Raw genomic sequence first — 57,671 nt, forward strand, 5'->3', positions numbered from 1 at the left:
TTTACGATGATCAACATTCCCTCGACCTTCAAGATCTCAATCCGCGCGCTCCGCGTGAACAAGATGCGCTCGGCGCTCACCATGCTCGGCATCATCATCGGCGTCGGCGCCGTGATCGCCATGGTCGCCGTCGGCACCGGGGCGAGCCAGAAGATCGCGGAGCAGATCTCGAGCATGGGCAGCAACCTGCTGATCATCCTGCCCGGGGCCACGACCTCGGGAGGTGTACGGATGGGGGCGGGGACGCAGCCCACGCTGACCACGGGCGATACAGACGCCATCATGAAGGAATGCCCCGGCGTTTCCGATGCGGCGCCGATTCACAACGGCGTGGCGCAGATCGTCACCGGCCACATGAACTGGTCCACGGGCGTGATAGGCACGACTCCCTCGCTCCTCGTCGTCCGCGACTGGGAACTTGCCACGGGCAGGGCTTTCACGCAGCAGGACGTGAAGAGCGCGACCAAGGTCGCGCTTCTCGGCCAGACCGTGGTGGACAACCTGTTCGGCGACCAGAACCCGGTGGGCCAGACGATCAGGATCAAGAACCTGCCCTTCACCGTCGTCGGCGTCCTTGCCCGCAAGGGCCAGAACGCGCAGGGCCAGGACCAGGACGACACGATCCTGATCCCCGTGACCACGGCTCAGAAAAAACTCTTCGGGGCCCAGTTCCCGGGCATGGTCAGGATCATCATCGTCAAGGCGAAGAGCGCCGAGGACCTTCCGTCCGCCGAAAAACAGATCAACGAGCTCCTCCGGCAGCGGCACCACATCGGCCAGAAGCAGGACAACGACTTCACGGTCAGGAACCTCACGCAGATCATGCAGGCCCAGGAACAGTCCACGAAGGTCATGACCCTCCTGCTCGGCGCGATCGCGTCCGTCTCGCTCCTCGTGGGCGGCATCGGCATCATGAACATCATGCTCGTGTCCGTGACCGAGCGCACCCGGGAGATCGGCATCCGCATGGCCATAGGAGCCAAGACCTGGGACATCCGGCTCCAGTTCATCATCGAGGCTCTCACGCTGTCGCTCATCGGAGGCGTCATCGGGATCGTCACGGGAGTGTCCACGTCGATGGTCCTGTCCTCCCTCTCCGGCTGGCCTACCATCGTATCGCCGCTCTCCATCGTGATGGCATTCGGATTCTCCGGCTTCATCGGCATCTTCTTCGGCTTCTATCCCGCCTACAAAGCCTCGCTCCTCAACCCCATCGACGCGCTAAGGTACGAATAAATTCCTCTGGAAGTACACGAAATCCATCGAGTAAAAAATATATTGCCCAGTAAAGGGAAGCCAGAAGACCTTTTACCCCATCAATGTCCACACAGCAACCGCGTCCCAAATAACGCAGCCAACCTCGCAACGAACCTCAATTACAAGCCCTTCGGCGGCATGTCGTCGCTCACGTATGGAAATGGACTGAACGGGACCATTGGCTACGAGAACCAGTACCGGATAACGAACATCACGGTCAGCGCGGTCATGAACCTCAGCTATCAAACGTATGATGCGAACGGCAATATCAAGACCATCAACGACGTTCTCGACGCAACAAAGAACAAGACATTTACGTATGATGCCCTTGACCGGCTCCAGACCGCCGCGTCAGGCATCTGGGACAGCCTCGGCTGGACCTATGACGGGGTAGGGAACAGGCAGACCGAAAACTCGAGAGCTATGCCTATGGACCGAACAGAACCAAATAGGAACCAAAATAGGGAACCAATAGAACCAATAGGAACCAATAGGGTCAGGTCTTTCTTCTTGCATTTCGCACTCTCCTCTGCTATTCTTGCCTCATGGCCCGTCCGCTTCGCATCGAATACCCAGGTGCAGTCTATCACGTCACCGCACGGGGCAATGAGAAGAAGCCCGTCTTCAAGGACGACGCTGACCGCCTGAACTTCCTGAACACCCTCCAGCACGTTAACAAACGCTACAATTGGCTCTGCCAGACCTACTGCCTCATGACCAACCATTACCATCTTCTCATCGAGACCCCTGACGGCAACCTAGCCCTTGGTATGCGCCAATTGAACGGCGTTTACACCCAACTCTTCAACAAGCGCCACAATCGGACCGGACATTTGTTCCAGGGAAGATACAAAGCCATCCTCATCCAGAAAGACAGCCACCTCCTTGAAGTATGCCGGTATGTCGTTTTGAACCCCGTCCGTGCCGGGATGGCTGAGAAGCCTGACGACTATTCATGGTCCAGCTACCGGGCGACGGCCGGAAAGGAAAAGCCACATCCAAGCCTCACGACGGACTGGGTGCTAGGCCAGTTCAGCGGGAAGCGGGGCAAGGCCGAGCGGGAATACCGGCAGTTCGTGAAGTGGGGAATTGGAAAACAGACGATCTGGACCGAGGTGCGGGGCCAGGCTCTGTTGGGGAAGGACGACTTCGTTGACAAACTGGCCGATCATCTCAGGAAGCATAAAGACATCACTGAGATTCCCCGGAGCCAACGGTATGCGACGCGGCCTGCGCTTCCGGTTCTTTTGCCGGAAGGGATCTTGAGCGATCATCGCAAACTGAAGAGAAGACTGTCGGACGCAGTGGAAAAACATGGTTACCGACAGAGCGAGATTGCACGGCAGATGGGCGTGCATTATTCAACGATCAGCCGTTGGCTGCGCGAGTATGAAAATGCACGGAGAAAGACCTGACCCTATAGACTTGGCAAACAATCTGTCTGGGTCGACGTGCGGGGGCAGACAATACTCGGTGAAGAGGATTTTGCAGACCGCTTTGTAGATCATCTCAGAAAGCACAAAGAGGTGCCCGAGATCACCCGGAGTCAAAAATACCTAAAGAGGCCGTCTCTGGAAAAGTTGTTTTCGGAGGACCTTGTGCGGAACAAGCGCAAGCGGGATCGTCGTATAGCGGATGCAGTGGAGAAGTATGGGTACCTTCAGAGAGAGATCGCGGATCATCTGGGGTTGAACTATGCGACCGTTAGCAGGTTAGTGGCTGCTCAAGAACAAATATCAAATAACAAGACGACCCTATGGACTCTTAGACGTGACCCTATGGAATCCCCTCATCAGTGACCGTAGTGGCGTGTACTGCGGACGAGCGATTGCAGCAGCTCGTCCATCGACACGCCATCACGCAGAACCTTGCGGAGATTGTCAATGATAGCCGTTTCCTCCTGCGGGATCCGCCGGGCATCCGGCTCAACGTACTCCCTGCACTCGACGACAATATTGTCAAACCGCTTCTTCACTTCGGCACGAGGGAGCCGGCCTGTCTCCAAACCGGCGAGCCAGCGCGTCAGTTTGTTTGTTGCCGCCCACAGGAGCATTTCTTCTTCCGTGACATTGCAAAGATCAAAGGTAGTCGTCAAATCTACACTCCCGTCCAGGGCTTGCACGGTATGTGCGATAACCACGCGCTTCCTGGCAACATCTACCTGAAACATACCGATCACCTCCTCCCTCTCAAGTGCGGCCATCAGACACTACGATCAAAGCCCCCTTTTGATGAACGAAACGATCATAAAAAAGCCGAGCGTCCCAAAAGGTTCAACCTTCGGTAGCTCGGCCATCATGATCCGTAAAGACCCGCCGCTTTCCGTCCCTATCTCATGACAGGTTTGGCTTTATCGGGTTTTCGAATAATTCTATACATATCCTAATTAAACATATCTCTTAGCCGCTGCCATGTCAAGTTCTACCGTCTATTTCCTTAGAAACTGATCACTGAAAGTTTCATATGCCGGAAAAGTGGTCAGCGGTAAGAGAAAGGTTCTATCATTTATAATAGGTATCAAATCAGATGGCCACATTTTTCTGAAATATATTCATCTCACGGAGTGGTGCTGAGCCACTTCCAAAAATTGTGCATTTCTGACAGGCCTGTGACATACTACTTGAGGATTCTTCAAGGACTATTTTGGCCAACAGCCGTCTCCATCTGCTCATCGAAAAGGCCCTGCATTTTCCTGACCCTTCAATCCTGCCCATCATCCTGCTTTCCTCTCGACAATCCCTGAAAAATACTCTAATATTCTCGGGACATCTCTTATGGACGACCTCAAGACCATCCTCGACCGCATCAGGAAACCGCTCTTTTTCGCCTCCCGTGACAACTTTGCCCATGTGGGGAGCCTCTCGGCCCTTGAGCCTTTCATGCGCGTCCAGTTGGGGGAATTAAAGCTCCTCGGACAGGAGAAGCCAAAGATCCACGAGCTCGAAGCGGTGTTCGAGCAGTTCGACAGCCTCCCCATCTCCGAGAAGAAAGACCGGATCAGGATAGCCTCGGCATTGATCGATTCGTGGGACAGCGACAGCAACCTTCACCCCGAAGGGGAGAAGGCGTACAAAGCTTCTCCTCGATCAACGGCGGAGGAGCAGCCGGAAGTCCACAAGGGCCTTATCGCACTCGATACGCCGGTCCAGTACATCAAGGGGATCGGCCCGAAGCGGGCAGAGCTGCTCAAGAAGCTCGGCATTGAGACCGTCGATGACGCGCTGTCCTACCTTCCCTGGCGCTACGAGGACCGCGGGAATCTCAAGAAGATCGGCAGACTCTCCATCGGGTCCTATGAGACCGTGATGGGCGAGGTTGTCTCCGCCAAGGTTGCAGAGACGAGGCGGCGCTGGGTGAAGGTGTTCGAGCTGGTGATCACCGACCGGAGCGGGATGCTCGTGGGCTCCTGGTACAACCAGCCCTTCATGCAGAAGGCGTTCAGGGTCGGCCAGAAGGTGATCCTGTCTGGCGTCGTGAAATCGAACCCGTACAAGGGCGGCCTGCCCCAGATCGACAACCCCGACTATGAGATCATGGAGGAAGGGGATCAGGACGACCTCATCCATACCGGCACGATCGTTCCCATCTACCGCACCACGTCGGGCCTGTCTGTCCGCTATCTGCGCAGCATGATGAAAACGATCCTCGATGCCTGTGCCGGATCGATGCAGGAGCCGCTGCCCCACGACCTCGTCGCTAAATACTCGCTGATGCCCGTATCCCAGGCCCTTCCGGAAGTCCATTTCCCGTCCCTCGAAAAGAACATCGACGTTCTGAACCGCGGGGCAAGTCCCGCACACCGGCGGATGAGCTTCGAGGAGCTCTTCTCGCTGGAGCTCGGCCTTGCCCTGAAAAAACGGGGCGTCGTTGTTGAGAAGAAGGGCATTTCGTTCAGGGATATCGGAACGCTCGAGGCCTCGCTCCGGAAGCGGCTGCCCTATGCTTTGACCATTGCCCAGGAACGGGTCCTTGCCGAGATCAAGAAGGACATGATCGCCAGCAGGCCCATGAACCGTCTGGTCCAGGGCGATGTGGGGTGCGGCAAGACGATCGTCGCGCTCATCGCGGCGCTCATGGCCGTGGAGAACGGATACCAGGCGTGCATCATGGCCCCCACGGAGATCCTCGCGGACCAGCACTTCAAGAGCATGTCAGCTCTCGCAATTCCGCTCGGAATCCCCGTGCGCACCCTCACGGGACGCATGAGGAAGAAGGAAAAGGAGTCCCTGCTGGCCGACATCGCATCGGGCTCGGCCGCGATCGCGGTCGGCACCCACGCCTTGATCGAGCAGGACGTGATGTTTCATCGCCTCGGCCTCGCGGTCATCGACGAGCAGCACCGCTTCGGCGTGATGCAGCGGTCCACGCTCACCTCCAAGGGATACGAGCCCGACGTGCTGGTCATGACCGCGACCCCCATCCCGCGCACGCTTGCGCTCACGGTCTACGGGGACCTGGATGTTTCCGTGATCGACGAGCTGCCGCCCGGACGGATTCCGGTGATCACCAAACTGTATTTCGAGCCGAAGCGGCAGGAGGCCTACCGCTTCATCGAGGCCGAGCTCGCCAAGGGCCGCCAGGCATACGTGGTCTACCCCCTCGTGGAAGAGACCGAGAAGAGCGACCTCAAGGCAGCGACCGAGATGGCGGCCCATCTGCAGCAGGACATCTTCCCAAAATGGAAGGTCGGTCTCCTGCACGGGAGGATGAAGGGGGACGAAAAGGAAGCGGTCATGGCGTCCTACAAGTCGGGCGAGATCCACATGCTTGTCTCGACCACGGTGATCGAGGTCGGCGTGGACGTGCCGAACGCGACGATCATGGTGATCGAGCATCCCGAGCGGTTCGGCCTGGCGCAGCTCCACCAGCTCCGGGGCAGGGTCGGGAGGGGGGCCCACCAGTCGTACTGCATCCTGATGGGGCCGCGCATGTTCGCCCCCGAGGCGCGGGAGCGGCTGACCGCGTTCAGCCGCACGAACGACGGGTTCAGGATCGCCGAGGAAGACCTCCGGCTTCGCGGTCCGGGCGAGTTCTTCGGCACGCGCCAGTCCGGCCTGCCGGACCTGCGGGCTGCGAACATCATACGGGACGCGGACCTTCTGGAGAAGGCCAGGACCGAGGCCTTCGCGCTGATCCAGCAGGATGCGGACCTTGCAGGCCATCCCCGGCTCCGGGAACTGCTGAAGAGAAGGTGGCAGGGAAAGCTGAGGCTGATCAGCGTCGGTTGATATTTCCATGGTATTCTGTTACAGTAGAAATGCAATGCGCCAGCTTTGGTACCACGGGAGCTTCCTCCCGGCTCTCATCACAGTATGATTCGGGGCCGGAGCTCACACGGTTAAAATAGTCTTTATCGGTGCGTGCGGCGAAGCCGCACCTGTGTTCATCCGTGGTTAGTGGTTGGTATGTCACGAGGTTCTTTCGATGACTATCTGGGAAAAAGTGATCATCAACATGGAGAAGGCGGCAAAGAAGATCACGGCGGGCGCTGCCGTGTTCTCGGAGCGCGTGCGGGCAGAGATCGCCATCGCGCGGCTCAAGATCCGGCTCGACGAGGTGCGGTCCCTCATCAGGGAGCAGGAGCGGCTCATCGGGCGGAGGGTGCTGCAGCTCAGGAAAAAGGATGAACTGCCCCGGACCACGGACCTGCTGCTGAGGGACGAGGAGATCGTGATGGCCCTTGCCGAGATCACGTCGCGGGAAAAGGACCTCGAGGACATTTACAGCGAGATCGAGAACGAGCAGGCGTCATTCAGGGACGCAGAGAAGTCCCGGGAAGAGGGCGCTCAATGACCCTCGCGCTGGTGTTCATCTTCGGCCTGCTGATCGGCAGCTTCCTGAATGTCTGCATCGTGCGCCTCCCGCGCGACCGCTCCATCGTAAAACCGCCGTCGCACTGTCCCGGGTGCAGGGAGCCCATCAGGTTCTACGACAACATCCCGGTCATCAGCTTCCTGCTCCTCCGCGGCAGATGCCGCGCCTGCGGCGAGCCCATTTCCTGGCGGTATCCGCTCGTCGAGTTCATGAATGCCGCGTTCTTCGTCCTGATCGCCCGGGAATTCGGCGTTTCCGGCGAAGCTTTTCTCCTGATGGCCTTCTGCTCGTCCCTGATCGTCATCACCTTCATCGATCTCGACCACCAGATCATTCCCGATTTCATCACGCTGCCCGGCATCCTGATCGGTATTTCCATCGCACCCCTGGTCATGTCGGCGCTGGGCGAACCGCTCCCGTTCTATCTCGGCCGCCTGATGCCCCATGCGGGACACTATCTCGCCGGATTCGTCAACTCCGTTACCGGGATGCTGTGCGGCGCCGTGCCGCTCCTTGCTATCGGCTGGCTGTGGGAGAAGCTCAGGCACATCGAGGCCATGGGCGGCGGCGACGTGAAACTGATGGGCATGGTGGGCTCTTTTCTGGGCTGGAAGGGCGCGCTGCTCACGATCATGCTCGGCGCGATCTCCGGGTCGATCATCGGCATCGCCCTGATCCTGCTCAAGCGACACCAGATGGAGAAGGTGATCCCCTTCGGCCCTTTTCTCGCCCTCGGCGCCGTGGTGACCGCGTTCTACGGGCCTGAACTCATAGACTGGTACGTTTCCCTGATCAGGACATGAACCTTCACTTCTACTCGATACTCCTCGGGTGTTTGATCCTTTTCGCGGGCGCAGGCATGGTCTGGAGCGCTGCGAGACGGTATCACCGCAGGTCCGTCGGCGGGAACGAGGAGCGGGGAAAGCCCGAGGAAACCGCCTTCATCATCAACGCTTTCCATGAGGTCACGAAGCAGCTGAAGGAGAAGGAAAGAGAGCTCGAGCGGCTCAAGTTGCTGGCGGAGCAGCGGGCCGAGAACGTCGAGAGCTACAACGAGAACATCCTCCAGTGCGTGACGAGCGGCGTCATGACCTTCGACCGGGACTGCCTCCTGACCACGGTCAACCGCTCTGCCGTGGACATGCTCCACATCAGTCTGAGCGATGCCAGGGGAAAGAGCTGCCGCGAACTATTCAATGACGATATCATCTGCAGGGCCGTCCGGGAGACCGTTGAGCACCGGGTCCCTTCCCAACGGCTCGAATCGGCGCTGGACCGGCCGGGGGGAAAGGTCTGGCTGGGATTTAACACGGCCGTCCTGACGGACCGTCACGGCGAGGCCCTGGGAGTCATCCTTTCGTTCTCCGACCTCACGGAGGTGAAGCGCCTCCAGGAACAGATGGAGCTCCGGGAGCGGCTGACCGCCCTGGGAGAGATGTCCGCGGGCATCGCCCATGAGCTGCGCAATCCCATGGCGGTCATCGCCGGCTACCTCAACCTGCTCTCGAAGAAGACCGACGAACGCAGCCAGACGATCATCCGCGACATCACGGCGGAGATCAACGGCATGAACCGCATCATCGGCGATCTCCTCACCTTTGCGCGGCCGGCCTCATTGAACCGGGTCAGCGTGAGCGCCAGGGAACTGATCGAGGGATGCGTTGCAAACGTTCTGCAGGCGACGAATGCGGAGTCCCGGGTCAGGACCTTGATTGCCGTAGAGGACCGGACGCTGTCGATCGATGAAGTGCTCATGCGGCAGGCATTCAGCAATCTCATCCAGAATGCGGTGGAGGCCATGCCTGACGGGGGAACGATATCCATCGATGCACGGGGAGAACGCAACTACTCGGTCGCCATAACCGACACGGGCTCCGGCATCGCCCCGGAAATGATCAGGAAAATATTTCTTCCTTTCTTCACGACGAAGGACAAGGGGGTCGGCCTCGGCCTCGCCCTGACGCACAAGATCGTCCTTTCCCACGGGGGGAGGATCGACGTGCAAAGCACGGAAGGGAAGGGAACGGCGTTCACGGTGATACTGCCAGGTTGACACGCTGCCGCGAATGCACGCGAATGAGCGTGACCTTCGGGGCTAACGAATAGATATGGACACAATCCTCGTCATCGAAGACAAAGAAAGCATGCTTGACATGCTGAAGCAGACCCTCGAAGCGGAGGGCTACCAGGTGATCACCGCGCGCGACGGCGCCGAAGGCATCAAGAAGCTTTCCGACGAACGGATCGGTCTCGTGCTGACCGACCTGAAGCTGCCCCGGAAGGACGGCTTCGAGGTGCTCAAGACCGTGAACGAGGACAACCCTCTCCTGCCGGTCATCGTTATGACCGCCTACGGCACGATCGAGGTCGCGGTCAAGGCCGTCAAGCAGGGCGCCTATGATTTCCTGACAAAGCCCTTCGACATGGACCATCTCCTGGTGCTCATCAAGCGCGCCCTCGACGCGAGCCGCATCGCGACCGAGAACATCCTGCTGAAGGAAGAGCTCGCCGAAAGGCTCGGCCTTCCGAAGATCATCGGGAAAAGCACCCAGCTCCAGGAGATCACGGCAAAGATACAGAAAGCTGCCCCCACCAACGCCACCGTCCTGGTACACGGCGAGAGCGGCACGGGCAAGGAGCTCTTCGCGAGGGCCATCCACTACCTGAGCCTGCGCAAGGACGGCCCCTTTGTAGCGATCAATTCCGCCGCCATCCCGCGGGAACTGCTGGAAAGCGAGCTCTTCGGCTACGAACGGGGCGCCTTCACCGGCGCCGATGCGCGCAAGCTCGGAAAGCTCGAACTCGCCGACAAGGGAACGGTGTTCCTCGACGAGATCGGGGACATGGACCTGGCGCTCCAGGCTAAATTGCTCCGCGTGCTCCAGGAACAGGTGATCGAGCGCGTGGGAGGCGGCAAGCCGATCAAGATCGACGTCAGGGTCATCGCGGCCACGAACAAGGATATCGAAAAAGCGGTCTCGGCCAAGCTGTTCCGCGATGACCTGTTCTACCGCCTGAACGTGTTCCCGATCACCATTCCGCCGCTGCGTGAACGGCGCGATGACATTCCGCCCCTGGCCCGGCACTTCCTGGTAAAATACACCGCCGAGGTGCGGAAGGGTCCGCTCGCGATCTCCGATGAGGCCATGGAGATCCTGATGAAGTCTCCCTGGCGGGGGAACGTGCGGGAGCTCGAAAACGTGATCGAACGCTCCGTGATCTATGCGGACGGCGGCGTCATCAGGGCCCAGGACCTCGGGATCAGCGAGACGAACATCATCAACGCCCTGTCCGAACACGTTCCCATGGACGGCCCGCTCCATGCCATAGCCGAGGCAGCCACGCGCATCGCCGAGTCGCGCAGGATCCGTCAGGTGCTGAAGCAGACCGGCGGGAACAAGTCCCGCGCCGCCGAGGTCCTGCAGGTGAGCTACAAGACGCTGCTGACGAAGATCAAGGACTATCAGCTGGAAGAGAAGAGCGCCGAGTAGCCTGCATTAACGGGCTCGGCATCCTGCATGCCCGGTCCGGACTTCCGTCATCCGGATTTGGTTTCCAGTGCCCATGAAAAAAATTCCCGCAGACATCAAGAAAGAGATCGAGAAGCTTACAGCACAAATCAACGAGCACAATTACCGGTACCACGTCCTCGATGCACCGGTCATCTCAGACGAAGAATACGACCGTCTCTTCAGGCGTCTTCAGGAGATCGAAACAAAGTACGGTTACAGCCTGCCTGATTCCCCAACCCAGCGTGTCGGCGCGCCACCGCTCGATAAATTCGAAAAAGTTAAGCACACCGAACCAATGTTATCACTGGAGAATGCATTCAGCTATGATAAAGTGCGTGATTTTGATCAGAGAGTAAAAAAGAGGCTCATTGAGAGAATAGGTACTTATGAAGGAGATTTAGAGTATACAGTTGAGCCGAAATATGATGGTCTTGCTATAGAACTGACTTATAAAAAAGGTCGCCTAACGCGCGCTTCCACTCGTGGTGATGGGTATGAGGGTGAAGAAGTTACCCGGAACATCAAGACCGTAAAGGCCATACCGCTCAGGATAGAAGGCGTGGACATTCCTGCTGAGATCGACATCCGCGGTGAAGTCTATATGGACATAGATGAATTCGAAAAAATGAATAAGGAACGTGAGAAGAGTGAAGAAACCCTTTTCGCCAATCCCCGCAATGCCGCAGCCGGTTCCGTTCGTCAGCTCGATCCGACGGTAACGGAGAAGAGGAAGCTCCATATGGCCTGCTACGGCCTCGGAGCGGCAAAAGGGATCGATTTTAAAAGTCAGACGGACTTCATCGCATGGCTCAAGCAGGCCCACTTCCCGACTCCGGCTCGCTTTTCTGTCGTGACCGGCATCGATAAGGTGATCGAGGCCATCAAAAAGATCGAGGGAGAGCGGCCGAAGCTGCCGTTCGAAACGGACGGGGCCGTCGTCAAGGTAAATGAGTTCAGGCTGCAGCGCGAGCTCGGTTTCAAGACCCGCGAGCCGCGATGGGCGATCGCGTTCAAATTCGCGGCCCACCAGGGCACGACGCAGATCGAGAACATCATCGCGAGCGTGGGAAGGACGGGAACGATCACGCCGGTGGCAATGCTGAAGCCGGTCCCGATTGGCGGTGTAACCGTCTCCCGGTCAACGCTCCACAACTGGGACGAGATCGAGCGAAAGGACATCCGGATCGGCGATACGGTCGTGGTCGAGCGGGCCGGGGATGTGATCCCCCATATTGTGACCGTGATCAAGGAGAAGCGCACGGGTCAGGAACGGGAATTTCCTCCTCCCTCGCACTGCCCGGTCTGCGGGTCCCGTGTCGTGCGCGATGAAGGGGAGGTGGCCTTCCGGTGCATCGGCCTCAACTGCGCCGCCCAGGTGCTGGAACGCATCTACCACTACGCGTCACGCGGGGCAATGGACATCGAGGGGCTTGGCGGAAAGAGCGTGGAGCTTCTGTATGAAAAAGGGCTGATCAGGCATTTCGTCGACCTCTACCGGCTCAGGAAAGAACAGCTGCTGGAGCTGCCCCGGTTCGCGGAAAAATCTGCGCAGAACCTGATCGACGCCATAGAAAAGAGCAAGAAGACCACACTCAGCAAGTTTTTGTACGCCCTCGGCATTCTCCATGTGGGTGAGTTCGCGGCAAAGCAGCTGGCGAAGAACTTCGAGAAAATCGACGATCTCTATCACGTCCCGGCCGAGCGGATCATGGAGATAAAACAGATGGGCGAGAAACTTGCCGCTTCCCTGTCCGGCTTTTTCAGCGAGAAGGAGAATCTTCAGACTCTTGAGACCCTGAAAAAACTGGGCGTCATAATAGCGAATCCCGGTTATGAAGGCGGTAAATCAAGGGACCAGGGCCCCTTGCATGACTGGACGTTCGTGATCACCGGGGCGCTCACCCGCCCTCGAAACGAGATCGAAGAGTTCATTGAACGAAACGGAGGCCGAACGGCAGGTTCCGTTTCGAAAAAGACCGACTACGTTGTGGCGGGTAAGGAAGCAGGCAGTAAACTGGACAAGGCGAGAGACCTGGGCGTCAAGGTCATAAGCGAGTCGGAATTGTACCGGCTGGCCGAAAAAAGCAGCTGACCGGACAATGCCGCATGCATCCATAGACCATCCGCGAACATCAGGGCTCCTATGAATATGAAACTTGGTTTTCATGTTTCCATATCGGGCGGCTTCTCTCTCGCCGTCGACCGGGCCCACGAACTCGGCTGCTCCTGCATGCAGATATTCAGCAGGAACCCCCGGGGCTGGACCGTCAAGCCGCTTGATAGGAATGATATAGCGGAATTCAAGAGACTTCGGGAGCAGTGGGACATTGCTCCCGTGTTCGTCCATACGAACTACCTGATCAACCTTGCTTCCCCAAAATCCGATCTGTACGAAAAATCGATCGAACAGTTCGTGATCGACCTTGAGCGGACAGATGCTCTTGGCGCCGAGTTTCTGGTGACCCACCTGGGGTCGGCAAAAGGCCAGAGTGCCGAGTGGATGATCGAACGGGTTTCCGACGCTGTAAACATGGCTATGAAGCTGCACGATCCGAAAGCAACGGTCCTGCTCGAAAACACCGCAGGGGAGGCCGGTGATGTGGGGTATACGCTCGAACAGGTCCAGGAGGTCATTTCGCGCCTGCATGATCCCTCGCGCATCGGCATGTGCTACGACACCTGTCATGGATTCGCTGCCGGCTACGATATCAGGACGAAGAAGGATGTGGACTGCCTGGCGAAGAAGATCGATGCAACGGTCGGCCTGCAGCGTCTGAAGGGGATGCACCTGAACGACTGCCTGCGCGACTTCAACTCCCGCATCGACCGCCACTGGCATATCGGGGACGGCAGGATCGGCCTGGACGGCTTTCAGGAACTGCTCAATCATCCCGCCTTCAGCAGCGTCCCCAAGGTCATGGAAACGCCGAAGGAAACCGAGGAGGACGACCCGAGGAATATGAAGGTCGTGAGATCCCTGTTGAAACGAGGAAAACAATGAAAACCGTTCTTGCTGCGCTCTTTGCAGGCATGATGCTGTTGTCTGCCTTCCCCCTCTTCGCCTCGGATCGTGACAGCATTCTCGGCGTCTGGAACAACGAGGAGAAGGACGCGAGGATCGAGCTGTTCAAATGCGGCGAAAAATACTGCGGCAGGATCGTGTCGCTCAAGGAACCGAACTACCCTGCGGGGTCAGAGGAGGGCAAACCGGGAACGCCGAAGCTCGACCATAACAATCCCGTTCCCGGGCTCAGGACCGTCCCGATCATCGGCCTCCAGATCGTGCGGGATTTCGTCTTTGCCGGAGACGGCCTGTGGAAGGACGGCAAGGTGTACGATCCGAAGAACGGGAAGACCTACAGCGGCAAGATGACGCTCGTATCTCCGGATCAATTGCACCTGAGGGGTTACATCGGCATTTCGCTCATCGGCAGAACGACGACGTGGACGAGGTAGGGTCCGGACACGGCAACGGAAAGATTCTCAGGCAGGGAGAAACCGGCACATGCAGGAGATCGTGAAAACCAGGCTGGCGCAGGCACAGGAGGCCCTCGAAGAAGCGCGGGCGCTTCTGGCCGAAGGTGCGGTGCTGAACTTTGTGATCAACAGCCTGTACTACGCGTTCCTGCATCCCGTTCTGGGTCTGCTCCGGGCGCGCAGTCTGGACGCGCCCATGCAGAGCTCGGCCATCGAGCGGTTCGAGCGCGAGTTCGCCCGGACCGCCGGTTTCGACAAGCGGTTCGTCGATGCTCTTAGCCGGGCCTTCGAACTCAAGCCGTCATGCGAGTGTAAAGGTCAAGTGGCCGTGACGCGCGGGGATATCGAGGAACTGCTGCCTGTTGCGCAGGACTTTCTTGCATGGGTCAGGGACGCGGCCGAGTAAGCACGCTGGAATAGAAGAATGGTATTGCCCCCTGCACGCTGAACAACAGCATAACAAAAGGTTTGATGATATCCCTTCTTCCGAATTCACTTCTGGATTTTTCCCTTTCCTTTTGGTATATTACACGGACAAATTCACTGTCTCCCCGTCTTCGGGAAAATTACTGCTAACCATGAAAACGTCAGCAATACCGGTCAAACAGGCGATACGCCGCTATAACGCCTTTGGACAGTACATGAAGGACCTGTACGGTCAGCCGGTCTATAAGGTGAACGTGGATGCCGGATTCACGTGCCCGAACCGCGATGGCAGCATAGCCACGGGAGGCTGCATCTACTGCAACAATGACAGCTTCAGACCTACGGCCTGCGCCAGTTCGCTCTCTCTTCGGGACCAGATCACGAACGGCATCCCGTACCTGCGCTCCCGGTACAGGGCGGAGAAGTTCATCGTCTATTTCCAGCCCTTCACCAACACCTATGCCGCCGTTGACGTGCTGGAGCGCCTCTATCGGGAAGCGCTCGACCACCCCGGGGTCGTCGGCCTCGCCATCGGAACGAGGCCCGACTGCGTTGACCCAGAAAAAGTGGAACTGCTTGAGCGGCTCGCGAAGGATTGGTTCATCCTCGTTGAATACGGCGTCCAGTCCGTCTACGACAAGACGCTCCGGTTCATCAACCGGGGCCATGATTACGAATGCTTCAGGAAGGCCGTGGCCCTGACCGCTGGCAGGGGCATCCATGTCGGGGCACACCTCATTCTCGGGTTCCCCACGGAGACCAGGGACGAGATGCTCGCCATGGCCGGCGAGCTGTCGCAGCAGCCCATCGCATTCCTGAAGATACACCAGCTCCAGGTCGTGAAGGAGACGGCGCTCGCGGATCATTACACCAAGAATCCCTTTCCGACGTTCCAATACGATGAATACCTCGACATCCTCGTCGATTTCCTGGAGCGGCTGTCCCCGGACATCGTCCTGCAGCGGCTGTTCGCGGCGGCGCCGGACGAGATCCTGATCGCTCCCGTTTGGAACAAGACGCGGAGCGAGCTGCTCCGCGACCTCGATAGGCGCATGGAGCAGCGGGGAAGCTGGCAGGGGAAGGCGCGCATCGAGCGGGATCTGTAAATTAAATGTCCATTTCGCCAAAGGTGGTACCATGATCGACCTCCATACCCATTCTCTTTTCAGCGACGGCGTTCTCGTCCCGTCGGAGCTCGTCCGCCGCGCAATCATGAAAGGCTACGAGGTGATCGCGATAACTGACCATGCCGACGCCTCGAACCTGGATTTCACCATTCCCCGGGTGGCCACGGCCTGCAGGGAGCTGTCGCGTCGCTGGAAGATCGTCGCGCTTCCCGGCATCGAACTCACGCACATCCCGCCCGAGACCTTTGCCGAGCTGACCGAGCGGGCAAGGGCCCTCGGGGCCGCTGTCGTGGTGGCGCACGGGGAGACCCTGGTCGAGCCCGTCCATCCCGGCACGAACCGGGCGGCGATCGAGGCAGGGGTGGACATCCTGGCCCACCCCGGACTCATCACGCCGGAGGAAGCCGAGCTGGCCTCAAAGAACGGCGTACACCTCGAGATCTCGTCCCGCAAGGGACACAGCCTGTCGAACGGTCACGTGGCCAGGATTGCCGGTCTGACCGGCGCAAAGCTTGTGATCGACACGGACACCCACGAACCGGGCGACCTCATCACGGACGAATTCGCCCGGGAGGTCCTGCTGGGCGCAGGGCTGGACGCAGACCGCATCGGCGACGTTCTCGGGAATTCCAGGGCGCTCGCTGAAAAAGCGAAAAAGATGCTCAAGCAGTGACAACGTCCACCGCCGAGTCCCTTTTTTTCATTTCCATTTCGCACTCATATCAGATGGAGGTTCATGAATGGCCACGATCAAGAAAAGATCACAAGCAGCGAAGAAGCAGCCTGAGCAGCAGATCGTAACGTGGGCGCACATTGCCTCGGATTTCTATGCCCGGAACAGAAAGTTCGTCATGATAGCCGTATCGATCCTGGCGATCGCCCTCTTGCTGGGAGGAGGATTTGTTCTCAAGCGCTCCCTGGACGAGCAGAAGGCGGGGCCTCTGTTTGATTCGGCCTATGAACGCTACAGCCCGGCTTCCGGGTCACGACCCGATTATGCCGCGGCACTTGGCCTCTTCAGGGATGTGCAGAAGAAATATTCTTCAACGCTGAGCGGCGCAATGGCCGGACTGTATGCCGGCAATTGTCTCATGAATATGGGGAGAGCCGACGAGGCCCTTCAGGAATACCAGTCGTTCATAACGGGGTACAAGAACGAAGAACTGCTGACTGGACTAGCCTACCAGCGCATGGGGTATCTCTATGCCGGTATGGGAAAGCAGGCGGACGCTATCAAGGCATTCAAGCAGGCCGAGGCATTGTCAGGCCCCGGTGCCGCTTCCATTGAACTCGCCAGGCTCTATGAGGCTTCCGGAAATGCAGCTGAATCGCAGAAGGAATATAAAATGATCGCCGACAGGCTTGCGGGCACCACCTGGGGTGTCGAAGCCATGGGCAAGGTCCAGAAGATCGAGTCTCAGCCCGCTTCCGTATCTCCGCAGGGAGATGCCTCGAAGCAGACAACATCAGGCAAGAGCAAGTAATCAGATCACGATTGCCGCATGATGATCCTCAATACCGATCTTGCTCAACAGGCAAACTGTATCGGAATGCATCATGGCGGGGTCCTGGTTCAATGATCGCCATTCCGGACGCCGGCGACGTTCCGGGAATTGACAAAATGAGTTTCGAGGACGTCTACAAAATGAGAAGCGGGCCGCTCTGGCACACGTCCATGAATGCCGGCCCGTTGACGCCGGGAGAACGAAAAAGGGCGGGGATATGCTCCCCGCCCTCGGCTTTCCTGAAGTTGCAATGCTTTGACCGCCTAGATCTGGTCCACATCCACGACGAGCTTGATCTTCTGGCCCGCCCGCACCGTGCTGCCAATGCCCTTGTTCCACTCCCGGATATCCGCGACGGTCACATTGTGCTTCTTGGCGATCCGGGAGAGCGTTTCACCGCTTCGTACCCGGTACAGGATCTGCTGCTGCCTCATTGACTGCCCCGGTGTCAAAAAGCCCAACTCCTGCGACTTCGCGTTGATATCCCGGGGGATCAGGATGTGCTTGCCCGGCGTTATGCGTTTCTTCTTGAGCCCGTTGATATCGCAGATGGCCTCCGGTGAGGTGTTGTACTCTTTCGCCAGGGCTGCCAGCGTTTCGCCGCGCTTTACTTCATGGCGCTCCCACTTGATCTTCTGTTCCGGCGGTATTGCCGCATAATTTGCCAGGAAGATCTCTTTCCTGCCCGAGGGGAGCCGGAGCGTGTACCGGTCCGCCTGCGGAGGCGTGATCCACCGCCGAAGCTCCGGGTTCAGCTCCTTGATCTCTTCGTAGGTGCAATTCGCGCATTTTGCGATAAGCCTCAGGTCAGTGCTGTCCTCGATCACCGTCTCGTCGTACTTGAACGGATCGAAGGATGAGACCGTGAACCCGTAGGCTTCCGGGTTCTTGGCTATGATCGTGGCAGCCATATATTTGGGCACGTAGTTCTTCGTTTCTTTCCTGATATATCGGGATGCCTTCAGGTCCCAGAAATCCTCGGACCTCGTCCTGAGAACGGCTCGCTGGACCTTGCCGGCTCCTGCATTGTAAGAGGCCAGGGCGAGTGGCCAGGAACCGAACAGGTTATGCAGGTCCTTGAGGTGCTCTGCAGCAGCCTGCGTGGACTTGATCGGATCTTTGCGTTCGTCTACCCACCAGTCGATCCTGAGGCCGTACAGCTTTCCCGTTGCCGGCATGAACTGCCACGGTCCGACCGCCTTCGCCCAGGAGACCGCATAGGGGTTGAACCCGCTCTCAATCATGGCAACATACACAAGGTCTTCGGGAAGGTTCTTTTCCCGGAAGATGTCCTTCATGATCGGTATGTACCGTGCGGAACGGTCGAGCCACCGCTGGAACACCTCGTGGCCCCGGGTTTTGAAGTACTCAAGATGGTTCTCTACGCTGTCGTTCAGGACCATCGGTATGTGATAGGGCTTGATGTCGATGTTATCTTCTATGACCTCGTCGAGCTGTGCCACGTCTTCCGAAGGGGGCTTCAACTGTGACGGAATGGCCTGAGCGGGCAGGGGCGACGCGGATGCCTGCTGTTCAGCCCGAACAGCCTGGAACGTCGCCAAAATTGAAAAGGTAACTGCAAGAATAATAAAAGGAATTTTCCGAACCATTCGTCCTCCAACCTGATACCTAAGTTACCTGATTTATATTTTTTTGTCAAGACAAAGAAAATCGCAAGCTGCGTCTCTACTTACCCATATATCGGATTTATGGACCCCGTCTTTAACGTCTTCACGCGCCTCGGACGACTATTTTGCCCTGACAGGAAACGCTCAGTTCTTGTAATTCCCGATTCAGTCCGGTATTATTGCCTATGCTTACGGCACCGGTGATCGAAATATTCTCATCAATTCAGGGAGAAGGTCCCTGGGTCGGCCAACGCCAGATCTTCGTCCGTTTTGGAGGCTGCAACATCGCCTGTCAGTACTGCGACACGCCCGGTAGGGATGAATCTGCGATCCACGGCCAGACCTCCTTCTGCCGCGTGCAGCGGGACAGCGCCTCCCTCGACCACGAAGAATTGCCGGCAGATATGACCTGCCAGAAGCTCACCCAGTTATGCTCCCGGCTGATCCCGCCTGGTTTTGCCCGGCCCGTGATCAGCCTGACCGGCGGCGAGCCTCTTCTTCAGCAGGCATTTCTGGGTGTGTGGCTTCCCGGGATGAGACCGCGGTGTCTCGTTTATCTCGAAACGAACGGCATCTGCCACGAAGCCATGGCCGGCCTCCGGGACCTGGTCGACACGGTGAGCATGGACTTCAAACTGCCCTCCGCTACCGGCCTCCGGCCGTTCTGGGAGGAGCACAAAAAGTTCCTTGCCGCCTGCCGGGGAAAATCCCTGTTCGGCAAGGCGGTGGTTACGCGGGACACCGATGAGCAGGATATTCTGACAGCGGCCCGCCTCCTCGCCGACCATGATCCATCCGGTACGCTGGTCATCCAGCCCGCGGACGGGGCATCGACGCCTCATGGCTGCCAGCTCCTCCATTTTCAGGTTGCGGCTCTGCGGGTCATCGGAGACGTACGGATCATCCCGCAGGTCCATAAGATGCTGAACATTCCATGAACGCGGTGCGGGTCGGAAGCGGAGCAAATCGGGCGTGGACTTTCAACTGCTGTCGACAGTCATAGATGAACTCTCCGGTCTCCTGCCGGGAGCCCGTGTTCAGCGCGTATACGACAGCGAGGGAAAAGAGATCGTCCTTGTTCTTCGCGGAAACGCCAGGACGTTCCTGCTGATCCTTTCGCCGAACCGTTCCCAGCCGCGCCTTCACCTTGTGACGAGGAAGCCGCCTGCCGCTCCCGTGCAGCATCCGTTCTCACAGTTCCTCAAAAGCCGGATCACAGCGGGCCGCGTCGTGAGCGCAGCCCTTCTGAACCGGGACCGCATTGCCGCCATCCGTTTCTCACGACAGGGCAGGGTCCATGTGCTTCTGTTCGAACTCATGGGGCCTTCATCGAATCTGATCGTGACCGATGAGACCGGCGCCGTCCTGGCAACCTATTACCAGACCTCCCTCTCGAACCAATCAGTCCGGTTGCTCGTTCCCGGAGCCCGGTACGTATTCCCGGAGAAGAAGGTATCGCAGCCGGGCAAAGGGGGATCTCCCGATCTGCCGGGGGATGCCGCACAGCCGGGAGAGGAAGGGCAGGCGAACCGCATGGCCGAGCTCCATTATGATCATGTCCTCGGGCTGAAGCGGCTCGCAGACGCCCGATCGCTGCTTGTATCAGCGATAAAAAAACAGCAGCGGAAAACGGCACGGAGGCTCGAGGCTCTCCTGCAGGACGACGCGGCTGCCCGTAACGCTGAGGGGCATAAAGAAGCGGGGGACCTGATCCTGGCGAACCTGCACGCGCTCAAAACGGGGATGTACGAGGCGGAACTGGCCGGTCTTGACGGACAGTTGGTCCGGATAACACTGAATCCGGAGCGATCCCCGATCGCAAACGCGGAGCAGTACTTTAAGCGGTACAAGAAGGCAAAAGCTGCGCAGAAGATCATTGATTCCCGGCTCCGGGCCACCAGGGACGAGGCGGCATTGCTGCGTGAGCTTTGTGATGAAGCCGAGCAGGCCAAGACGGAGCAGGACCTTGCCCCGGTACGGTCGCGGCTTGCGGAACAGGGGTTCGGCGGGACTCCCCGCGGAGGACAGCAGCGAAAACGTCCGGGGGCGCCGGCAGTGCCGTTTCGCCGGGTTGTCTTCGAAGGATGGGAGATCCTAATCGGGAAAAGCGCTGCCGGCAACGACCAGCTCACGACCAGACTGGCCATGCCGGACGATATCTGGCTCCATGCAGAAGGGCTTCCCGGGTCTCACGTGGTGATCAGGAATCCCCGGAAGGACCCGTTGCCGCCGGATGTCCTCACGCGGGCGGCGTCCCTTGCTGCGTTCTACAGCAAGGGCAGGTCGTCAGGGAAGGTATCGGTGACCTACACCCTTGCCAGGCATGTAAAGAAGCCCCGGGGAGCAAAAAAAGGCCTTGTCACTCTTTCGGCGCGACGATCGATCATGGCGGTCCCGGCAAAGGAGAACTGATTGCAAACCAGAGGGAACAGGCGGCTCAACCTGGGAACCAAGCTCATTGTGTTGACCAGCGCGCTCGTCCTGACAACAGCGTTCGTCATCGGCGTATATGCCATCCGGGATGAGCAGAAGAATGACTACGAGCTGTTGCTCGACCATGGCCGCTCCCTTGCCCTCATGATCGCCCAGAACAGCGCGCAGGGCATTTCCACCGAGGACAAAGCTGCACTGCGCCAGATCATCAACCTGGTCAGCACCGATCCCTCCATTGCTTACATCTTCATCCTGAACGCAGATGAGCGGGTATTGCTCTATAAAACAGCCGAGGACTTTCCCATCCATATCCCTGCAATGCCCCGGGTAGAGGGCGGACGGGAAGCGCGGCTGATCCGTTATCAGCCCTTTTACAACAGGGAGGACGGCAAGCACTACGTGAACATAGTGGCGCCCGTCGTCACTCAGGACAGCAATGGTCCCGCCGTCACACGGGCCGCGCCAGATGCCGGGCCGGGCGTGATCGGCTCTATTCACCTCGGCGTATCGCAGGAAGCGCTTCGAAGCAGGCTCCGGCATATCATTGTATCGATCGCGATCTTCACGTCCCTGATCATCATTGCCGGCGTCATCGTGACGATCCTGGTCACCCGCCGGATCATTGCACCGATCAATGACCTGAACCAGGCGACACGCGATATCGCGGAAGGAAAGCTGGACCGTCTGATCGACATTCGCAGCAATGACGAAGTCTCCGATCTGGCAGGCGCATTCAATCAAATGCTGGTCCAGTTGCAGGCGTCCCATGACAAGGTGGAGCGCCATACTGCCGAGCTGACCGTCGCGCTCGACCGTATGCAGCAGGAAATGGCGGTCCGGGAACGTACCGAGCAGGCCCTCAAGGAATCAGAACGAAAATACCGCGTCATTTTCGAGGAGTCCAAGGACGTCATCTTCATCTGCTCTCAGGACGGGAAATTCCTGGACATCAACCGCGCAGGCGCCGACCTGTTCGGGTACGCGTCGGCTGACGCCCTCCAGGCCCTGGATCCGGCCCGGGATTTGTTTGACCAGCCTGAGCAGCATACGATCCTCCAGAGCATGCTGCTCAGGCAGGGCCTCGTCAAGGACCACGAGGTCACTCTGCGCAGGAGCGATGGCGAAAGGCTGACGGTACTGGTCACTGCCTCGATCGTCCGCGAGGCGCCGGGCCCAGGCTGGACCTACCGGGGCGCCTTTCATGACGTGACGGAAAAGCGGCGGCTGGAGCAGCAGCTGGTGCAGTCCCAGAAAATGGAGGCCATCGGCCAGCTTGCCGGCGGCATCGCCCATGACTTCAATAACATCCTGACGGCAATCATGGGATATGCGAACCTGCTCGTGTTCGACCTGGCCGAAGACAGCCCGCTCGCCCACCACGCGGAGCATATCATCTCCTCGGCCGACCGCGCAGCGAATCTGACCCGCAGCCTGCTCGCATTCAGCCGGAAGCAAGTGATCAGCCCCAAGCCCGTCAACCTGAACGTCATCGTTGCCGGCATCGAGAAGCTGCTCGCGACGCTCATTGGTGAACACATCGAGCTGCGTACGAGTTTCGAAGCGAATGACGTCATAGTGCTGGCCGACAGCGGGAATATCGAACAGGTCCTGATCAATCTCTGCACCAATGCCCGCGATGCGATGCCGAACGGCGGCCGCGTTACCATCGGGATTTCGAAAACAGGGGTCTCCGAAACCCCGGCCGCGGCGGCAGGCGGAAAGCCGGGACCGTACGCGCTCATCGCCGTCTCGGACACGGGCATGGGAATCGATGAACGGATCAGGGAAAAGATCTTCGAACCGTTCTTTACGACCAAGGAAACGGGAAAGGGGACCGGTCTGGGCCTGTCCATCGTGTATGGCATCATCCAGCAGCATGCCGGATTTGTGACCCTGCAGAGCGAGTCCGGTAAGGGAACCCGGTTCAGCCTTTATCTTCCGCTGATCGAAGGCTCCGGCTCCCTTGCCGAGAAGCAGCCTCTCCCGCTGCCGCGGGGCGGATCGGAGACCATTCTGGTCGCCGAAGACGACCCTGATGTTCGCACGCTGATCAGGCTCGTACTCCGGGGAAACGGCTACCAGGTCATTGAAACCGTCGACGGTCAGGACGCACTTGCCGTAATCAGCCGTCATCAGTCAAAGATTCACCTGCTCCTCCTTGATGTGATCATGCCGAAAAAGAACGGGAAGGAAGTGTACGATACGGTCAAGAACGTCGACCCGGATATCAAGGCGGTGTTCATGAGCGGGTATACGGCCGACATCATCGACAAAAAAGGGATCCTCGCGGAGAACCTGCATTTTTTACCCAAGCCGATCGTGCCCCACGAGCTGCTCACAATCGTGCGTCAGGCGCTTGACCGGGAGCGGTGATGCATGGCTGCCGCGGTCTCGCCGGCAGGAAGGCCGGCAAAGTACCGCACAATTTCTTGACAAGGAAAAGTTGCCGGCCTATACTGGGCACTAGGCGTTCGATCGATCGGGGGACGCTCTCTCACTATGGACAATCTTGAACTGCTTCAAAAAACGGTGCTGTTCAAAGGCAGCAGCAGGGAAGAAATTGATCTCGCGGCGGGGCTGTTCCAGGAACGCCAGATACGGCCGAATACGACCATCTTCGCTGAAAAAATGCCGTCCGAGTCCCTCTATGTGATCAAAAGCGGCAACGTCAGGATCTCGATCATGGCAGGTGAGGGCGAGGAAAAATCGCTGCTGCTGCTCGGTCCGGGCGAGTTCTTTGGTGAGCTCGCCCTGCTGCAGGAGGAGAGCCGGATGGTCTCCGCGCGTTCCGAGACGGTCGTCGAGCTCCTGGTGCTCTCCCGCGCGGATTTCCAGGCGCTCATGGACCTTGATCCCCGGACCGCGGCCCGGCTCGTGCACACGATCGCGAAACTGCTCGCGATGCGCGTAAAGGCCTACGGCAAGCTGTTCAGGGACATGCTCATCTGATGATCCTTGCGGGGATCGACATCGGAACCAACACCCTCCGCCTTCTCATCGCAGAGGCCATCTCCGGCTCAATCCGCGAAATCCATTCCGACAGAAGGATCACCAGGCTGGGTGAAAAACTCGACGGGACCGGCTTGCTGTCACCCGAGGCCCGCCAACGTTCCCTCGCGGCGCTTGCCGGCTTCCGGAAGCGTATCGACGAGTTCGGCGTTACGGCGGTCCGGGCCGTCGGCACGAGCGCGCTCAGGCAGGCCGAAAACGCAGGTCCCTTCATCGCCGAAGTCCGGGAAAGGACCGGGATCGCGGTACAGGTGATAACCGGCGAAGAGGAAGCACGACTCACGGTACTCGGGGTCTTCGCCGCACTCAGGGGCGTGCCCGACGCCGGTCTCGACGAGGCCATGATAGTTGATATCGGCGGAGGGAGCACCGAGATCATAACCCGGGACCGCAACGGGAAGACGAACGAGGCCAGCCTGCCGCTGGGCGCGGTCTATCTCACGGAACGGTTCTTCAAGCATGATCCGGCGTTCCCGGAAGAGCTGGAGAGGCTCAGACAGTGGATCCAGAAGGGGCTGAATGCACTTCCCGCTCTTGACACAGTGGCTTCCGGGAGGCTTCTTGTGGGGACTGCAGGCACGGTCACGACGCTGGCTGCAATGGATCTGCGGCTCGACGCATATGATCCCGTCCGGATTCACCGTTGGGCGCTGACCCGGGAAGCGATCTCCGCTCTGGTCCTGCAGCTCGGCAGAAGCACGATCAGCGAGCGTCGGAGCATTCCCGGCCTGGAACGCGGCCGCGAGGACATCATCCTGGCCGGCGCTCTGGTGATGGAGGAGATCATGCGGCATTTCGGCTTCAAGAAGGCGCTGGTGAGCGACTGGGGGCTCCGGGAGGGAATACTTCTGGATCTCGCGGACGAGATGAGCGGCGGCAAGACCCGCTGCCGGGAGTAGCGCAATGCAGGATGCACGCGTATTGATCATGGATGATGAAGCAGGCGAACGGGCGCGGATCCTCGATCATCTGTCCGCCGGCGGGTACGATGTTCTGGGTGTGGGGTCGCCTGACGAAGCCCTGGATGCGATACGGCGCGAGCGGTTCGATGTTTTTCTCACGGACTGCAACATCCCGGGTGTGGATGCTCTTCAATCGTCCGATCAGGTCCGCAAGATCAATCCGGAGATGGCCGTGATCATCATGACATCGTACGGCACCATCGAGACCGCGGTCAAGGCCATCAAGGCGGGTGCCTACGACTATCTTCCCAAGCCCGTCGATCTGGACCAGCTCGTGGTTTTGATCGAGAGGATCTCGGAGCGGCAGAGCCTGATCCGGGAGAACACGGAGCTCAAGGAGCGGCTCATCGAGCGGTATAAATTCGATGAGATCGTGGGTACGAGCAGCGCCATGGAAGAGGCGCTGAACCTCGCGGGGAGGGTGGCCGGCAGCAATGCCACGGTCCTGCTCCGGGGGGAGAGCGGAACAGGCAAGGAACTCGTGGCGAAAGCGATCCACTACAACAGCCCCCGGGCGAACTTTCCGCTGGTGAAGGTGAACTGCGCGGCACTGCCCGAAACGCTGCTCGAAAGCGAGTTGTTCGGCCATGAGAAGGGGTCCTTCACCGGTGCGACAGCACGGCGGATCGGGAGATTCGAAGCGGCCGACCGGGGGACATTGTTCCTGGATGAGATCGGGGAGTTGACGCCTGCCATGCAGGTCAAGCTCCTCCGGGTGCTCCAGGAGCACGCCTTCGAGCGGGTCGGCGGAAATGACACCATCAAGGTCGATGTTCGCATCATCGCTGCAACGAACCGGGATGTCGAGAAGGCGATCCGCGAAGAACGGTTCCGGGAAGACCTGTATTACCGACTGAACGTCGTTTCCATCGTCATTCCGCCGCTCCGGGAGCGGAAGGAAGACATCCCCGGCCTCGTTGACCATTTCATCAAAAAATACGGCGAGGAGAACGGGAAGCAGATCTCGGGGATCTCCGCCGAGGCCCGCGATCAGCTGATGCGCTACACCTATCCCGGCAATGTCCGTGAGCTCGAAAACATCATCGAGCGCGCCGTGGTCCTTTCCAAGCGCGGTGTCATTACCGCTTCCGACCTGCCGATCCCTGTCCGCAACGCAGCCGGAGAAGAGAGGCCGCCGAAACAGGAGCTAAAGGGCTCGCTGAACGACACCCTTGATACCATCGAGCGGGGCCTCATCATCGAAGCGCTGAAAGATTCGGGAGGCGTCCAGACCAGGGCGGCAGGGAGGCTCGGCATCAGCGAGCGGGTGCTGAGGTACAAGCTGAAGAAGTACCGGATCGGGGAGCAGTAGCATACGCTGTCCCTCCGGGACGTCACCCGCGTTCTGCAGACCATGTTGCTCTCGGCTGCGGCAGCGCTTCCCAAAGTCGCTGTTCTCTTTCCACAGGTGAGCATGAACATCACGAAATACATCAAATACTGGCTGCCCGTTGTTCTCATGATGATGTTCATATATTGGATGTCAACGGAAACGTTCTCCTCGCAGAATACCTCCTCGTTCCTTGACCCTCTCCTGCGTCTTCTTGCGCCTTCGCTCTCACCGGAAGACATCGACCTGATCCACACAGCCATACGCAAGCTGGCGCACGTGACGGAATATATGTTTCTGGGCGTGGTGTTGTTTCGCGCATTCCGGTCGGGCTCCTGCGAACCGCGGCTCTGGCGCTGGACATCTTTTTCTCTTTTCATTGTCGTGGTGTATGCAGCCGGCGATGAGTATCACCAGTCCCTTCTACCGACCAGAACCGGTTCCCTTGTCGATGTCGGCATCGACACCGTGGGAGGTTTTTTCGGTCAATGCGTCAGTGTTCTCTGGTACCGTTGCGCGCTGTCCGGCAGATAGCGTGAGCACGGGATGCATGCCGTTCAGGCGTCGTCGAGACTGAAAGGTCCGCGTCCGGGACGCGCTGAACCGACAGCCTTCAGCATCCGGCGGCGATCATTACCCGTTGAGAGAGGAACCATGAAAACATATTTCTTTCTGCACGGCGCCATGCGGGGCGCCTGGCTCTGGGACAGAATCAGGCCGCTCATGGAAAAGAGCGGTGCGATCGTCATTGCCTATGATCTGCCCGGTCATGGAAAACGGTCCGGCGACCGCCGGGGGGTGACCATGAGCACCTATGTCGCCGACGTTCTCGCGTACATCAGGAAGAATGACCTTCGCGATCTGATCCTCGTCGGCCACAGCATGTCGGGCATCGTTATCAGCAAGGTTGCCGAGGAGTTGCCTGACCGGATCCGTCACCTTGTCTATCTTGCGGCAGTGGTCCCCCGGGATGGGGATGCATTGGTCGACCTGCTGACGACAGAGCGCCAGGAAACGATCCGGAAGCTGGAAGGGAAGGCGATGGAGGTTTTCGGGCCGATTGACGTTCTCCGGCCCAATTACTTCACGGACCAGACGGGTGAGGACCGGGAATTTTATCTCAAACAGCTTACCCCTCAGCCGCTTGCTGTGTTCTTTGAGAAGGTACCCCTCAAGCGTTTTCACGGTCTGACCATCCCCAGGACGTACATCATGGGATTGCGGGATAAGGCCCTGCCGCCGGAGCTTGCAGGAGGTTTTGCCGCACGGTTGGGCGTTGAGCCGGTCCCGATCGATGCAGGACACGATATGATGGTCGTAAGGCCAGAAGAGGTAGCGAAGGTCCTGCTGGAGATACCTTGATCCGGGAAAGGTCGGATAAGGTCGGATGATGAAATAAAAAAGGTCAGGCATAAGGCCTGACCTTCTCTTTTCCCTCGACGGGGTTCGCATTCGATCCGGGAAATCCCCGTCATCGAGCAGTTACTCCCTGTGACACCGCTTGCAGTTCCTCGGGGACTTGAGGTCAAACGCCTTTTTCCCGTCATGGCAGAGACCGCAGAAGTCACCCTTGGTGAGCATTTTCATGTCCATCTTGTAGGAGCCGCCCCCCGACATCGAGAAGGGCTTGTAGTGACAGTTGTTGCACTTCGCACCCTTCAGGTTCACATGGTACTCATGCTGGAACAACACATGTCCGGCGCCCTTCGGCTTGTACTCCACATCACCACCACCGACTTTTCCCTGGACGAACAGGGGCAGCAGAACAAGAGCAACAACAAGACAGGCGGAAAACGCCCTTCTCATCGGGGCCTCCTATTTATTGTTTGTGACACCGGTTGCAGTTCTTTTCCGACCTGGCGTCGAACCCTTTCATTCCGTTGTGGCAATTCTCGCAAAAGTCCCGCTTCGTCAGCTTTTCGCGCTTCATCTGATAACTTTCCCCGGATGTGGCGAAGGTCTGGAAATGGCAGGCCGAGCATTTCACGCCCCTCGTCTTTATGTGGTAGTCATGGCTGAAGGTGACGGACGCGGCGTTCTTGAGCGTAAAGGTAATATCCCCCTTGACGATGGCCGCCTGGGAGAATGCAAGGGCGGGAACGACTGCAACGAAAAACAACGTACTGAAGATTTTCTTCATCATCGCCTCATGAGGAGATTCGCTCACTTATGGCACCGGTTGCAGTTCTTCTGGTCCTTGACATCGAATGATTTCTGTCCGTTGTGGCACTTGCCGCAGAAGTCCCCCTTGTTGAGCTTTGACATGTCCATCTTGTACGACCCCTGCTGCATCTGGAAAATTGCGTAGTGGCAACCGGTGCACTTAAGGCCTTTATCACTCACATGCTTCTCATGGCTGAAAACAACCGGGCTGGCATTCTTGGGTGTGAAGGTGATGTCTCCGCCGCCGACTTTTTCTGCGAATGCGGCCGCCGGCACCAACAAACAGAATAAACAGATAAGCAGAACCACAATGCGTGTCATGTTTTTCCCCTCCCCCGAGAGTTTTTTAACGCTGGCGTCATTATAACAATTCGACGGCAAGGGTCAAGCATTTTCTTGCAGTTCCTTCGTTTTCAGCCGTATTTGCCTCAAAATCTGTTATAATGGTAGCCATAAAAGGAGAAGAGACCATGATCGACATGAACCTGCTTGACCAGATGCAGATTGCTCTGTCCCGCCTGAAAAGCCCGGTCCGCTTGATCCTCTTCACAAAAGATGCCGGATGCGAGACCTGCCCCGAGGCGCTGAACATGGTACGCGCCATCAAGGCGCGGGCACCGAAACTTGCGCTCGAGGTGTACGACCAGGTCATGGACCGGGACAAGGCCGAACAGTACGGGGTTAAACAGGTCCCGGCGACCGTCGTGCAGGCGGGCAACGGCCGCCGGGTAACGTTCTATGGTCTTGTTCAGGACGTGTTCCTCAGGATTCTTGTCGATGTAATCATAGGAGTCTCTGAAAGCAGGGTCTGGTTCCCCGAAAACATAGGCCGGGCGCTGGCCCATCTTGAGAAGGACGTCCACATGCAGGTCTTCGTGGAAACCGATTGCGTTCAGTGCAGACCCGTGGCTGAAACAGCCATCGGCCTCGCACTCGAAAACGACCTCGTCACCACGGACATCGTCATTGCCAGTGATTTTCCTGAGCTGATAAAAAAATTCTCGATCAAGACCCTTCCGAAGACGATTTTCGGCGTGAACCTGCACATGGATGGTCATGTGACGGAGAGCGAGTTCCTTGAAATGATCTTCCAGGCCGAAGGGGTCCAGGCGGGACCGGAACGGCACTGTCTGGTCTGCGGAAGAAGCTCTCCTGATATCATCTGCTCCTCCTGCAAGACAAGGATCCAGGCCGAAGCTGTGGAGCACAAGCTGAAGGGAGAGAGGATGAGGCAGGATGCCCTGTAAGATTCTCCGCAACACGTCAGGGTTCCTTCAGGAAGCGCGGGCAGTTCCCTTGCGGACAGGTCGTATTTCTGCTCTCTTTGCCGGCGCAGTTCAGGAGCCGATCAGTGAAACAGGCCATGTTCCAGGAGAAAAAAGAGGGTGGCAAGGTTCTTTGCGGCCTGTGCAGTCACCGTTGTCTGATTCCCGACGGGAAGCGCGGCATCTGTGCGGTTCGTGAAAACCGCGACGGCATCCTCTACAGCCTCGTCTACGACAAGATCATCGCCCAGAACATCGACCCTATCGAAAAGAAACCCCTGTTCCATTTCCTTCCCGGGAGCCTTTCCTACTCAATAGCCGCGCCCGGATGCAACTTCCGCTGCCTCCACTGCCAGAATGCGGACATCTCCCAGCTGCCCCACGAACGGCAGGGAGATCTGCCGGGACAGCCCATTCTACCCCGCGCCATGATCGATTCTGCCCGGGCGTATCGATGCGCAAGCATCTCGTATACGTACACAGAGCCTACGATCTATTTTGAGATCGCCTATGATACCTCGCTGCTGGCAGCGGAGAGCGGTCTCAAGAACGTCTTCGTTACCAACGGGTATATCACCCCGGAAGCGCTGAAGACCCTCGCTCCTGTTCTTCATGCGGCGAATATCGATCTGAAGGGTTTTACGGACAACTTCTATAAAAAAATATGCGGTGCCCGGCTGCAGCCCGTGCTGGACGCGATCACGCTGTACAAAAAGCTTGGCATCTGGATCGAGATCACGACCCTGGTTATCCCGGGACACAATGATTCAGAAGCAGAGCTTAGAGGGATCGCGGAATTCATCAAATCGGTGGGGGAGGATATCCCCTGGCACGTCTCGCGCTTTCACCCGACCTACAAGCTGCTCGATCAGCCGGTGACGCCCGTGGAAACCCTGCACCGGGCGAGGCAGATCGGCATCGACGCGGGGCTGCGGTACGTCTATATGGGCAATGTGCCGGGTGACGGCGAGGACACCCGCTGCTGGCATTGCACGAAAACGATCGTGAAGCGGACCGGATTCAACGTGCAGGAGAACAGGATTGTAGATGGGAAATGCTCATATTGCGGATCAGTGATCGATGGGGCGTGGGGCTGAACCGTGAATACGTATCTTGCGGCCAAAACGGGCTTCCTGCCCGTGACCTTTACTGTCTATGACATTCTTACCCTATGAAACCTTCGAACACGAGGCGGACATCGGCATCCGCGGGTCCGGCCGCACTCTTGAGGAGGCTTTCGAAAACACCGCCCGAGCCCTGTATTCCGTGATGGTGAACGTCGGCAGGATCGTCCCTAAAGAACAAAGGATCATTACCGTATCTGCTCCTGACGTTGAACTGCTTCTGGTGGAATGGCTGAACGCGCTGCTTTCGCTTTCGGACATCGAGCGGATGGTTTTTTCGACCTTCGAGGTAACGATACAGGACTTGACGCTGCGCGGCATCGCCTGGGGCGAGAATCTGGACAAGACCCGTCATGAACCCGGCGTCGAGGTCAAGGGAGCAACGTATCACCTGTTGAGCGTTGCAGCCGGAGACAATGGTTACACGGCGCAGTGTGTCGTGGATGTATGATAATCAGAGGACAGAGCACGGCAGTCGGAGATAGGACCGGTTCCTTCTGGTTTCCCCGCTGCCTGATACCTGTCTTCTGGGGGCCATTATGGATATCAAAACCCTGATCCAAATAAACGACCATCTCTGGGAGATACCGATGCAGGGAGGCATGCATGTTCCCGGAAGGATTTTCGCGAGCGAGAAACTGGTCCGGGAGATGGTCGAAAAAGTCCGCGAGCAGGTGATGAACGTGGCAATGCTGCCCGGCATCCAGACCGCATCAATGGCCATGCCTGACGCCCACTGGGGATACGGGTTCCCGATCGGTGGTGTGGCTGCATTCGACCCGGAGGAGGGCGGCGTCATCTCGATGGGCGGCGTAGGCTTCGACATCTCCTGTGGCGTGCGTACCATGAAGACCGGGATGACCAGGATGGACGTCATGCCAAGGCTCAAGACGCTGGTCGACCAGTTCTTCAACCGCGTGCCGGCCGGTGTCGGCTCAGAAGGACTGATCAAACTCTCGTCCGGCCAGATCGATGAAATGCTCGTGGGCGGAGCAGAATGGGCCGTGAAAAAAGGATATGGCGTCAAGGACGATCTGCAGTACATTGAAGAGGGGGGAAGAATCGACGGCGCTGAGCCTGCCAACGTTTCCGAAACGGCGAAAACACGGCAGCACCGTGAGATGGGGACCCTCGGGTCGGGCAATCATTACCTCGAGGTGCAGGTTGTGGACGAGATCTATAACGCTAAGGCTGCGCAGGCCATGGGCTTGAACATCGATGACGTCGTGATCTCGGTCCATTGCGGTTCACGAGGTCTCGGCCACCAGATCGGAACGGATGCGCTCAGGAACCTTGCCTACGCCATCCAGAAGTATAAGATCAATATCAGGGACCGCGAATTGGTGTCCGCGCCGATATCTTCACCGGAAGGGCAAACGTATTTCGGCGCCATGTCGGCAGGCATCAACTGCGCCCTTGCCAACCGCCAGATCATCACGCACCTCGTACGGGAGATATACACCGAGGTCTTTCCCGAAGGACGCATCACGATGCTCTACGACATCAGTCATAACACGTGCAAGGTGGAGACCCATATCGTGAACGGGAAAAAGAAGCGGCTGTACGTGCACCGCAAGGGAGCCACGCGAGCCTTCGGACCCGGCGAGATGGACCTGCCTCAGGAATACAAGGATGTAGGCCAGCCGGTTTTGATCGGAGGCACCATGGGCACGTCCTCTTATATCCTGGCCGGAACGAAGGAGGGGATGAATCTGGCATTCGGGTCCGCCTGCCACGGCGCGGGAAGGGCCATGTCCCGCACCCAGGCAAAGAAGCAGTGGCACGGCAGGGAGATCGTGAAAGAGCTGGAAGGGCGGGGCATCATGCTCAGGGGTCACTCCTATTCGGGCATTGCCGAGGAAGCTCCGGAATCCTACAAGGACGTGACCGAGGTCGTCGAGGCGGCCCATTCCGCCAACCTGGCGGTAAAAGTTGCGCGAGTCAGGCCTCTCGCGTGTGTAAAGGGGTAAAGAGCGCAACGATCCAGCAAAAATTCTATTCCCTGGGATGTTTCTTCCGGTAATCCAGCGGCCGTTCCTTTAACCCGTCCGATGCCCAGATGCCGAGCCTCTTCTCGCGCGCGACGCGCTGGGCTTTCCTGAACCGGTCCGCATATTTGCTGTTCGGCTGGATTGTAAACAGCACGGCATCCCCTTCAAGGATCATCCGCTCATTGATCATCATCCCGTCTTCGGTCCAGAGATAGACAAGCAGGCGCTCGTATTTATCGCGTTTTACGATGTCCGTCTCCACAAATACCCGCCATTGCCCGTCCTTCACTATTTTCCGGAGATGCTCTCGGGAGCGCTCTCCCCAGGGTTCCTGTCCCATCTCGGGAGCATCGATGCCGATAAGCCTGCACCGATGCTCCCTGCTATCCATATTGATCGTTACCGTATCTCCGTCGTTTACGGCGATAACGCGCGCTTCATGAATCCTCCGGCTCTCCGCCGCATGCCCCCGGGAAATACCGGATGCGGCCGCAAGGATGAGGAAAGATAAAAAAAGGGAACCTAAGAATATGGTCTGAGGGTTTTTTTTGCTCATGTCAAGCATACGTCCGGCAATAACTACGGAATCCCGAAAAAACCCCCGTCTTTGATGCAAAGACGGGGGTTTTCCACTTACTGATCAACTTCTCGATTCACGTGTTCAGGGGAGGGAAGAGGGATTATTCTACTGTTTCCCGATCTCCTTCATCCATTTCGGATACCGTTTTTTTGCTACCTCGAGAGGAACCATGCCGTCGATCATGATCTTGATCAGCCCGGGATTCGCGAATGACCCCAGATAGGCATGTATCGGAACTGCTACCACGAACAGAACGAATGACAGGTTATGCACGAGATGCGAGATGAGGATCAGCATCTTCATGCCGGGCATGAGCCAGATGGCGAGCCCTGATGCAATGATCCCCAATCCTCCGGCCAAAATCGCGAAGTAGTAGAGCTTCTGACCGGTGTTGATCTTTCCCATGGGCGGTACGTTCACGTGTCCCTTGGTCAGATACCCGCCGCCCACCTTGATCCAGTTCCAGTCGTCGATGCTCAGGTCCAGCGACTCGCCGAGGTAGTTGAACAGGGTTCCGAAGAGCGAGATCGTGAAGACAACGCCGGTCCAGTTGTGCACCACCTTCATGGTATAGTTGCTCCCGAACAGGGCATAGACCGGCTTGAGTTGGAACAGAAACCCGTACCCGGTTATGATCAGGAGAAGGCAACTCGCCGCAAGGACCCAGTGGTTAATGATCTCTGCTACGCTCGCTTTTCTTATCATCTCAGTCATTTTTCTTCACCTCCTCATCCTTGTGAGGACCCACCGCGATATAGTGCAGGAGTGACGCGGCAACAGCTCCGCCCAGACCGATCACCGCCAGGGGCTTCAGCACGTTGTGCCAGAAGATGACGCTTTCGGGGATCGCCGGGTTCTCGTTCATGCCGTAGATCCTAGGCGCGTCCTTGAATGCGTACAGCGTACCGAGACCGGCAAGGTCCGCCTCTCCATAGACCTTGCTGTAACCCGCCTTTTTCGCACCTTCGATCAGGCTGGTCCGGTCTCCGTACTTGATGGCTCCCGTGGGGCAGGTCTTGGCACAGGCAGGGGAAAGTCCTTCAGCGATCCGGTCTGCACAGAGGTTGCACTTGGACACCTTGCTGCTTCTGTCATACCGGGGGACGTCAAAGGGACAGCCGGCCACGCAGAGCTTGCACCCGATGCACTTGTCCTTGTCAAAAGCCACGGCGCCTTCCTTGGTACGGTAGAGGGCGCCCGGTGCCGGGCATATCTTCATGCAGCCCGCATCGCCGCAGTGCATGCAGCGGCGGCTCACGAAAAGCCACCGGACTGGATTGGCTTCGGACGGTACTTCGCTATAGCGTATAATATTGTAGGCGACGGAGTCTATGTCCGGAGGGTTCTGATACGAGCCGGAGTTTTTCGTCCGCTCGCCCGGGAGCTGGTTCCAGTTTTTGCAGGCTGTCTGGCAGCCGCGGCACCCTATGCAGAGCTCCGGAGATATGAGCAGCGCTTTTCTGTTTTCGGTTGTATTTGGCATTATCATCTCCCCCTATGCCTTCACGACATTGACCATAAAGGCCTTGGATTCGGGAATCATGGTGTTCGCGTCACCGACGAAGGGCGTCAACAGATTGGCGCTGTCGCCGCCGCTGCCGTCTTCAGGGAACTGCCAGCCGAAATGCCAGGGAATACCGACCTGGTGGACCGTGGACCCGCCCACCTTGAAGGGCTGAAACCGGTCGGTCACTAACGCAATGGCCCAGAGTTCGCCGCGAGCGGACTTGACAGTAACCTTTTCACCGTTGCTGATGTTCTTTTCTTTTGCCAGCTCCTTGCTCATTTCCACGAACATCTGGGGTTGCATTTCGAGCTGCCAGCCAGCATGACGCGTCATGACGCCGGTCTGCCAGTGTTCGGAGACGCGATAGGTCGTGGCGACGAAGGGATACCGCGTGTCGCAGGAGTAGTACTTCGCAAGATCGACGCCGAGCTCCTCCTGGATCTTGAGGCTGACAGCCGGATTGATGCGCTGCTTGTTCATGAGATTATCCTCGAGCGGGCACTCGAGAGATTCATAGTGCTCGGGGAAGGGTCCGTCGTTTAATCCCGGGCCGAATATGGCCCCCACGCCATCGGCTCGCATGATGAAGGGGAGCTTGCCTTTTTCCGTTGCCAGAGGCGGAGCAGGCCCGTCCGGTACGTCCCCAACCCATACTCCCGGTTTTTTCGTGTTCGGGTCAGGTTTGACCGGGTCCCACTTGATAACCACGCGTTTTGCGTCCCATGGCTTGCCCAGCGGGTCCACTGCTGCCCGGTTGTAGATGATCCTCCGGTTGACCGGCCAGGCCCAGGACCACTCAGGATACATGCCGAGCCCGGTCGGGTCGTTCTTGCCCCGCCGCGCCATCATGTTGATGATCTTGCCTTCCTTCTGGGTATAGCTCTGGGAGTAAATCCAGTTGCCCGAGGAGGTAGTGCCGTCGGCCTGGAGATGGACGAAGGTCGCGCAGAGATCTCCCTTCTTGCCCAGGAGCTTTGGAGGGCTCTGGCTCTTATCGTATACATCTTCAAGGTAATAGCCGTTGATCTCCTTTGCCACGTTGTGGACGTTGACCTCCTTGACCTTCCCGTTCGTGTCCTTTTCCCCGTAGTTCCAGGTCAGGTTCACAATCGGTTCCGGGAACTTTCCACCCTGTTTCTGGTACAGGGTCTTGACCCGGAAATAGAGTTCGTTCATGATGTCCGAGTCGGGCTTGGACTGGCCGATGGGGTCGATGGCCTTGTAGCGCCACTGGGTCCAGCGGCCCGAGTTCGCAAGGCTGCCTTCCTTCTCGACCGAGGAGCAGGCGGGGAGCAGGAAAACTTCGGTCTGGATGTCCTTGGGATTCATCCCTGGGCCCTTCCAGAAGGAAGCCGTCTCGTTGTCGAAGAGATTGACAGTCACCATCCATTTCGTCTTGCCCAGAGCCTCACGCACATACTTCGCTGCAGGCGTTGAGCAGGCCGGGTTCTGGCCCCAGGCGAAGAAACCCTCGAACTTGCCCTGGTACATCTTGTAGAACAGGTTGAGCCAGGAGGCGTTCATGCCTTCATCCGGCTTCGGGAGCCAGGCGTAGCCGAAGTCGTTGTCCTTCTGGGCCTTGGACCCGTAGATCGCCTTGAGATAGCTGGTGATGTACTTGCCGCGGTTGGACCACCAGTTGACGCTCTTCGGTTCCTTGGTCTTAGGTGTGTATTTCTCGATGTATGCCGGCAAGGTCGCCAGCGAGGCGGTCGGCATGGGCAGATAGCCGGGCAGGATATGGAACAGGAGGCCGTGGTCCGTGGAGCCCTGCACGTTCGACTCTCCGCGGAGAGCATTGATCCCGCCGCCCGCCATGCCCATGTTGCCCAGCAGGAGCTGTATGATGGTCATGGCCCGGATGTTCTGGGTGCCCACCGTGTGCTGGGTCCATCCCATGGCGTACAACTCGGTACCCACCCGGTTCGGCTTGCCGGTCGAAGCGTAGAGTTTGTAGACCTCGACCAGTTTTTCCTTTGGCGTCCCCGTAATGTTCGAGACCTTATCCAGGTTGTAGCGGGAGTAATGCTTCTTTAAAAGCTGGTATACGCAATGCGGGTCCTTGAGGGCAAGGTCCTTCTTCGGAATCCCTGCCTCGTCCATCTGGAAGGACCACGTCTTCTTATCGTACTTCCTGGTCTTCGCATCATAGCCCGAGAACAGACCGTCCAAGTCTCCGGGCCCCTTGTAATCCGCGTTGACCAGGAAGGAGGCATTGGTATACTTGAGCACGTATTCCTTGAAGTCGAGGTTGTTGTCCAAGATGTACTTGATCATGCCGCCCAGGAAGGCGATGTCAGAGCCCGAGCGCATAGGCGCGTACAGGTCAGCCTTTGCAGCGGTCTGCGTAAAACGGGGGTCGACGACGACCAGCTTTGCCCCCCGCTCCTTTGCCTTCATGACCCATTTCATGGAAATAGGGTGGTTTGAGGCGGGATTGCTCCCCATGACGAGAATTACATCAGCATTGCGAATATCGATCCAGTGATTGGTCATTGCACCGCGTCCGAACGACTCTCCCAGAGCCGCTACAGTGGCGGAGTGTCAAATGCGCGCCTGGTGTTCTATATATACCAGACCCCATGACCTCATCAGTTTTTGGAGCATATAACATTCTTCGTTGTCCAAGGCAGCGCTTCCCACGTGAGCAATGGCGTCGGTCCTGTTCACTACGAAATCTTTTTCCGCCTCATTTTCAGTCCCGTCTGCGGCTTTTTCCTTGACCTTTGATTTCGAAGTGAGCTTGAAGGACTTGTCTCGTGTTGATTTGACACGCTTGGCGATCTCATCGAGCGCCCAATCCCACTCGACTTCCTTCCATTCAGCGGCGCCCGGCGCGCGGTATTTCGGCTTTGTCAGCCTGGTGGGATTGTTGATGATCTGGTAGAGCGATGCGCCTTTTGAACAGAGGGTGCCTTCGTTGATGGGATGGTCAGGATCTCCTTCGGTGTTGATCACCTTGCCGTCCTTCGTGTGGACGATGATGCCGCAGCCGACGGAACAGTAGGGACAGATGGTGTTCGTCTTGGTCGCGCCGTTGATCCTCAGGCCCTGGGCATATGCCTTCGCCGGATCGAGGTTGATGCCGAGGGACCCGAGCAGAACAGAACTGCCCGAGATCTTCATGAATTCCCGCCTTGATACCCCCATTGAATTGCCTCCTTTTTTTGTAATTATGATCTATCCTGATTGCTGACTGGCAAGAGTCCCGAAAAGCGGAATAAACCCGCCTGGACTGCATTCGCGTGAGTGGATTCATCCCGTATTCAGGAGATGATGAGATGTATGCATAGAGATACGGCAAGGCCCATCCATAAGGAATGCTAATTCCTGCATAACTATAGCAAATAACATCACCATTGTCGAGGTGATTTTCAGCAATAAAGAAGTTAGGCCAACGGCTCAATAAGCGCAGAAAGCATTAATTCTGCGCATGCGATGTAGCAATTACCGATGCCCGCGCCAGTCTGAAGAGTGAATAAGCTATCACCTTGACATTGAAGCTCTTCTTTGTTATGGTTCTATCGGTTTCAGTATTTCTTGATTCTTTTTATTTCAGAAAGCGCTACAATAAAACCAGCGGCATCCTCTTTCCTGTTACTGACCTGACAGCTCACGAATCACCGCTGGTTTGACAACGCCTTTTGAAAGGAGGCGTCCTGATTGCGATACAAGTACATAGCCTATAAGTATTCGAGGCGGAGCGGGTCTGAGACGGTTTTCCACGGAACCTGGGACTCCTTCGGCGCCTGGTCTCACCCGTCAAGAATAGTCTGGCGGCCGGCGACCGATGTGTTTGAAACGCGGGACGAGTTGGTTGTCGTCATGGAGCTTGCCGGCGTTACCGAGGACGACATGTCGGTAACACTTTTCAGCGACCTCCTGGTCGTCGACGGTATACGGCATCAGCCCTCGGTTACCAAAGTGAATGCATACCACCAACTGGGTATCAAATACGGAGAGTTCCGGTCCGAAGTGCATGTCCCGTTTCCGGTCGATACGTCGAAGGTCAAAGCGGAGTATAACAATGGATTACTGAGGATTTCCCTTACCAAGCTCGACTGAGACGGGAACGAAGGTGCGTTTATTGGGATTTCTCAAGAAGTTGTTCAAAAAACAAGTCAGGAGCACAGTCATGGAAATGACGGATGCAGAAACTGAAAAAATACCGGTGGTGCCCCCGGAACTTCCTCTCCTGCCGCTGAAAGATACGGTTGTTTACCCGCTCACGGTCTACCCGCTCGTTATCGGCAAGGAGAAATCCATCAAGCTGATCAACGATGTGACGGTCGGCGACAAGACCCTGGCGTTGACGGCACAGCGAAAAGCGGACACCGAGGTCTCCGGCATCACCGACATTTACACGATCGGCACCATGGCGCGCATTCTGCAGATGGTCAAGGCGCCTGACGGGACGCTGCGCGTGCTCGTGCAGGGGCTTGAGCGGATCAGCATCGACCAGTTCGTGCAGACCAATCCCTATATCAAGGCCGGCATCAAGGCAATTCCGGACCGCGCCGAGAAATCGGTGCAAATGGAAGGGCTGATGCGCGGCGTGGCGGAGCTCTTCCAGAAAATGGTGAGCCTTATGCCCAACATGCCCGAAGAGCTCTCGGCAGCCGCCACGAACATCGAAGACCCCCGCCAGCTCGTGTACCTCATTGCCACGAACATCAGGATGGACCTGCCTCAGCGCCAGGAACTCCTCGAGAACGAGAACGTCTTCGACAAGCTGACGAAGCTCATGCAGCATCTGAACCGCGAGGTCGAAGTTCTTGAACTGGGCAGGAAGATCCAGGGCCAGGCGCGGGACCAAATGCAGAAAGCGGAGCGAGAGTACCTCCTCAGGCAGCAGCTCTCGGCAATCCGGAAGGAACTCGGCGAGGAGTCCGACGAGGGATCGGAGAGCAAGGCCCTGAGGGAGAAGATCGAATCGGCAAAGCTACCGCCGGAAGCGGAAAAAGAGGCGAAACGCGAGCTTTCCCGGATGGAGAAGCTGAACGCCGCTTCTCCCGAGTATTCGGTCATCCGCACCTATCTGGAATGGATCACCAGCCTTCCCTGGAACAAGACCTCGGCGTCTCCCATAGACATCGGAAAGGCGAAGACCACGCTGGATACGGACCATTACGACCTTGAAAAGGTGAAGGACCGCGTCCTGGAATACCTTGCAGTCAAGAAGCTGGGGCAGGAGCGGGGGGCCCAGGACGGCGGCAAGATCCGGGAGCCGATACTCTGTTTTGTCGGGCCGCCGGGAGTCGGCAAGACCTCGCTCGGTCAGTCCATCGCGCGGGCCCTCGACCGGAAGTTCATGCGCATGTCTCTGGGAGGGCTCCATGACGAAGCGGAGATCCGCGGCCACCGCCGGACGTACATCGGCGCGATGCCCGGCCGGATCATCCAGGCGATCAAGCGCATCGAAACAAAGGATCCGGTGATAATGCTCGACGAAGTGGACAAGGTGGGCGCGGACTGGCGGGGCGACCCGTCCTCGGCGCTGCTCGAAGTGCTCGACCCCGAGCAGAACAAGGATTTTCGGGACAACTATCTCGATGTGCCCTTCGACCTTTCCCAGGTAATGTTCATTACCACGGCAAACCAGCTTGACACGATACCGCCGCCGCTGCTGGACCGGATGGAAGTGCTGCACCTGCCCGGGTACACAGAGCATGAGAAGCTGAACATCGCCAAAAAGTACCTGATCCCGAAGGAGATCAGGGCGAACGCTCTCAAAGACGATGAGATTGTGATCGACGATGACACGGTCCGGGCCATCATCAAGGACTACACGCGCGAGGCAGGCGTCAGGAACCTGGAGCGGGAGATCGCAAACGTGTGCCGCAAGGTTGCAAAGAGCGTGGCGGAGGACAAGCCGGCTCCGGTCACGGTCAAGGCCGAGGATCTCCATGATTACCTCGGGAATCCCCGGTTCTTCGCGGAAACCGCGATCCGCATCGATCGCCCGGGGGTCGTTACCGGCCTTGCCTGGACGCCGACGGGAGGGGACATCCTGTTCATCGAAGCGACCATGATGCCGGGGAACAAGCAGCTGACGCTCACCGGCCAACTGGGCGATGTCATGAAAGAATCAGCACAGGCGGCCCTGTCCTACGTCCGCTCGCAGGCGGAAAAACTCGGCATCCACAAGGACTTTTACGAGAAAACAGACATCCATATCCACGTTCCAGCGGGCGCTATTCCCAAGGATGGCCCCTCGGCCGGCGTTACCATGACCACGGCCATCATTTCGATGCTGACCGGGAAGATTGCAAAGCATGACCTCGCTATGACCGGCGAGATCACGCTCCGGGGAAAGGTCATGCCGATCGGGGGTGTGAAGGAGAAGGTGCTCGCGGCAAAGCGGGCGGGGATCAAGACCGTGATCCTGCCGGCACAGAACAAAAACGACATCCAGGACGTGCCGGAGGACCTCCGGAAGGAGATGAACTTCGTCTTCGTAGACACGATCGACCAGGTCATCGACGCCGCGCTGGACGGTACAAAGAGCTAAGCAGTGCCGTCCCGCGAAGAACAAGAACGGCTTCCGGCGTGGTTCCGCATACGTCTTTCCACCACACAAAAGTCGAACAGAATCCGAAACGCCGTCGACTCCCGTAATCTGCATACCGTCTGCAGAAGCGCCTCGTGCCCGAACCAGACCGAGTGCTGGAATGCGGGTACAGCGACATTCATGATCCTTGGGGACATCTGTTCCCGCTCCTGCGGATTCTGCAGTGTGCCGAAAGGCATTCCGGGAAACACAGACCACGACGAGCCCCGGCGCATTGCCGAGGCAATCGCGGACCTCGGCCTCACCTATGCCGTCATCACTTCGGTCACCAGGGACGATTTGCCGGACGGCGGGGCGGGCGTTTTTGCCGCAACGATCAGGGCAGTGCGGACAAGGGTTCCCGGCTGCGGGATCGAGGTGCTGGTTCCGGATTTTCAAGGCTCTCATACGGCTCTCCAGACAGTTCTTGCAGCGCTTCCCGACGTTCTGAACCACAATCTTGAAACAATCCCGTCCCTCTATTCGCGAGTCCGGCCGCAAGCGGACTATCGCCGGTCCCTTTCCCTTCTTCAACAAGCCGCTGCCTGTGGAGCCATAACAAAGAGCGGGCTGATGCTCGGGCTCGGGGAGGGGAGGGAGGAACTCGTCGCCACGCTGCATGATCTTCGAGCAGTTGGCTGCTCAATCCTCACCTTGGGACAATACCTCCGGCCGGGCAGACACCATCTACGGGTCGAACACTACTATCATGCCGATGAATTCGGGGAGCTTCGGCAGCTCGCTTTGAACATCGGATTCCGGCACGTTGCATCAGGACCTCGGGTCAGAAGTTCCTATCATGCGGGGACGGAATATCGGCGCATCGGGAAGCTGAGTGACGATGAACCCATCAGTTGAGTTCCCCGATAAAATCCATTGATCTCCGGAATCAGCCTGTACCTCTCTGCTAACCTTGCAAGCCATACACGCGCCTCGTAATGCTTTTCTATGGACAATTTGAAGACAACTAGTTTATAATTCTGCACTTTCAGCGGAAAGGGAAGTGATCAGGAGATCATGGAATTCACGGGGGAACGATTCGTACCTGGTCCTGAGGCCGGCCTGCTCGAGGCTGAGCACATCCAGCGCTACCGGTTCGCATCGGGATACGCAAAGGGGAAATCGGTCCTGGATATTGCCTGCGGTTCCGGCTACGGCAGCAAGATATTAGGCGACGCCGGCGCGTCATGTGTGACGGGCGTGGATGTTTCTTCCGAAGCCGTGGACTTCGCGAAAAACAAGTATGAGAGCGGATCAATCACGTTCCAGGTCGCTGACGCGGAGCACTTTCTCCACGGGAAATTCGACCTCATCGTCAGCTTTGAAACGCTGGAGCACCTCGACGACAGGCGCCTGTTTTTAAAGAATCTGAGCGCAATGCTGAACCGGCACGGCATTCTGATCATCTCCACGCCGAACAAGGCGATAACGTCTCCCATGAAAAGACCCGAAAAGATCCGGAATAAATATCATAAATATGAGTATGTTGAGCAGGAATTCATCGGGGAATTAAAGGATGCCGGCTTCGGGGATATTCAGCAGTTCGGACAGCACTCCTATCCCGCGATCTTTCGCGTACAGCTTCTATCCCGCCTCTTTCGTCGCCGGATACGAGACACGGTAGAAACCGCGGCAGTTCTCCCCATGACCCGGAGGCGGATCCCTCGCTATTTCGTGTTTGTCGCCAGGAAATAGAACCAAGCAGATGAAAAACATGAAGATTACCGTCATCGTACCGACCTATAATCGGCCCCAGGCCCTCAAACTCAGCCTCCTGAGTCTGGCACAACAGAGCATGCTGCCTCAGGAAGTCATGGTCGCTGATGATGGCAGCGGACCGGAAACGCGAACCATGGTCCATGAGATGCAGCGGAAAATCCAGAATGCGTTTCCGATCAGCCACGTGTGGCATGAAGACAAGGGCTTTCGGAAACCGAAGATTCTGAACGAGGCGGTCCGGCAGTCAACCGGCGATTACCTCATTTTTCTTGATGGTGACTGCATGGCGCACAGGCATTTTATCAGGTCCCATGTTGAAAATGGCAGCCACGATGCCATTCTGAGCGGCAAGCGAGTCGAGATCGGCCGTCAATTGACGGAGCATCTGCTGGCAAGCGGGAAGGTCCTGAACTCATTGAGACCGAGCCTGCTATGGGACGCTGCTCGCGGCAGGTCCCGGAAGGTGGAAGAGGCGATTCCGATCCGCAGTGCTTTCTTGAGACGGCTTGCTCACCGGGACAGGATAACGGACGATGGTGTCTGGGGATGCAATTTCAGCATCGCGAAGGACCTCTTTCTTGCGATCAACGGCTGTGACGAAGATTTTCTTGACGGCTCCATCGAAGATAACGATCTCGGGATCAGGGTCTTGAACCAGGGTAAACAGGTCAAATCGGTCCGGGGTCTTGCCATCATTTTTCACTTGTGGCATCAGTCATCGTGGAGCTTTACGAATGAAAAATATCAGCACAATCTTGCTATATTAAAAAAACGGATAGCTGACAAGGAACCTTTCTGCAGGAACGGAATTAGGAAACGCTGAAAACCGTGATAGCAGCGAATCAAGAAAGCGGGGATACAGCGGGGATTATGAATTACAGTATGCGTCCCGCTTTTTCTTTCGCCTCTTTGATTTGACATAATATACATTATCGGACATTTTATAATATCACGTTAAGGTTTAATGTTAATCCATAAGATACTATTAATTTTATTAAAATTACTATTTAGCTTGCCAGGCAAGCCCATTCTCGCTACTGTCTTAAGGCTTCTCTTCATCCCAGCGATTAGCATGCCAACGATCACAATTTCATATTGGACGCGCCGATATATCTGCTCTAATCTCGGAAACATGAGTCCTGCGTTCATGACCCTGCAACGGTCGTGAAACCGGGCAGATCTCAGTTCAAGTTCTTACACTTAAAGTTCTTACACGGCATTCCAGGCGAAGCAGAAAGTGAGTGGCAGTATCAGCGGCAGGAGGAACCGGAAGCGGACCAGGATTTTTTTCTCATCAGTTTGACAGCTTACTTTTGCCCGATCTTCGGTTCGGTCCCGGACAGAAGGCGTTTCAGATTTTCACGATGACGGTAGTATATCATCCCAAAAATAAAGAGTGACAGCAGGCCCAAAGGCTGTGACGAGTGGAAGAAAACAAAGGACAGGAGCGGATATGCGGCAAAGGAGATAATCGCGGCAAGCGAGGAATAACGCCCAAGGATCGCCACTGCGAGCCAGACGGCGAGGCAAAGAATACCGATCAGGGGGACGGTAGCAAGTATGACACCGAAACTTGTTGCTACCCCCTTTCCGCCCTTGAAGTCGAGATAAACGGGATAATTATGGCCGAGCACGGCTGCCGCCGCGCATGAAACCGTGATCCAATCGTTTTGGAGCAGGAGCTTCGCGGCAAGGACCGGTATGTATCCTTTGAGGCAGTCGGCAAGGAGAGTCAGCGCCGCTGCCTTCTTCCCGGAGGCGCGCAGGACGTTTGTCGCGCCTATGTTGCCGCTGCCCACGGTCCGCACGTCGATATTCGAAAACAGCCTGCTGAATACGAGGCCGAAGGGTATAGCTCCGAACAGATAGGAAAACGCGATGGAGAAGAGTGGCGTGAGGGTAGTCATGGGTCAAGGTCCCTGTGATGCAGTTCCCAATGCCTTCGATCAGCGGTTCAATTTGCTCCAGTAGGCCATGAAATAGCGGACCGCCGAGTACAAAGCCAGAATCATTGCAACCCAGAGAGCAACTCTCCCCAAGTCCGTCATCCATCCCTTATCCAGGTAATAATCCAGAAGGAGCAGCAGGACGGCTGCGATCTGGGCTCCTACCTTGTATTTTCCGACCGTTTCCGAGGGGATTATCATCCCCTCGCTCGCAGCCATGGCGCGAAGACCGGTTACGGCGAACTCCCTGCCAATGATCACGATCGCAATCCAGGCGCGAACGACATCGGAGCGGAGTTCCACGAGGATGACGAGAGCCGACATGATTAATATCTTGTCCGCGATCGGGTCGAGCAGTTTCCCGATCCTGGTCACCTGCCCCCATTTCCGTGCCAGATACCCGTCCAGCCAGTCCGTCGCGGCAGCAAGGGAAAATACGATGCCCGCCACGAGGGCCCGTACCGGGCTCGGCTCCAACATGAGGATGATGAAGACCGGCACCGACAGAATCCTGCTCAGGGACAGTAGATTCGGTACGTTGAACAATTTCAAGGCTGTCTCCTCCACCTGCGGTGCATCCACACCCACTGCTCCGGATTCTCTCTGATACAATCCTCGATCCTTTTCGTCAGCATGGCCGTATTACTCACAATGTCCTTCTCATCGTCACCGGTCCTTACCAGTTCGAGCGGACCATCGAATCGGATGGTGTGACGGCCGTCCCGCCCGCGATGTATATAACCGAACAGGACCGGAGCGCCGAATTTGATGGCCATGGAGGCTGCTGCGGTCGGCGTCCGGGCCGGTTTGCCCATGAAATCCACGAAGGCGCTCTCTACATCCGTATCCTGGTCTATCAGGATGCCGAGAATGCGATTCTCCTTGAATACTCGGATCAATTCTCTGGACGCCCCTGGTCTCCCGCGAAGGATCGTCTTGACCCCCATGTCGCCGCGCAGGCGGACGATCATGTTGTTGACCTCCGGCGGTTCCAGGGGCGCCGCCACCACACTAACCGGATACTGGTCAGCCACGGCATGTGCCAGCAGCTCCCAGTTGCCCATGTGGCCCGTAACGACGACGACCCCTTTTCCTGCGCTGAGCGCGCTCCGCAGGCTTTCCCCTCCCTGAATGGTGACCATCCTGCGGAGGCGGCGAGGATTCACCAGCAGCACTTCAAAGAGGGACCGGCCGAGGTGCACAAAGCAAGCCCGGGCGATGCGCCGCACCCTGGCCGGGTTATCATCCCCGTATACGAACGAGAGATGCAGGTACGTCCGCGATCGTTCGCGGGGCAGAAGGTAATAGGCTGCAAGGCCGAGGCTGGCACCGCACCAAATCCCCATCCGGTAGGGCGTCGCGGCCGCCAGACAACGGAGGAATCGCAACGACCATGTGAGGAAGATGCGGTCCAGTTTCTTCCTGAAGGCGACTGTCCTTGTGATCATCGCCGCGGCACAACGCCCCGGCTTTTCAGAATGAAATTGATGACCTCGCGCACGGCCCCCCTGCCGCCATGAGCGCGCGTCACAAGCTGGACATGGGGCCGGACCGACGGGTCGGCATCGGCAACGGCAGCGGCGAGCCCAACCCGCTTGAAGATTGCTACATCAACCTCGTCGTCTCCAATATAGGCTACCTCCTCGTCGCTCAGTCCGTGCTTTGCTACCACGGCATCGTAGGCCGTCAGTTTGTCCTTGATGCCCTGGTGGACGTCCATGATGCCCAGTTCCCGTGCCCTGATATTGACCACTTCCGATTTTCTGCCGGTGATGATCCCGACGAGGACGCCCTCATTCTGCAGCAGTTTGATTCCGTGGCCGTCCCGCACATGGAACGCCTTGGTCTCGTTGCCCTGGTTGTCCAGAATGATCCTGCCGTCGGTCATTACACCGTCCACATCGAGGAGGAGCAGCTTTATTTTTTTCGCCTTTATTTTGAGGCGCTGGTCGGTTATCTGCATAGGGTTAGAGGGAGAGGAAATTCAACCGTTCGCGGTGGCGTTCTTCACGCGATGCCGGCTTTAAGCAGGTCATGGAGATGTATCACGCCTTCTGGTTTTGCGCTCTTGTCGGACACGATCAGGCAGGTGATGGAGTTCCTTTCCATCAGCGCAACGGCCTCTGCCGCGAGTGCGTCCTTGCTGGCGACCTTCGGGTTCCGCGTCATGATTTCCTTTGCCCGTTTGGACAGAAGATTATCCCCGCTCCGCTCCGTTTTTTCCATCCAGCGCCGGAGGTCGCCGTCGGTGATGACACCGACCAGGCTCCCGCCGGAGTCCACGACAGCGGTGACTCCCATTTTTTTCGATGAGATCTCGTAGATCGCGTCCTTGATCAGCGTTTCCTCGGACACGACCGGTATGTCGTCTCCCGTATGCATCAGGTCCCGGACGCGCAATAGCAGCTTTTTCCCGAGCGTTCCCCCCGGATGAAAGCAGGCAAAATCCTCTTCCTTGAAGCCCCGCTGTTCGAGCAGGGCTACGGCCAGAGCGTCTCCCATGGCAAGCGTGGCGGTCGTGCTCGCCGTTGGGGCGAGCCCCAGAGGACATGCTTCCTCTTTGACACCGACGTCGATCACGACGTCGCTGTTCTTCGCCAGCGTTGATTCGCTGTTTCCGGTGAACGCGATGATCCTGATACCCAGCCGCTTTAGCGACGGCAGCATCCTGGTCATTTCGTCGGTTTCGCCGCTGTTGGACAGGGCTATCACCGTGTCTCCCCGCATGACCATGCCGAGATCACCGTGAATACCTTCGGCCGGGTGCAGGAACAGTGCGGGAGTGCCGGTCGAGGCCAGGGTTGCCGCGATCTTTTTCCCGATCAGTCCGGACTTTCCCATTCCGGACACGACCACACGACCCTCACAGCTCAGGATCAGATTGACCGCCTGTTCGAACCGTTCATCGATCCGGTCGATGAGCGCCCCGATCGCTTCCGCTTCGATCCTGAGGACCCTTTTTGCCTGTTCTTTCATCATTTCACGATCCTGTCGATCTGCTGAACCTGCAGCAGCAGCGCGGGGAGATCATCGAGGCCCAGCATGTTCGGCCCGTCGCAGAGGGCCTTGTCGGGGCAGGCGTGCACTTCCATGAACAGGGCATCGACGCCTACTGCAGCGGCAGCCCGTGCCAGATGGGGTACGAACTTGCGGTCGCCCGATGATGCCGACCCCCCTGCCCCCGGCAGCTGCACGGAATGGGTGGCATCGAAAACCACGGGATAGCCCATGTCCCGGATGATCGGAATGGATCTCATATCCGCAACCAGATTGTTATAGCCGAAGGAGACTCCCCGCTCCGTGATGATGATCTTGTCGTTGCCGGTGGACGCCGCCTTCTCAGCTGCATTCCCGATGTCCCAGGGCGCCAGAAACTGTCCCTTTTTGATGTTGATGACCCTGCCCGTCCGTGCCGCCTCCATCACGAAATCGGTCTGTCTGCAGAGAAAAGCGGGGATCTGAATCACATCCAGCACATCGGCCGCCGGAGCGATCTCTTCGAACCGGTGGATATCGGACAGCACGGGAACATCAAGTTCCTTCGCCACCCGTCCGAGAATTGCCAGCCCCTCCTGCATCCCGGGGCCCCGGTAGGATTTGACCGAACTGCGGTTCGCCTTGTCGAAGGATGACTTGAAGATGAACGGAATGCCGAGTTCCCCGGTCATCCGTTTCAGCCGTATCGCCGCTTCCCGGGTGGACTCCTCCGACTCGATGACGCAGGGTCCGGCGATCAGCACAAAGGGCCCCTTGCCGCCAATAGATATGCGCCTGACGGTCACGGTCCGGGTCACGGCTGCCTCACCTGTTCCTTGTGCTTCAGCGATGCCTGGATGAACGCCGTGAAGAGCGGGTGCGGTTTGCGCGGCGTTGATTTGAACTCGGGATGGAACTGACAGCCCAGGAACCAGGGGTGGCCGCGAAGTTCCACGATCTCCACCAGTTCACCGTCCGGCGACGTGCCGCTGATGATCAGCCCGGCCTTCTTCAGGACGTCTTTATACCGGTTGTTGAACTCATACCGGTGGCGGTGCCGTTCGCTGATCTCAACCGCATGGTACGCCTCGTAGGCAAAGGTCCCCTGCTCGATCCTGCAGGGATAGGCGCCGAGGCGCATGCTGCCGCCCTTGTCGCACGACATGTCGCGCTTCTGCACCGTCTGAGACCGGTAATCGAACCACTGTTCGATCAGATAAATGACCGGGTCCGGCGTCTGCTGGTCGAACTCGGAGCTGTTCGCACTTTTGATGCCTGCCAGGCTCCGGGCCGTTTCAATGACGGCGCACTGCATGCCGAGGCAGATGCCAAAGTAAGGTATCTTCCGCTCCCGCGCATAGGCCACGGCAGCGATCTTTCCTTCGACCCCCCGGATCCCGAATCCGCCGGGTACCAGGATGCCGTCCATGCCCTTCAGCATCTCATGCGCTCCCCTGACCTCTATGTCCTCGGAGTCGACCCAGCAGATGTCGACCCTTGCATCGTTGGCGATGCCGCCATGGGTGAGCGCTTCGCAGAGGCTTTTGTACGCCTCCTTGAGATCGATGTACTTCCCGACCAGGGCAATGGTCACGTTCTTCGTGGGATGCTTGACGCGCCTGACGATCTCCTCCCACGGCTTCAAGTCGGTCTTCCCGGTCTTGAGTTCGAAGAACTCAACGATGCGGTCGTCAATCCCCTCCTCATGGAGGCGGAGAGGCACTTCATAGATGGTATCCACGTCCTGCGCCGTGATGACGGCGTTCTCCTCGACGTTGCAGAAGAGCGCGATCTTGCGCTTCATCTCCTTCGGGATGGGCCGGTCGCTCCGGCACACAAGGATGTTCGGCTGGATACCGATCGAAAGGAGCTCCTTGACGCTGTGCTGGGTGGGCTTGGTCTTGAGCTCGTCGGCTGCCTTGATGAACGGTACGAGCGTGAGATGGACATAGAGGACGTTCTGCCTCCCCAGACTGTACCGAAGCTGCCGGATGGCCTCAAGGAAGGGCAGGCTTTCGATGTCCCCGATCGTACCGCCGATCTCGACGATCACGACGTCCTCGTCATCAGCCAGGTCGGTGATGGCCCGCTTGATCTCGTCCGTGATGTGCGGCACGACCTGCACCGTACCGCCCAGATAATCGCCCCGCCGCTCCTTGCTGATGACGTTGAAGTAGATCCGGCCCGATGTGAAGTTATTCTTCTGGGCGGTGGTGACGCTGCCGTACCGTTCGTAATGGCCGAGATCGAGGTCCGTTTCGGCGCCGTCATCGGTCACGTAGACTTCGCCGTGCTGGAAGGGGCTCATGGTTCCGGGATCGACATTGATATAGGGATCGAGCTTGAGGAACGTGACTTTCAGCCCCCTGCTTTCCAGGAGCGCGCCGATGGATGCGGCGGCGAGTCCCTTCCCCAGAGAAGAGACGACGCCGCCGGTCACGAAAATATACTTGGTCGGAGACTTTTTCTTGTCCATGCCTATCGTTTACCTTCTTCCAAACATTTCAGTATTTTACTCAAATCCCCCGGGATGTCAACACCAAAGGACTCGTGTTCGGTCACAACGGTCTTGATCCGATGGCCCGATTCGAGGGCCCGGAGCTGTTCGAGCTTTTCCAGAAGTTCGAGCGGGGTCTGCCTCATTCCCGAATAACCAAGAAGAAAATCCCTGCGGTAGACGTACAGGCCGATGTGCTGGTACATCGGCGCGGTGAGGGGAAGGTCCCGGAGGGATCCATTCCCCGCCCAGCCGTCCCGGTCCCAGGGGATCGGCGCCCGGGAGAAATAGAGGGCGAATCCGTTCCCGTCAAAAACGACCTTGACGACGTTGGGATCAAAAGCGGTGCTGCGGTCAAGGATCCTCCTGCAGACGGTCCCCATGGGGATTGCGGGGTCGTCGACGAGCGGCCGCACTGCCTGGTCTATCATGTCGGGATGGATCAGTGGCTCGTCTCCCTGCACATTGACCACGATGTCGGCCTTTTCCGAGCGTGCAACCTCGGCAATCCGGTCCGTGCCCGTCTGGTGGCTGGCCGATGTCATGACGGCCTCGCCGCCAAAGGCCTCGACCGCCCGCAGGATCCGCTCATCATCCGTTGCCACAATGACCCTCGTCACGAGACGGGACAGCCTCGAGCGCTCGTAGACCCACTGGATCATGGGCTTATCCTTGATCGGGGCGAGCGCTTTTCCCGGAAATCGCGTTGAGCCGTACCGGGCTGGTATGATGGCTACGACCGAGGAAGATTTTGACATGTGCAATCAACCGGCAAAAGAAAGAACGACGGGAGATACTCCTGAAGCGAATGACACTGTTTCCCGATGGACGGTGAGAAAAGTCCTCGCAGAAACAAACTGGTGAAACTCTCGCAGAGTCGCAGCAATCAAGGAAGCTAGAGACTGCCGACTGTCAGCAAGCGATCCTGCAAGATCGGGAGCCGTTCCACTCGTGCTCAGCCCGAAGCATCCGGTACTGCGTTCCGTCCCGGTCTCGATACCATCAAGAACGGGACAGCTCTGCCTTGAAATGCTCGATTGTCCTCCCGAGCCCCTCGTCAACGGAGACCCCGGGGTTCCACCCCAATTTACTGCCGGCCAGCGTGATATCGGGCCTTCGCTGTGTTGGATCGTCGGCGGGGAGCGGTCTATGGATGATCTTCGAACGGGAACCGGTCATGGCGATGATCTTCTTCGCAAGGTCAAGGATGGTATACTCCTCGGGATTGCCCAGATTCACCGGGCCCGTGAAGTCCTCACTGCCCATCATCCGGATCATCCCGTCGATCAGATCGTCCACATAGCAGAAGGAGCGGGTCTGCGATCCTTCGCCGTAGACCGTTATATCCCTGCCCTGAAGCGCCTGGACGATGAAATTGCTCACGACCCTTCCGTCGTCGGCAAGCATGCGAGGGCCGTAGGTGTTGAAGATGCGCACGATCTTGACATCCACGCGGCTCTGGCGATGGTAGTCCATCATGAGCGTCTCGGCCGCGCGTTTGCCTTCGTCATAACAGCTGCGGATGCCGATGGGGTTCACATTGCCCCAGTACTCTTCCTTCTGGGGGTGGACGGCCGGGTCGCCATAGACCTCGGACGTGGACGCCAGCAGTATCCTGGCCTTCGTCCGCTTGGCGATTCCGAGCATGTTCAGGGTGCCCAGGATATTCGTTTTGATGGTTTTGACAGGATTGTACTGGTAATGGATCGGCGACGCAGGGCAGGCGAGATGATAGATCCGATCCACCTCAAGCAGGATCGGGAGCACGAGGTCATGCCGCACCAGTTCGAATGATGGGTTTTCGAGCATGTGGGTGATGTTCCTCTTCCTGCCCGTGAAGAAGTTGTCGAGGCAGAGCACCTCCTGCCCGTCCGCAAGCAACCGATCGCATAAATGCGAGCCCAGAAATCCGGCTCCGCCGGTAACCAGTATCCTCATGCACGTCTCCCCCTGATGAGATAATCTTCGATTGAAAAGGCCGCTGCTTCGATGCCCGCATTAATTGCCGGTCAGTTGTCCATGATGAACCCGCATATTCGTCTGAGGCTCTCCGATATGGGCCTCGCCGCCTCAGCAGTTACTGGTTCATTTCCTCCCGATCCCGTAGTACGTGAACCCCATCTTGCGAAGTTCATCCTGGTTGTAAATGTTCCTGCCATCGAAGATCACCGGCTTTTTCATGAGCCTCTTCATCTTCTTGAAATCCGGGGTCCGGAACTCGTTCCATTCTGTCACGACCGCCAGTGCGTCGGCGTCACGGAGCGCCTCGTAGCCGTCGCTCAGGATGACGATCCTCTTCTTGAATATTTTCCCCGCCTCATGCCCTGCAATGGGGTCGTGCGCCTTGACCACGGCTCCAGCTTTCAGCAGGCTGTTGATAACGACAACGGACGGGGCTTCCCGCATGTCGTCGGTTCGCGGCTTGAACGACAGTCCCCAGACCGCTATCGTAAGCCCGGCGAGCGGTTTCTTCGCGACCTTCCGTTTCGGAGCGCTCGATGCGAAGTGCCGCCGGATCAGTGACGAGAGAAGGCTTTTCTGGCTTTCGTTGACAGCCTCTACCGCCTTGAGCACCTTCGCGTCAACTCCGTATTCCTTCGCGGTCTGGACCAGCGCCTTCACGTCCTTCGGGAAACAGGAACCGCCGTAACCGACACCCGGGAAGAGGAATTCGAAGCCGATCCGGCGGTCATAGCCCATGCCTTTGCGCACACTGTCAATATCGGCGCCCAGCCCCGCGCAAATGACTGCCATCTCGTTGATGAAGGATATCTTGGTGGCGAGCATTGCATTGGAAACATACTTGGTCATTTCGGCGCTCCTGATGTCCATCACCAGGATCGGTTTTCCCGTCCGCACAAAGGGTGCATACATCTCCTGCATCAGCGCGGCCGCCTTGGGGCTCTCGGAGCCGATGACCACCCGGTCTGGCTTCATGAAGTCCTCTATTGCAGCACCCTCCTTCAGGAACTCCGGGTTGGACACCACATCAAACTTGTGCCGGGTCCTGGATGCAACCGCCGACCTCACCTTGTCGCCGGTGCCCACGGGAACCGTGCTCTTGTTGATGACTACCTTGTAGCCGTTCATGTGCCTGCCGACCTCGCTCGCCGCTCCCAGGACCCACTTCAGATCGGCAGAACCGTCTTCGCCGGGCGGCGTGCCGACGGCGATAAAAATAAAATCCGAACTGCGCACAGCATGGGCCATGTCCGTTGTGAAACTGAGCCGGCCGTGGCTCACGTTCCTCCTGATCAGTTCATCGAGCCCAGGCTCATAGATCGGCACCCGTCCGGCATTCAGCATATCGATCTTTTTCCCGTCGATATCCATGCAGATCACATCATTGCCGCTTTCGGCAAGGCAGGTGCCCGTCACGAGACCAACATAACCCGTGCCGATGACAGATATCCTCATAACGCTCCTTTTCCGTGAATCATCTGGTTGAGTAGTTTTTTTCTATCCAAGTCTGGTATGCACCGCTCCTGACACTGTCCACCCAGGCAGTGTTCTCCAGGAACCAGGCAACGGTGCTCTGCAGGCCGTGATCAAAATCGTGGTTCTGTTTCCAGCCGAGTCCGGACTTTATCTTATCGCAATTAATGGCATACCGGCGGTCATGGCCGGGGCGGTCGTTCACAAAGGTGATCAAATCGCGATACGCAGTAACAGGGTGTTTCCGGTTCCTGATCAAATCATTGTCCCTGGCCGGCCTGAGCGTCTCCAGGATGTCGCATATTTTCCGGACGACTTCGATATTTTCTTTTTCGCACTCGCCGCCGATGTTATAGGTCTCGCCCGGCATCCCCTTCTCCAAGACCGTCCATATCCCGCTGCAGTGGTCTTCAACATAGAGCCAGTCACGGACATTCTTCCCGTCACCGTACACCGGAAGCGGTTTTCCCTCGACCGCGTTCAGTATCGTGAGCGGAATCAGTTTCTCCGGGAAGTGATAGGGTCCGTAATTGTTCGAGCAGTTCGATATGGTCGCCGGCAGGCCGTAGGTATGATAGTAGGCCTTGACCAGGTGGTCCGATGCCGCCTTGGAAGCCGAGTAGGGACTGCGCGGGTCATAGGGCGTTGTCTCGAAAAAAGATCCCCTATCACCGAGAGAACCGTAGACTTCGTCGGTGCTGATGTGGTGGAAACGGACATCCCCCCTCCCCGCCCAGAGCTCCCGGACGGCTTCGAGCAGCGTGAACGTGCCGTTGATATTCGTTTCCACGAAGTCCTTCGGCCCGAAGATGGACCGGTCAACATGGCTTTCAGCGGCAAAGTGGACGATCACGCTGATCCCGTATCGCGTGATGACCTCTTTCACCCTCCCGAAGTCGCAGATGTCACCGCGCTCGAAGAAATAGCTTCTGCCCCCGAATTCACGCTCAATCTCCGCAAGGCTCATCAGGTTCCCGGCATAGGTCAGCTTGTCATAATTGACGATCCTGCCGCTGAACGCGCTGTTCCCGAGGACAAAGCGAATGAAGTTCGAGCCGATGAATCCCGCTCCGCCGGTGACGAGAATGCTGGACGCGGACGGTATAAGCCCGGCAGGGCCGGGAACGCTTTTCCTGTTCATGCTCATAGGACTTATGCCTGATCCTTCAGGAAGGACCGGACCGATTCCTCCCACGATGGAATGCCGATACCCAGGGTCCTGGCGATGGCGTCATTCGTCATTGCCGAGAATTTTGGCCGTGCCGCCGGCAAATTGAACGAATCCATCGACACGGGCCGTATGAATTTGCTGCTGTTGAGGGTAGCGAGGATAAGCTTCGCCCACTCATACCGGGAACAAAACCCGGAGTTGGTCAGATGATACCGGCCGGTCAAACCCTGGGCGATTGCCTTCAGCGTGCAGTCCACAACGGTCCTGGTATGGGTCGGCACCGAGAACTCATCACAAGCGATCTTCAGATATTCGCTGCTCTCCGCCCAGGTCCGGAGCTTGTAGATGAAATTCTGTTTGCCGGCACCGAACACCCAGCTGAGGCGCAGGATCAGGTGCCGGGGACAGGCCTGCTCGACCCGTTCTTCTCCCGAAAGCTTGCTCTGACCGTATACGTTCAGCGGGTTGACCGGGTCTTCTTCCGCATAGAGCCCCCGTTCTTTCAATCCGTCAAAAACATAATCAGAACCGAAATGCACGATCACAGCCTGATGGTCCGCGGCCGCACGGGCGAGATGTTCAGGGCCCGCGGAATTGACGGCGAAGGCCTTCTCCCCCTCCTGCTCCGCCTTGTCCACGAGGTTATAGGCGGCACAGTTGAGGATGACACCGGGTTTCCAGGAGGCGACAGCTTCGGCGACACAATGAGAGTCCGTGATGTCGAGCTGCGCCTCGTCAGGGGCGGCATAGGCTATCCCCTGTTTCTCAAAACGCCCGATGAATTCCTGGGCCAGCTGACCGTTTTTCCCCGTGATGAGATATTTCATAGCACATCATCTGATGGTGAAATTGTTGTCGCAGTCCCTGAGCCGGGGATGGATCTTATCCTTGCCGGAGAGCGTCGGGTTCTCAAGCGGCCAGGCGATCTTCATGTCAGGATCGTTCCAGATGATGCCGCGGTCGTCCGACGGTGAATACTCATCGGTGCACTTGTACAGCACTTCAGCCGACTCGCTCAGCACTTGAAAACCGTGTGCAAACCCCGGGGGCACATAGAGGAGATGCCGGTTCTCTGCGGAGAGTTCCACGGCAGTCCATTGTCCGAAGCTCGCGGAACCGACACGGATATCCACGGCAACATCGAAGATTGCTCCCCTCGTGCAAGCGACCAGTTTGCCCTGGGCTTTCGGTTTCTTTTGATAATGCATTCCGCGGAGCACTCCCCGTGCTGACCGCGAAAAGTTATCCTGCACGAAATGCTCCCCGATCCCAGCCCCGATGAAGTCCGCATGCTTGTAAAGCTCCAGGAAAAAACCCCTTTCGTCGCCGAATACCTGCGGTTTTACCAGAACAAGACCGGGCAGGGCGAGTGGCGCGAATTCAAAGGGCATGGGGCACACCCTGTTCCGCCACCATTCGCAGATACTCCCCGTAAGAGTTCTTGCTGTGGCTCTCAGCGGCCTTGAGCAGTTTCACCCGGTCGATGTAACCAAGCGAGAAGGCGATCTCCTCAATGCAGGCCATCTTCAGCCCCTGGCGCCGCTCGATCGTGGCGATGAAGTCCCCGGCCTCCAGCAGGCTTTCATGGGTCCCCGTATCGAGCCAGGCATACCCTCGGCCCATGAGCTCGACCCTGAGTTTTCTCTTCGCAAGGTAGGCGTTGTTCACATCGGTGATTTCGAGCTCCCCGCGCCGGGAGGGCTTGATGTTTTTTGCAATGGTTAAGACATCGTTGTCATAGAAGTACAGGCCCGTCACGGCATACCGCGACTTCGGCTGCTTCGGCTTCTCTTCGACGGACAGCACGTTTCCGTCCCGGTCGAATTCTACGATGCCGTACCGTTCGGGATCCTTCACGTAGTAGCCGAATACCGTCGCGCCTCCCAGGGAACCTACCTCATTGACGGCTTTTCGCAGAATATCCGTCAGGCCATGACCAAAAAAGATATTGTCTCCGAGCACGAGGCAGACGCTTTCGCTGCCGATGAAATCCTCCCCGATCAGGAAGGCTTCGGCCAGGCCGTTCGGCCTGGCCTGTTCCCGGTACGAGAAGCGCAGCCCCAGGTCCTCTCCGCTGCCGAAAATATCGCGGAACCGGGGCAGGTCAACGGGCGTGGAGATGATCAGGATGTCCCGGATGCCCGACAGCATAAGCACCGAAAGCGGATAGTAAATCATCGGCTTGTCGTAGATGGGCAGCAGCTGTTTGCAGACGCCTCGCGTGATGGGGTACAGCCGAGTCCCGCTGCCGCCCGCCAGGATGATGC

The 57,671-nt window shown here is 57.7% G+C and carries 55 protein-coding genes and 1 riboswitch (1 of these 56 running past the window's edge); of the genes, 32 read left to right on the forward strand and 23 right to left on the reverse strand.

Features of this window, described 5'->3' with window-relative positions:
• Positions 1-6: 6 nt before the first annotated feature.
• The 3 genes from VL197_02455 to VL197_02465 all read left to right on the forward strand — a co-directional run bounded on the left by VL197_02455 (position 7) and on the right by VL197_02465 (position 2,672).
• Entirely contained in the window at positions 7-1,236 is a 1,230-nt protein-coding gene (locus VL197_02455) for an ABC transporter permease (GenBank protein HUJ16829.1), read from the forward strand.
• Between the two features lie 159 nt (positions 1,237-1,395).
• Entirely contained in the window at positions 1,396-1,905 is a 510-nt protein-coding gene (locus VL197_02460; GenBank protein HUJ16830.1) for a hypothetical protein, read from the forward strand.
• Positions 1,803-2,672 (forward strand): transposase, encoded by an 870-nt coding sequence (locus VL197_02465; protein HUJ16831.1) that lies wholly within the window; start codon positions 1,803-1,805, stop codon positions 2,670-2,672. Before VL197_02460 ends, VL197_02465 begins: the two co-directional genes overlap by 103 nt.
• 377 nt (positions 2,673-3,049) lie before the next feature.
• Here VL197_02465 and VL197_02470 read toward each other — a convergent pair whose 3' ends face one another.
• Positions 3,050-3,427 (reverse strand): hypothetical protein, encoded by a 378-nt coding sequence (locus VL197_02470; protein HUJ16832.1) that lies wholly within the window; start codon positions 3,425-3,427, stop codon positions 3,050-3,052.
• A gap of 109 nt (positions 3,428-3,536) precedes the next feature.
• Positions 3,537-3,616, reverse strand: a riboswitch (cyclic di-GMP riboswitch).
• Positions 3,617-4,031: 415 nt separating this feature from the next.
• On the opposite strand from VL197_02470, the gene recG reads away from it, so the two are divergent.
• The 12 genes from recG (at position 4,032) to VL197_02530 (ending at position 17,097) form a co-directional block, all read left to right on the forward strand.
• Positions 4,032-6,485, forward strand: coding sequence for an ATP-dependent DNA helicase RecG (recG, locus tag VL197_02475; GenBank protein HUJ16833.1), 2,454 nt, complete (start codon positions 4,032-4,034; stop codon positions 6,483-6,485).
• A gap of 196 nt (positions 6,486-6,681) precedes the next feature.
• On the forward strand, positions 6,682-7,050 hold the full coding sequence (locus VL197_02480) for a hypothetical protein (GenBank protein ID HUJ16834.1): 369 nt from the start codon (positions 6,682-6,684) through the stop codon (positions 7,048-7,050).
• Positions 7,047-7,874 carry a prepilin peptidase gene (locus VL197_02485; protein ID HUJ16835.1) on the forward strand — a complete coding sequence of 276 codons (828 nt, stop codon included), beginning with the start codon at positions 7,047-7,049 and terminating at the stop codon, positions 7,872-7,874. The genes VL197_02480 and VL197_02485 overlap by 4 nt, the downstream gene beginning before the upstream one ends.
• A complete protein-coding gene (locus tag VL197_02490) occupies positions 7,871-9,124 on the forward strand; it encodes an ATP-binding protein (protein ID HUJ16836.1) in 1,254 nt (417 codons plus the stop codon). Before VL197_02485 ends, VL197_02490 begins: the two co-directional genes overlap by 4 nt.
• A 55-nt stretch (positions 9,125-9,179) precedes the next feature.
• Positions 9,180-10,562: a sigma-54 dependent transcriptional regulator gene (locus tag VL197_02495; protein HUJ16837.1), complete on the forward strand. Its 1,383-nt coding sequence runs from the start codon at positions 9,180-9,182 to the stop codon at positions 10,560-10,562.
• A 73-nt stretch (positions 10,563-10,635) separates the two neighbouring features.
• Positions 10,636-12,675: an NAD-dependent DNA ligase LigA gene (ligA, locus tag VL197_02500; protein HUJ16838.1), complete on the forward strand. Its 2,040-nt coding sequence runs from the start codon at positions 10,636-10,638 to the stop codon at positions 12,673-12,675.
• A 51-nt stretch (positions 12,676-12,726) separates the two neighbouring features.
• Positions 12,727-13,584 (forward strand): deoxyribonuclease IV, encoded by an 858-nt coding sequence (locus VL197_02505; GenBank protein HUJ16839.1) that lies wholly within the window; start codon positions 12,727-12,729, stop codon positions 13,582-13,584.
• Positions 13,581-14,039 (forward strand): DUF2147 domain-containing protein, encoded by a 459-nt coding sequence (locus VL197_02510; GenBank protein HUJ16840.1) that lies wholly within the window; start codon positions 13,581-13,583, stop codon positions 14,037-14,039. The genes VL197_02505 and VL197_02510 overlap by 4 nt, the downstream gene beginning before the upstream one ends.
• 49 nt (positions 14,040-14,088) lie before the next feature.
• Complete coding sequence (locus tag VL197_02515) at positions 14,089-14,466, forward strand: HEPN domain-containing protein (protein ID HUJ16841.1); 378 nt, start codon at positions 14,089-14,091, stop codon at positions 14,464-14,466.
• 172 nt (positions 14,467-14,638) lie between these two features.
• Entirely contained in the window at positions 14,639-15,592 is a 954-nt protein-coding gene (locus tag VL197_02520) for a TIGR01212 family radical SAM protein (GenBank protein HUJ16842.1), read from the forward strand.
• A gap of 31 nt (positions 15,593-15,623) precedes the next feature.
• A complete protein-coding gene (locus VL197_02525) occupies positions 15,624-16,286 on the forward strand; it encodes a histidinol phosphate phosphatase domain-containing protein (protein HUJ16843.1) in 663 nt (220 codons plus the stop codon).
• Between the two features lie 67 nt (positions 16,287-16,353).
• Positions 16,354-17,097, forward strand: coding sequence for a tetratricopeptide repeat protein (locus VL197_02530; GenBank protein HUJ16844.1), 744 nt, complete (start codon positions 16,354-16,356; stop codon positions 17,095-17,097).
• 284 nt (positions 17,098-17,381) lie between these two features.
• Here the strand turns inward: VL197_02530 and VL197_02535 are convergent, their stop codons facing one another.
• Positions 17,382-18,728: a LysM peptidoglycan-binding domain-containing protein gene (locus tag VL197_02535; GenBank protein HUJ16845.1), complete on the reverse strand. Its 1,347-nt coding sequence runs from the start codon at positions 18,726-18,728 to the stop codon at positions 17,382-17,384.
• A gap of 203 nt (positions 18,729-18,931) precedes the next feature.
• Here VL197_02535 and VL197_02540 point away from each other — a divergent pair, with 203 nt between their 5' ends.
• The 8 genes from VL197_02540 to VL197_02575 all read left to right on the forward strand — a co-directional run bounded on the left by VL197_02540 (position 18,932) and on the right by VL197_02575 (position 27,842).
• The gene (locus VL197_02540; protein HUJ16846.1) at positions 18,932-19,684 is read left to right on the forward strand and encodes a 7-carboxy-7-deazaguanine synthase QueE; all 753 of its coding nucleotides are present in this window, start codon (positions 18,932-18,934) and stop codon (positions 19,682-19,684) included.
• 34 nt (positions 19,685-19,718) lie between these two features.
• Positions 19,719-21,158 carry an NFACT family protein gene (locus VL197_02545; GenBank protein HUJ16847.1) on the forward strand — a complete coding sequence of 480 codons (1,440 nt, stop codon included), beginning with the start codon at positions 19,719-19,721 and terminating at the stop codon, positions 21,156-21,158.
• The gene (locus VL197_02550; protein ID HUJ16848.1) at positions 21,159-23,552 is read left to right on the forward strand and encodes an ATP-binding protein; all 2,394 of its coding nucleotides are present in this window, start codon (positions 21,159-21,161) and stop codon (positions 23,550-23,552) included. It abuts the gene before it with no gap.
• 126 nt (positions 23,553-23,678) lie between these two features.
• Positions 23,679-24,128 carry a cyclic nucleotide-binding domain-containing protein gene (locus tag VL197_02555; protein ID HUJ16849.1) on the forward strand — a complete coding sequence of 150 codons (450 nt, stop codon included), beginning with the start codon at positions 23,679-23,681 and terminating at the stop codon, positions 24,126-24,128.
• Positions 24,128-25,087 carry a Ppx/GppA phosphatase family protein gene (locus VL197_02560; GenBank protein HUJ16850.1) on the forward strand — a complete coding sequence of 320 codons (960 nt, stop codon included), beginning with the start codon at positions 24,128-24,130 and terminating at the stop codon, positions 25,085-25,087. The genes VL197_02555 and VL197_02560 overlap by 1 nt, the downstream gene beginning before the upstream one ends.
• Before the next feature lie 28 nt (positions 25,088-25,115).
• Positions 25,116-26,462 (forward strand): sigma-54 dependent transcriptional regulator, encoded by a 1,347-nt coding sequence (locus tag VL197_02565; GenBank protein ID HUJ16851.1) that lies wholly within the window; start codon positions 25,116-25,118, stop codon positions 26,460-26,462.
• A 102-nt stretch (positions 26,463-26,564) separates the two neighbouring features.
• Positions 26,565-27,014, forward strand: coding sequence for a VanZ family protein (locus VL197_02570; protein ID HUJ16852.1), 450 nt, complete (start codon positions 26,565-26,567; stop codon positions 27,012-27,014).
• 120 nt (positions 27,015-27,134) lie between these two features.
• Positions 27,135-27,842, forward strand: coding sequence for an alpha/beta hydrolase (locus VL197_02575; protein ID HUJ16853.1), 708 nt, complete (start codon positions 27,135-27,137; stop codon positions 27,840-27,842).
• Between the two features lie 120 nt (positions 27,843-27,962).
• Here VL197_02575 and VL197_02580 read toward each other — a convergent pair whose 3' ends face one another.
• The 3 genes from VL197_02580 to VL197_02590 are packed head-to-tail and all read right to left on the reverse strand — an operon-like array spanning position 27,963 to position 28,964.
• Positions 27,963-28,286, reverse strand: coding sequence for a c(7)-type cytochrome triheme domain-containing protein (locus tag VL197_02580; protein HUJ16854.1), 324 nt, complete (start codon positions 28,284-28,286; stop codon positions 27,963-27,965).
• 13 nt (positions 28,287-28,299) lie between these two features.
• Positions 28,300-28,623: a c(7)-type cytochrome triheme domain-containing protein gene (locus tag VL197_02585; GenBank protein HUJ16855.1), complete on the reverse strand. Its 324-nt coding sequence runs from the start codon at positions 28,621-28,623 to the stop codon at positions 28,300-28,302.
• A gap of 20 nt (positions 28,624-28,643) precedes the next feature.
• Positions 28,644-28,964, reverse strand: a complete 321-nt coding sequence (locus VL197_02590; GenBank protein ID HUJ16856.1) for a cytochrome c3 family protein — start codon at positions 28,962-28,964, stop codon at positions 28,644-28,646.
• A 149-nt stretch (positions 28,965-29,113) separates the two neighbouring features.
• Between VL197_02590 and VL197_02595 the strand changes: the two genes are divergently transcribed.
• From VL197_02595 to VL197_02610, 4 genes are all read left to right on the forward strand, one after another.
• On the forward strand, positions 29,114-29,890 hold the full coding sequence (locus VL197_02595) for a thioredoxin family protein (protein HUJ16857.1): 777 nt from the start codon (positions 29,114-29,116) through the stop codon (positions 29,888-29,890).
• 104 nt (positions 29,891-29,994) lie between these two features.
• Entirely contained in the window at positions 29,995-31,005 is a 1,011-nt protein-coding gene (gene amrS, locus VL197_02600; GenBank protein ID HUJ16858.1) for an AmmeMemoRadiSam system radical SAM enzyme, read from the forward strand.
• Between the two features lie 58 nt (positions 31,006-31,063).
• A complete protein-coding gene (locus tag VL197_02605; protein ID HUJ16859.1) occupies positions 31,064-31,483 on the forward strand; it encodes an archease in 420 nt (139 codons plus the stop codon).
• A gap of 88 nt (positions 31,484-31,571) precedes the next feature.
• On the forward strand, positions 31,572-33,002 hold the full coding sequence (locus tag VL197_02610) for an RtcB family protein (GenBank protein ID HUJ16860.1): 1,431 nt from the start codon (positions 31,572-31,574) through the stop codon (positions 33,000-33,002).
• 25 nt (positions 33,003-33,027) lie between these two features.
• Here VL197_02610 and VL197_02615 read toward each other — a convergent pair whose 3' ends face one another.
• The 4 genes from VL197_02615 to fdnG all read right to left on the reverse strand — a co-directional run bounded on the left by VL197_02615 (position 33,028) and on the right by fdnG (position 38,260).
• Entirely contained in the window at positions 33,028-33,579 is a 552-nt protein-coding gene (locus VL197_02615) for a thermonuclease family protein (GenBank protein HUJ16861.1), read from the reverse strand.
• A 129-nt stretch (positions 33,580-33,708) separates the two neighbouring features.
• A complete protein-coding gene (locus VL197_02620) occupies positions 33,709-34,317 on the reverse strand; it encodes a cytochrome b/b6 domain-containing protein (GenBank protein ID HUJ16862.1) in 609 nt (202 codons plus the stop codon).
• The gene (locus VL197_02625) at positions 34,310-35,086 is read right to left on the reverse strand and encodes a 4Fe-4S dicluster domain-containing protein (GenBank protein ID HUJ16863.1); all 777 of its coding nucleotides are present in this window, start codon (positions 35,084-35,086) and stop codon (positions 34,310-34,312) included. The genes VL197_02620 and VL197_02625 overlap by 8 nt, the downstream gene beginning before the upstream one ends.
• A 12-nt stretch (positions 35,087-35,098) precedes the next feature.
• Positions 35,099-38,260 (reverse strand): formate dehydrogenase-N subunit alpha, encoded by a 3,162-nt coding sequence (gene fdnG, locus VL197_02630; GenBank protein ID HUJ16864.1) that lies wholly within the window; start codon positions 38,258-38,260, stop codon positions 35,099-35,101.
• A 513-nt stretch (positions 38,261-38,773) separates the two neighbouring features.
• On the opposite strand from fdnG, the gene VL197_02635 reads away from it, so the two are divergent.
• The 5 genes from VL197_02635 to VL197_02655 all read left to right on the forward strand — a co-directional run bounded on the left by VL197_02635 (position 38,774) and on the right by VL197_02655 (position 44,202).
• Positions 38,774-39,175 carry an Hsp20/alpha crystallin family protein gene (locus tag VL197_02635; GenBank protein HUJ16865.1) on the forward strand — a complete coding sequence of 134 codons (402 nt, stop codon included), beginning with the start codon at positions 38,774-38,776 and terminating at the stop codon, positions 39,173-39,175.
• Between the two features lie 70 nt (positions 39,176-39,245).
• On the forward strand, positions 39,246-41,621 hold the full coding sequence (lon, locus tag VL197_02640) for an endopeptidase La (protein ID HUJ16866.1): 2,376 nt from the start codon (positions 39,246-39,248) through the stop codon (positions 41,619-41,621).
• 3 nt (positions 41,622-41,624) lie between these two features.
• Positions 41,625-42,518: a lipoyl synthase gene (lipA, locus tag VL197_02645; protein HUJ16867.1), complete on the forward strand. Its 894-nt coding sequence runs from the start codon at positions 41,625-41,627 to the stop codon at positions 42,516-42,518.
• A gap of 159 nt (positions 42,519-42,677) precedes the next feature.
• Entirely contained in the window at positions 42,678-43,355 is a 678-nt protein-coding gene (locus VL197_02650) for a class I SAM-dependent methyltransferase (GenBank protein HUJ16868.1), read from the forward strand.
• Positions 43,356-43,374: 19 nt separating this feature from the next.
• A complete protein-coding gene (locus tag VL197_02655) occupies positions 43,375-44,202 on the forward strand; it encodes a glycosyltransferase (GenBank protein ID HUJ16869.1) in 828 nt (275 codons plus the stop codon).
• A 484-nt stretch (positions 44,203-44,686) separates the two neighbouring features.
• On the opposite strand, the gene plsY is transcribed toward VL197_02655, so the two are convergent.
• The 14 genes from plsY to rfbA form a co-directional block, all read right to left on the reverse strand.
• Positions 44,687-45,286 carry a glycerol-3-phosphate 1-O-acyltransferase PlsY gene (plsY, locus tag VL197_02660; protein HUJ16870.1) on the reverse strand — a complete coding sequence of 200 codons (600 nt, stop codon included), beginning with the start codon at positions 45,284-45,286 and terminating at the stop codon, positions 44,687-44,689.
• Between the two features lie 39 nt (positions 45,287-45,325).
• Positions 45,326-45,877: a CDP-diacylglycerol--glycerol-3-phosphate 3-phosphatidyltransferase gene (gene pgsA, locus VL197_02665; protein ID HUJ16871.1), complete on the reverse strand. Its 552-nt coding sequence runs from the start codon at positions 45,875-45,877 to the stop codon at positions 45,326-45,328.
• A complete protein-coding gene (locus tag VL197_02670; GenBank protein HUJ16872.1) occupies positions 45,874-46,773 on the reverse strand; it encodes a lysophospholipid acyltransferase family protein in 900 nt (299 codons plus the stop codon). The genes pgsA and VL197_02670 overlap by 4 nt, the downstream gene beginning before the upstream one ends.
• Positions 46,770-47,288 (reverse strand): HAD-IIIA family hydrolase, encoded by a 519-nt coding sequence (locus VL197_02675; protein HUJ16873.1) that lies wholly within the window; start codon positions 47,286-47,288, stop codon positions 46,770-46,772. Before VL197_02675 ends, VL197_02670 begins: the two co-directional genes overlap by 4 nt.
• 44 nt (positions 47,289-47,332) lie before the next feature.
• Positions 47,333-48,304, reverse strand: coding sequence for a KpsF/GutQ family sugar-phosphate isomerase (locus tag VL197_02680; GenBank protein HUJ16874.1), 972 nt, complete (start codon positions 48,302-48,304; stop codon positions 47,333-47,335).
• Positions 48,301-49,119, reverse strand: coding sequence for a 3-deoxy-8-phosphooctulonate synthase (kdsA, locus tag VL197_02685; protein HUJ16875.1), 819 nt, complete (start codon positions 49,117-49,119; stop codon positions 48,301-48,303). Before kdsA ends, VL197_02680 begins: the two co-directional genes overlap by 4 nt.
• On the reverse strand, positions 49,116-50,777 hold the full coding sequence (locus VL197_02690; GenBank protein ID HUJ16876.1) for a CTP synthase: 1,662 nt from the start codon (positions 50,775-50,777) through the stop codon (positions 49,116-49,118). The genes kdsA and VL197_02690 overlap by 4 nt, the downstream gene beginning before the upstream one ends.
• Positions 50,778-50,779: 2 nt before the next feature.
• The gene (gene kdsB / locus VL197_02695; GenBank protein ID HUJ16877.1) at positions 50,780-51,556 is read right to left on the reverse strand and encodes a 3-deoxy-manno-octulosonate cytidylyltransferase; all 777 of its coding nucleotides are present in this window, start codon (positions 51,554-51,556) and stop codon (positions 50,780-50,782) included.
• 244 nt (positions 51,557-51,800) lie between these two features.
• Positions 51,801-52,736 carry a UDP-glucuronic acid decarboxylase family protein gene (locus VL197_02700; GenBank protein ID HUJ16878.1) on the reverse strand — a complete coding sequence of 312 codons (936 nt, stop codon included), beginning with the start codon at positions 52,734-52,736 and terminating at the stop codon, positions 51,801-51,803.
• 147 nt (positions 52,737-52,883) lie between these two features.
• On the reverse strand, positions 52,884-54,215 hold the full coding sequence (locus VL197_02705; protein ID HUJ16879.1) for a UDP-glucose/GDP-mannose dehydrogenase family protein: 1,332 nt from the start codon (positions 54,213-54,215) through the stop codon (positions 52,884-52,886).
• Positions 54,216-54,234: 19 nt separating this feature from the next.
• A complete protein-coding gene (gene rfbB, locus VL197_02710) occupies positions 54,235-55,374 on the reverse strand; it encodes a dTDP-glucose 4,6-dehydratase (GenBank protein HUJ16880.1) in 1,140 nt (379 codons plus the stop codon).
• A gap of 11 nt (positions 55,375-55,385) precedes the next feature.
• Entirely contained in the window at positions 55,386-56,231 is an 846-nt protein-coding gene (rfbD, locus tag VL197_02715) for a dTDP-4-dehydrorhamnose reductase (GenBank protein ID HUJ16881.1), read from the reverse strand.
• 6 nt (positions 56,232-56,237) lie between these two features.
• Positions 56,238-56,795, reverse strand: coding sequence for a dTDP-4-dehydrorhamnose 3,5-epimerase (gene rfbC / locus VL197_02720; GenBank protein HUJ16882.1), 558 nt, complete (start codon positions 56,793-56,795; stop codon positions 56,238-56,240).
• Positions 56,785-57,671: the 3' portion of a glucose-1-phosphate thymidylyltransferase RfbA gene (gene rfbA / locus VL197_02725; protein HUJ16883.1), read on the reverse strand. Its footprint extends 7 nt past the window's final position; 887 of the gene's 894 nt are visible here — the last part of the coding sequence; the start codon falls outside the window, past its right edge; it ends in the stop codon at positions 56,785-56,787. Before rfbA ends, rfbC begins: the two co-directional genes overlap by 11 nt.

It is taken from the genome of Nitrospirota bacterium (genome assembly GCA_035516965.1).
Taxonomy (GTDB): domain Bacteria; phylum Nitrospirota; class UBA9217; order UBA9217; family UBA9217; genus MHEA01.

Bases quoted from the DNA above. Each gene is read 5' to 3' on its own strand.
- plsY (HUJ16870.1), bottom strand. From the start codon at position 45,286: ATGACTACCCTCACGCCACTCTTCTCCATCGCGTTTTCCTATCTGTTC.
- VL197_02675 (HUJ16873.1), bottom strand. From the start codon at position 47,288: ATGCAGATAACCGACCAGCGCCTCAAAATAAAGGCGAAAAAAATAAAG.
- VL197_02595 (HUJ16857.1), top strand. From the start codon at position 29,114: ATGATCGACATGAACCTGCTTGACCAGATGCAGATTGCTCTGTCCCGC.
- VL197_02565 (HUJ16851.1), top strand. From the start codon at position 25,116: ATGGATGATGAAGCAGGCGAACGGGCGCGGATCCTCGATCATCTGTCC.
- VL197_02605 (HUJ16859.1), top strand. From the start codon at position 31,064: ATGACATTCTTACCCTATGAAACCTTCGAACACGAGGCGGACATCGGC.
- VL197_02535 (HUJ16845.1), bottom strand. From the start codon at position 18,728: ATGGTTCGGAAAATTCCTTTTATTATTCTTGCAGTTACCTTTTCAATT.
- recG (HUJ16833.1), top strand. From the start codon at position 4,032: ATGGACGACCTCAAGACCATCCTCGACCGCATCAGGAAACCGCTCTTT.
- VL197_02495 (HUJ16837.1), top strand. From the start codon at position 9,180: ATGGACACAATCCTCGTCATCGAAGACAAAGAAAGCATGCTTGACATG.
- VL197_02590 (HUJ16856.1), bottom strand. From the start codon at position 28,964: ATGACACGCATTGTGGTTCTGCTTATCTGTTTATTCTGTTTGTTGGTG.
- VL197_02525 (HUJ16843.1), top strand. From the start codon at position 15,624: ATGATCGACCTCCATACCCATTCTCTTTTCAGCGACGGCGTTCTCGTC.
- VL197_02655 (HUJ16869.1), top strand. From the start codon at position 43,375: ATGAAGATTACCGTCATCGTACCGACCTATAATCGGCCCCAGGCCCTC.
- VL197_02485 (HUJ16835.1), top strand. From the start codon at position 7,047: ATGACCCTCGCGCTGGTGTTCATCTTCGGCCTGCTGATCGGCAGCTTC.
- VL197_02585 (HUJ16855.1), bottom strand. From the start codon at position 28,623: ATGATGAAGAAAATCTTCAGTACGTTGTTTTTCGTTGCAGTCGTTCCC.
- VL197_02615 (HUJ16861.1), bottom strand. From the start codon at position 33,579: ATGAGCAAAAAAAACCCTCAGACCATATTCTTAGGTTCCCTTTTTTTA.
- rfbD (HUJ16881.1), bottom strand. From the start codon at position 56,231: ATGAAATATCTCATCACGGGGAAAAACGGTCAGCTGGCCCAGGAATTC.
- kdsB (HUJ16877.1), bottom strand. From the start codon at position 51,556: ATGTCAAAATCTTCCTCGGTCGTAGCCATCATACCAGCCCGGTACGGC.
- VL197_02520 (HUJ16842.1), top strand. From the start codon at position 14,639: ATGAAAACGTCAGCAATACCGGTCAAACAGGCGATACGCCGCTATAAC.
- VL197_02470 (HUJ16832.1), bottom strand. From the start codon at position 3,427: ATGTTTCAGGTAGATGTTGCCAGGAAGCGCGTGGTTATCGCACATACC.
- VL197_02490 (HUJ16836.1), top strand. From the start codon at position 7,871: ATGAACCTTCACTTCTACTCGATACTCCTCGGGTGTTTGATCCTTTTC.
- rfbB (HUJ16880.1), bottom strand. From the start codon at position 55,374: ATGAACAGGAAAAGCGTTCCCGGCCCTGCCGGGCTTATACCGTCCGCG.
- ligA (HUJ16838.1), top strand. From the start codon at position 10,636: ATGAAAAAAATTCCCGCAGACATCAAGAAAGAGATCGAGAAGCTTACA.
- VL197_02540 (HUJ16846.1), top strand. From the start codon at position 18,932: ATGCTTACGGCACCGGTGATCGAAATATTCTCATCAATTCAGGGAGAA.
- VL197_02700 (HUJ16878.1), bottom strand. From the start codon at position 52,736: ATGAGGATACTGGTTACCGGCGGAGCCGGATTTCTGGGCTCGCATTTA.
- VL197_02570 (HUJ16852.1), top strand. From the start codon at position 26,565: ATGAACATCACGAAATACATCAAATACTGGCTGCCCGTTGTTCTCATG.
- VL197_02650 (HUJ16868.1), top strand. From the start codon at position 42,678: ATGGAATTCACGGGGGAACGATTCGTACCTGGTCCTGAGGCCGGCCTG.
- VL197_02680 (HUJ16874.1), bottom strand. From the start codon at position 48,304: ATGATGAAAGAACAGGCAAAAAGGGTCCTCAGGATCGAAGCGGAAGCG.
- VL197_02620 (HUJ16862.1), bottom strand. From the start codon at position 34,317: ATGACTGAGATGATAAGAAAAGCGAGCGTAGCAGAGATCATTAACCAC.
- VL197_02610 (HUJ16860.1), top strand. From the start codon at position 31,572: ATGGATATCAAAACCCTGATCCAAATAAACGACCATCTCTGGGAGATA.
- VL197_02460 (HUJ16830.1), top strand. From the start codon at position 1,396: ATGTCGTCGCTCACGTATGGAAATGGACTGAACGGGACCATTGGCTAC.
- VL197_02575 (HUJ16853.1), top strand. From the start codon at position 27,135: ATGAAAACATATTTCTTTCTGCACGGCGCCATGCGGGGCGCCTGGCTC.
- VL197_02515 (HUJ16841.1), top strand. From the start codon at position 14,089: ATGCAGGAGATCGTGAAAACCAGGCTGGCGCAGGCACAGGAGGCCCTC.
- VL197_02480 (HUJ16834.1), top strand. From the start codon at position 6,682: ATGACTATCTGGGAAAAAGTGATCATCAACATGGAGAAGGCGGCAAAG.
- VL197_02670 (HUJ16872.1), bottom strand. From the start codon at position 46,773: ATGATCACAAGGACAGTCGCCTTCAGGAAGAAACTGGACCGCATCTTC.
- VL197_02705 (HUJ16879.1), bottom strand. From the start codon at position 54,215: ATGAGGATATCTGTCATCGGCACGGGTTATGTTGGTCTCGTGACGGGC.
- VL197_02690 (HUJ16876.1), bottom strand. From the start codon at position 50,777: ATGGACAAGAAAAAGTCTCCGACCAAGTATATTTTCGTGACCGGCGGC.
- VL197_02505 (HUJ16839.1), top strand. From the start codon at position 12,727: ATGAATATGAAACTTGGTTTTCATGTTTCCATATCGGGCGGCTTCTCT.
- VL197_02465 (HUJ16831.1), top strand. From the start codon at position 1,803: ATGGCCCGTCCGCTTCGCATCGAATACCCAGGTGCAGTCTATCACGTC.
- VL197_02560 (HUJ16850.1), top strand. From the start codon at position 24,128: ATGATCCTTGCGGGGATCGACATCGGAACCAACACCCTCCGCCTTCTC.
- rfbC (HUJ16882.1), bottom strand. From the start codon at position 56,795: ATGCCCTTTGAATTCGCGCCACTCGCCCTGCCCGGTCTTGTTCTGGTA.
- VL197_02625 (HUJ16863.1), bottom strand. From the start codon at position 35,086: ATGCCAAATACAACCGAAAACAGAAAAGCGCTGCTCATATCTCCGGAG.
- VL197_02530 (HUJ16844.1), top strand. From the start codon at position 16,354: ATGGCCACGATCAAGAAAAGATCACAAGCAGCGAAGAAGCAGCCTGAG.
- lon (HUJ16866.1), top strand. From the start codon at position 39,246: ATGGAAATGACGGATGCAGAAACTGAAAAAATACCGGTGGTGCCCCCG.
- VL197_02510 (HUJ16840.1), top strand. From the start codon at position 13,581: ATGAAAACCGTTCTTGCTGCGCTCTTTGCAGGCATGATGCTGTTGTCT.
- VL197_02580 (HUJ16854.1), bottom strand. From the start codon at position 28,286: ATGAGAAGGGCGTTTTCCGCCTGTCTTGTTGTTGCTCTTGTTCTGCTG.
- VL197_02555 (HUJ16849.1), top strand. From the start codon at position 23,679: ATGGACAATCTTGAACTGCTTCAAAAAACGGTGCTGTTCAAAGGCAGC.
- VL197_02455 (HUJ16829.1), top strand. From the start codon at position 7: ATGATCAACATTCCCTCGACCTTCAAGATCTCAATCCGCGCGCTCCGC.